Source organism: Shewanella sp. Sh95 (genome assembly GCF_001308045.1).
Classification (GTDB): Bacteria; Pseudomonadota; Gammaproteobacteria; order Enterobacterales; family Shewanellaceae; genus Shewanella; species Shewanella xiamenensis.
The window spans coordinates 1-54,213 of the sequence record NZ_LGYY01000061.1 but is presented as its reverse complement, the minus strand read 5'-3'; the positions used below and the strand labels follow the sequence as shown (position 1 = coordinate 54,213).

Here is a 54,213-nt window from a genome sequence, read left to right as displayed (position 1 = left end):
TTGGAGGTACTCAGGCGGCCTGATTATCAAATCACGGAGAAAGAATTGCTGGCGGCCTGGGTATTATTCGCCAATCAGTTGCTCAAATATGGCTATGCTATGGCTGATTTATGAGGGGATCCTTCAGAGCAAAAGCTCATTGATCAACAAGATAGATACGAAGTTGAAATCGAAGAGCTAAAAAATATGGCCCGCGAAAATGAAGCCATGCAACAACAGTCCCGCCAAAATACCGATCTTTATAGTGAAGTTATTGCCTGCCAAAACCAAGGTGGCGAGATGTTAAATGCGGTGAGAGAAGGACTCGCGAGCAGCGCCGAGTTACTCACTGAAGAAAAAGAATCATTATCTGAATTAGATAAGATTTTTGATCAAACGCGGGTAGCCATTGTTAATTTAGGCAATCGAGCGACCTATATTAATGAGCAAGCCACCAGTAGCATGCAAGCGGTGACGGAGCTCAACAGTACCACCTCATCTATTAACCAATTTGTTGCCGCCATTCAAGGTATCTCAGAGCAAACCAACCTACTTGCTCTCAACGCTGCAATTGAAGCCGCTCGGGCGGGTGAAGCGGGTCGTGGCTTTGCTGTTGTTGCCGATGAAGTCAGGCAATTAGCCAGTAAAGCACATGAGGCCAGTAGCCAAATCGAGAAACTGGTTAAACAGATTGTAACGCAAGCCTCTAATATTAAAGAGATTGTTTATAATAATCAAAACAGTGCCCTCGATGTCGCCTCCTCTTCCACCCAAATCGGCCAAGTGGTTGAAGATGTACTGCAACGCTCTAATAATATGCAGCAGGTGATTCATAATGCTGCGACCGCATCATTTTTAAATACCACTAAACTCGACCACGCTGTTTGGAAGAGTAATGTGTACCAACTCATTGAAAAAAATCAGCACAATCATGGCGTAAATTCCCATACTGAGTGCCGCTTAGGCCAATGGTATTTCAAAGGCTTTGGCGCTGAAAATTATCAGCATTTAAGCAACTTTAAGGCGTTGGATGCTCCCCATAAAGCGGTGCACGATGCAGGTAAAGCAGCACTCGCGGCAAGGCAACAAGGTAATTTACCCGAAATGGTCAGACAATTACGTTTAATGGAAGACTCAAGCATGCGAGTCGTTAATTGCCTCGATAATCTACTACGAGATGTTTATCGCTAGTAACAGCAATATATACCCATGAATAGCGCGCTTTTTAAGTGACCTATTCATGGGGCATCAATTAGCAACCTCACTCATCTAAAGCTCACTAAAACAGATATAGCGCATCGGCAGCCTCCTTTGCACAACAAGGAGGCAATTCTATCTTGCCTCAATGACCAATATGATTTATCAATAATTTTCTAACCCAAGAGTACAGATCACAAAATAACCCTAAAGTGGCTTGCGAGCTTAAGAGTTGTCATCTTTAATTCAATATGAGCACGCCGTGAGACTCGCATATAACATTCTAATTCCTAGGGTTATTAATGACATTTTTTACCCATTTAGTGCGCGTTATGCTTCTCTGCGTTATCCCGCACACAGCTCAGGCCACACTCAATATTTATACAGAAGAATGGGCTCCGATTAGCTTTTCGGTTGATGGCCAACCCGATGGATTAGCTGTACAAGTCGTGCAAGAAATCCAAAAACGTATCGATAACCAAGATCCTATCAAGATTGTGCCCTGGGCTCGCGGCTGGAAAATTATCACCGAACAACCCAACACGGTGTTATTCACAATGACACGTACCGCAGAGCGTGAGCGTATGTTTAGTTTGATAGGCCCTGTCGCGGTTGGCACAACAAACTTTTATGCTCTAAAAAGTAGCAAGCTTAACATTGACTCAATTGAAGGTGCTAAGCAGGCAAAAGCAATTGGGGTGTATCGTTCCTCTGTCGAAGAACAATTATTAATGGATCATGGGTTTACAAATCTCGCCCCCTCATCGACACCACTACTAAGCGCAAAGCAGTTAATGAAGCAGCGAATCGATCTATGGTGCAACGCTAATCTCACGGCGCCAAGTATTCTTGCAGAAGCCGGAGCCAGTATTGATGATGTAAAATCCCTCTACACCATCAGCGCGAATCATCTGTACATTGCATTTTCTCAAGGCACACCAACGGAGGAAGTTGATAAATGGAAAGAAGCACTAGTCAGCATCAAGGCCGATGGCACCTTTGCACAAATTTATCACCGCTGGCTGCCCAATGATGCGCCGCCAATGGAAACCGAGCGTATCGGTTTATAAACCTTTTACCCCTTAAAAACAAAGGCCGGATAACAACGTTATCCGGCCTTTTGATTTCAGAAGCTTATGGCTTATTTAGCCAATACGCGCTGATGCAGCTCTTGCACTGACGTCACGTTAGTGCGATCGTCCGCAGCGTGTGCCATGCAAGTGGCAAATGCCGCGTTCATGGTCGTGGTGTAGTTCACTTTGTAACGCAGTGCACCGCGACGTAATTGACGCGAGTCTTCAATCGCTTGACGGCCTTCGGTGGTGTTCACAATGTAGGTGTACTCACCGTTCTTGATGCGGTCAAGAATGTGTGGACGGCCTTCGTGTACCTTGTTCACTAAGCGTGGGTTGATACCCGCTTCACCTAGGATAACCGCTGTACCGTGGGTGGCATCGATTTGATAACCCAGCTCAATCAACTTAGCGGCTAAGTCGGCAACACGTTTCTTATCGCTGTTACGCACAGACAAGAGTGCACGACCAGACTTAGGCACTTCAGAAGTCGCACCTAACTGCGCCTTAGCATAGGCTTCGGCGAAGGTATCGCCCACGCCCATTACCTCACCCGTTGAGCGCATTTCTGGGCCTAACAGTGGGTCAACGCCAGGGAACTTGTTAAATGGCAGTACCACTTCTTTCACAGAGTAGAAAGGTGGAATAACTTCTTCAGTGAAGTTTTGCGCTTTTAAGCTTTGACCTGCCATCACACGGGCGGCAATCTTCGCTAACGGCACACCAGTGGCTTTCGACACAAATGGCACGGTACGCGCTGCACGTGGGTTAACTTCAATCATGTAGATTTCGTTATTCTTCACGGCAAACTGCACGTTCATCAGACCGACAACACCCAGCTCCATCGCCAACTTGCCGACTTGTACGCGCATGCGATCTTGGATTTCTTGGCTTAGGGTGTAAGGAGGCAGAGAACAACCTGAGTCACCTGAGTGAACACCCGCCTGCTCGATATGCTCCATAATCGCGCCGATAACCACAGTTTCACCGTCACAGACTGCGTCGATATCCACTTCGATAGCATCATCTAGGAAGTGGTCTAACAGTACTGGTGATGCGTTAGATACGCTTACCGCTTCGTTGAAGTAGCGCAGTAAATCCTGTTGGTCGTAAACGATTTCCATCGCGCGGCCGCCCAGTACATAGGATGGACGAACAACCAGTGGATAACCGATACGCTCAGCGGCAATTACCGCACCTTCAACCGTAGTGACGGTATCGTTTTCAGGCTGCTTCATTTCCAGGCGTTGAATCGCTTGCTGGAAACGCTCACGGTCTTCTGCACGGTCAATCGCATCTGGGCTAGTACCAATAATCGGCACACCCGCCGCCTCAAGGGCGCGAGCCAGTTTCAGCGGAGTTTGACCACCGTACTGCACGATAACGCCCTTTGGCTTCTCGATACGGACGATTTCTAACACATCTTCTAGGGTAACAGGCTCGAAGTACAGACGATCTGAGGTGTCGTAGTCAGTAGAAACGGTTTCAGGGTTACAGTTCACCATGATGGTTTCATAACCGTCTTCACGCAGGGCTAATGCCGCGTGCACACAGCAGTAATCGAATTCGATACCTTGACCGATACGGTTTGGACCACCACCTAACACCATGATTTTGTCACGGTCAGATGGGTTCGCTTCACACTCTTCCTCGTAGGTTGAGTACATGTAAGCGGTGTCAGTCGCAAATTCAGCCGCGCAGGTATCTACGCGCTTGTAAACTGGGTGGATGTCGAAACGGTCACGCAATTTACGGACTTCAGTCTCGTTTACGCCAAGGACCGCCGCCAGACGCGCATCGGCAAAACCTTTACGCTTAAGCTTACGCAGCAGTTCTTCGTTAAGACCGGCTAAACCGCCTTCGGCCACTTGGCCTTCCAGCTTAATCAGCTCTTCAATCTGGACTAAGAACCATGGGTCAATATTGGTTAAACGGAAGATTTCATCCAGGGTTAAACCCGCACGCATCGCATCGGCGATGTACCAAATACGGTCACAGCCAGGCTCTTTTAGCTCGAGGCGGATACGGGCTAACGCATCAGGCTTAGACATGTCAGTAATCGGGTCTAAACCGTGACGGCTTACTTCTAAACCGCGCAGGGCTTTTTGTAGTGACTCTTGGAAAGTACGGCCAATCGCCATCACTTCACCCACAGACTTCATCTGCGTGGTTAAGCGGTCGTTAGAACCAGCGAACTTTTCAAAGTTAAAGCGAGGTACTTTAGTCACAACATAGTCAATTGCAGGCTCGAACGACGCTGGCGTACGGCCGCCAGTAATGTCGTTCATCAGCTCATCGAGGGTGAACCCCACCGCTAACTTGGCCGCAATTTTTGCAATCGGGAAGCCAGTTGCTTTTGATGCCAATGCCGATGAACGCGATACCCGTGGGTTCATCTCGATGATCACCATACGGCCATCTTTCGGGTTGATACCAAACTGTACGTTCGAACCGCCCGTTTCAACCCCAATCTCACGCAGTACGGCCATAGAGGCATTACGCATGATTTGGTATTCTTTGTCAGTCAGAGTTTGCGCGGGTGCAACGGTAATAGAGTCGCCAGTATGCACACCCATTGGGTCGAAGTTTTCGATAGAGCACACGATGATACAGTTGTCGTTACGGTCACGAACCACTTCCATCTCGTATTCTTTCCAACCGATTAAGCTCTCGTCAATGAGCAGCTCTTTGGTTGGCGATAAATCTAAACCTTGAGAACAGATTTCTTCGAACTCTTCCTTGTTATAGGCGATACCACCGCCCGAGCCACCCATAGTGAATGATGGACGGATAATACAAGGGAAACCCACTTGCTCAAGAACGCCATAGGCTTCTTCCATGCTGTGGGCGATGCCCGCGCGTGGACACTCTAAACCAATGCTCTTCATGGCTTTGTCGAAGCGGCTACGGTCTTCGGCTTTATCAATCGCGTCGGCAGTCGCGCCGATCATTTCAACGTTAAATTCAGCCAGCACGCCTTTAGCCTCAAGCTCAAGCGCGCAGTTTAGAGCGGTTTGACCGCCCATGGTAGGCAGAATCGCATCAGGACGTTCTTTAGCGATAATGTTGCGTACCACTTCCCATTGGATTGGCTCGATGTAAGTGGCATCGGCCATTTCAGGGTCGGTCATAATGGTGGCAGGGTTAGAGTTCACCAGAATGACGCGGTAACCTTCTTCACGCAGGGCTTTACAGGCTTGAGCGCCTGAATAGTCGAACTCACACGCCTGACCAATGACAATCGGGCCTGCACCTAGGATAAGAATACTCTTTATATCTGTACGTTTTGGCATTGCTTCTCTCTTCTCCTAGCTTGCGTATTACTTAGCGTTCTGACGGTATTGTTCAATAAGCTCGATAAAGTGATCGAACAGTGGGGCCGCATCGTTCGGACCAGGGCTCGCTTCAGGGTGACCTTGGAAGCTGAACGCAGGTTTGTCCGTCAGATGGATACCTTGCAGTGAACCATCGAACAGTGACTTGTGAGTCACTTTGATATTGGCAGGTAATGTGGCTTCATCGGCAGCAAAACCGTGGTTTTGGCTGGTGATCATCACGTTACCTTTTTCGATATTGCTCACTGGGTGGTTAGCACCGTGGTGACCAAACTTCATCTTTAAGGTTTTCGCGCCTGATGCCAATGCCAGTAATTGGTGGCCTAAACAGATACCGAAAATCGGCGTATCGGTTTTCAGGATTTGTTGAATCGCTTCAATCGCGTAGTCGCATGGCTCTGGGTCACCAGGGCCGTTAGAGAGGAACACACCGTCTGGGTTCATCGCTAACACGTCAGCTGCGGGTGTTTTTGCTGGAACAACGGTGACGTCACAGCCACGGTCAACCAACATGCGCAGAATGTTTTGCTTAACGCCGTAGTCGTAGGCAACGACTTTGTACTTCAGCGCTTCGGCTGGAGTATCTTCAGGTAAGCCGCCCACTAAACGCCAGCTACCTTTACGCCATGGGTAAGCTTTCTCAGTCGTCACTTCTTTCGCTAAATCCATGCCCTTTAAACCTGGGAAGGCTTTAGCCGCAGCCAGTGCTTTCGCTTCATCTAAGTCAGCACCCGCCATGATGCAACCCGCTTGGGCACCTTTTTCACGGAGGATTCGAGTTAATTTACGAGTATCGATATCTGCGATGCCAACAACATTGTTCGCTTTGAGATAATCACTGAGGGTTTGCTGATTGCGGAAACTACTTGCTACGAGTGGAAGATCGCGAATGATTAAACCACAAGCATGAACCCCATTGGATTCGACGTCTTCATTATTGGTACCAGTGTTACCAATGTGGGGGTAGGTTAAAGTTACTATTTGGCGTGAATAAGAGGGATCAGTTAAAATTTCTTGGTATCCTGTCATGGAAGTGTTAAAAACAACTTCACCAACAGAGAGACCATCGGCACCAATTGCTGTGCCAGTGAATACGGTTCCATCTTCGAGTACGAGTAAGGCAGACTTTGTCAACGCGACCTCCATAAAGAGCCAAGCCACTGAAATATAATGTTTTTATGCTATGTTAAGATACCAATTTCCGCTTATTCACGAAATTTTGACAAATTCCAGCGAGTTTACAGGATAAATCCAAACTCGTCTACACCCTGGTATCTGAGTGCAAAAAAAAACGCCAACATGGCGTTTTTTCTGTTAATTCAAACCTAATACCTGCTGCATGTCATACAGACCCGGTTTTTGCTCCACTAACCAATGGGCGGCACGCATAGCGCCATTAGCAAAGGTCATACGACTAGAGGCTTTATGGGTGATCTCTAAACGCTCACCGATATCGGCAAACATGGCGGTATGCTCACCGACTAAGTCGCCCGCGCGCACAGTCGCAAAACCAATCGTTTCACGGTCACGCTCGCCTGTGATCCCTTCGCGGCCATAGACGGCGCATTTTTCAAGATCACGACCTAAGGTCTTGGCAATCACTTCACCCATTTTTAGCGCAGTGCCAGATGGCGCGTCTTTCTTATATCTGTGGTGACCTTCGATAATCTCGATATCGGTGTAATCGCCCATGACCTCTGCGGCCAACTCGAGCAATTTCCACATCAGATTGACACCCACGGACATGTTCGGCGCCATCACTACCGGCGTTTGCTCGGCAAAGGCATTGATCTGTTCTTTTTGAGCATGATTGAAACCGGTTGTGCCGATCACCATGGCTTTCTTATGGCGCACACACCAGTCTAAATGGACAATACTGGCCTCTGGCGCAGTAAAATCAATCAGCACATCAAAGTCATCGGTCGCATAGTCGAGCGAATCCATCACTAGGACATTTAACTTGCCCACACCGGCAAGCTCGCCCGCATCCACGCCAACTAAGCTTGAACCGGGACGCTCGATGGCGGCACCTAAGCGAATGTGCTCTTGATGATAAGCCGATTCAATAAGAGTCCGTCCCATGCGTCCACCCGCACCGACAATTGCAACTCTCACTTGTCCACCCATTTCAATCTCCTCAAACCTGTTCATCACTTCCATACAAAAACGCCTAAGACTGGCTTAGGCGTTTCGATCACATTAGACGATGTCTAATAACTCGACTTCAAACACTAAGGTTGAGTATGGAGGAATAGAAGCACCCGCACCACGCTCACCGTAAGCTAAGTGATGTGGAACGAATAATTTTAACTTAGTACCTACTGGCATCAATTGCAGGGCTTCAGTCCAGCCAGCGATAACGCCAGATACTGGGAATTCAGCTGGTTGACCACGAACAACAGAGCTGTCGAACACATCACCATTGATGAAAGAACCATGGTAATGAGTACGCACTGTGTCTTCGTAGGTTGGTTTTGCACCGCTACCTTGAACTAATACTTCGTATTGCAGACCAGAGTCAGTCACGATCACGCCAGCACGCTTAGCGTTCTCAGCTAAAAAGGCTTCGCCTTCAGCAGAAGCGGCAGCAGCAGCTTGCTCTTGAGCCGCTTGAATACGACGGCTGATCTCAGTGAATGCAACTTGCATATCTTGCATAGATACAGCGCTTTCAACGCCAGCAAATGCATCGGCTAAACCTGCTTGAACGGCAGCAATATCCACACCTTCAAAAGAATTAGCAGCCAGTTGCTCGCCCATTTGACGACCTACACCATAGCTTGCTTGCTGTTCAACAGTACTGAATTTATCAGACATAATTAACGACTCTCAATGTTCAATGGAATTTTGCGCGCCAGTTTACCATAGTTCCACGCCCTATGCTGATAAACTGACTGCTTATTTAACTTTGGCGGCGATTTTACGTAACCAATGCGTATTTATCCAGCAATTGCGCCTAATTGCGGCAAGATAAGGCCTGCCTCTAAACGAGCGCCACGCACTGAATGGCTATTTAGGCAACACGCATTGGTTTTTGATATTCGCCTTTGCGCTCTGATACAAAGGCTGCATTTGCCCCTGTAATTGCTCGAGTTGGGCGATGCGGTTGCTGTTTGATGGGTGCGTCGATAACAGCTCTGGCCCTTGGCTACCGCCCGCTTTCGACATGTTGTGCCAAAGTACCACGCTCTGCGCTGGGTCGAACCCTGCCCGCGCCATCAACTCCAGCCCCATCACATCCGCCTCACTCTCCTGAGCGCGACCAAAGGGTAAAATCACCCCAACCTGCGCACCTAGTCCTAAGGCCGACATATATAAGTCACGGTTTGAGACGCCGCTCGCGCCAAGGGCGGCATCGGCGATTTGCATCCCCATGCCCGTCATCTGCGCCCGAGAGACCTGCTCATTACCGTGCTGCGCTAATACGTGGGCCACTTCATGGCCTAAGACGGTCGCGAGTTGATCTGGAGTGGTCGCGACTTTTAATAATCCGGTATACACGCCAATGTGTCCACCAGGCAATGCAAAGGCGTTCACTTGCTCGGAGTTGAATAACACGACATCCCACTTCTGGCTTTGATCGGGCAGCGCTGCAGTGACGCGATTCGCCACGCAATTTACGTACTGGGTGAGCTTTTTATCACTGCTGATCTTTTGCTGCTTTTTCATTTCTTCAAAAGATGCATCCCCCATTTGCTGCATCTGCGATGCCGAATACAGCAAGGTTTGACCACGCCCCGTGGGCGATTTAGTGGTCGCGCAGCCCGATAATCCTAACGTGAGTCCAACCGCCACTAAGGCGAGTGTTATTGATTTCATAGGGAACTCCTTAATCCGAACGAGGCTGAAGCTAGCAGACTCAACTAATCATGATTAAGATTTTACTGAGATAGCAAGCAGAAGCCAAACGAGATTCAGAATCTTGTCTGGTAGCAAGAGTGAGCCTAGCGCCAGTTAACGTGCAATATAGTCTTCCCTTAACATGGCATAGAGATACTCATCGCCCCATGCGCCCTTAAAGAAGATGTTTTTCACATAATGGGCTTCGCGCCGAAAGCCCAGTTTTTCGAGTAATCTACAGCAGGCAAGATTGTCTACATCGGTTATCGCAATGACACGATGCTTATCTAATTCCACAAAGAGATAACCCAGCAATGCGCTGACGGCCTCAAACGCAACCTGCTGGCCTTGATACTCAGGCGCAATCGTAAAGCCGATTTCCATTTGCTGCTCATCGATAAAATGCAGCGCCACATCGCCCACTAAGATGGCAGGCGTCGCTGCCGATGCCTCAGAGACAATCGCCAATTGAAACCATGTGTCCGCCGCGCCAAATTGTGCATAATCCATGTTCTCGAATAGCGCGACGGCATCGCTATAGGAGTAATCCGTCCAGCTTTGATATTTGGCAACCTTAGGCTCGGCTCGATAGGCGGTAAAAGCTTCGAGATCCGCTCGCTGAAATGGCCGAAGCGTAAAACGTTGGGTGGTTAAACCGTGATTTACCATGTGGTGAAGTGCGTTACCTATCGCCAATGTCGACGCCATGCCTGCTCCTTTCATGTGAATAAACCGCTAATTTCAGTAAGCCCTTAAACTCGCTATATAGTTCGCCCAGCTGAAACAGGTAAACAGCAGCCAATAAGTGCTAGCAGTTTATGGATAGCAGCGCAGCCTCACTCTCAACGCTTACCTTTAAAGGCTTTGATACTTTGCTTATTAAGACTGCGACGATTCGCCTGCTTATCCCGAGGTGGGCGCTTAGGCGCCACTTTATTATCAATACCGTCCTCTCTAGTTCTTTCGCTCGGCTTATCGGTCACAGGAAAGTCCGCCAATGATGCTAACGGTAACTCACGCGCCGTCAAGTTGCGGATCGCGGTCAAGCTTGGCATTTCACCATGACACACCAAAGAGATGGCAAGCCCATTAGCGCCTGCCCTTGCGGTGCGGCCAATGCGGTGTACATATACAGGAGCACTCATGGGTAAATCTAAGTTGATCACCACAGGCAAGGCATCGACATGAATACCACGGGCCATTAAATCCGTCGCCACCACCACTTGAATGCGATTGGCTTTAAAGTCGGCCAAGGTTTGGCTGCGCACGGTTTGATCTTTTTCGCCGTGCAGTGCAGCAGCATTTATCCCTGCCTTAACTAGTCGTTTCGCTATTGCATCCGCATCATCGCGGGCACTGATAAACACTAGCACTTGCGGCCATTGATATTGTTTGAGTAACGCAATCAATGCCTGCGCCTTACTGCCCTTATTGACTAAATACAGTTGCTCTTCGATGTCGGCGGCGACAGCATTGCGTGTACTGGCCTCAACCCGAAGGGGATTATGGGTCAGCAATTTACCAGCTAAGGCATCCAACGCCTCTGGCAAGGTGGCAGAAAACAGTAAGGTTTGCTTGCGCTTAGGCATCATTGCCATCAGCTTTTGCACATCAGGCCAAAATCCCATTTCCAACAAACGGTCAGCTTCGTCTAGCACTAAGCATTTTATCGAGTCGAGACTGATATGGGACTGCGTGCATAAATCCAATAAGCGCCCAGGGGTTGCCACGACAAGCTGCGGTTTAGCGGCAAGTTCGGCTAATTGTTCTTCCTGCGCGATGCCGCCACAAAGGAGCTGAATATTCAAAGAAGACAATAACTTACTCGCCAGCGCGTGCAGCGCTATCGCTACCTGCTGCGCCAATTCCCGTGTCGGCACCAGCACCAAGGCCTGCGTATTGCTGGCCGAGGATAACACTGACTCAGCCCGCGCGAACCCCACTTGCTGCTGTAGTTGTTGGTAGATAGCTTGTAGCAAGGGCAATCCAAAAGCCAAGGTTTTACCGCTACCGGTTTGCGACAGCGCTAACACATCTCGCCCCGCAAGAATTGCCGGAATCGCTAATTGCTGTACCCGTGTCGGATGCTTGACCGCAACAGGCAATACCGAACATAACGCCGCATTGACGCCAAGCTCGGCAAAGGTTAACGACTCTGTGGAAGGAGAAGGCTTAGGAATGGTCATCGCAACACCAATAAAAACATGGGAGCGAAAGTTTACGCAGAGTTGGCTGCTAATACCAATGTTGTTTCGGCTTTGACTAAAGCCTTGGGGTAGTTGTTTCGTCATATCCAGTGACGTATCGGATTACCAACTATCGACAAGCAATCATTGAGTTAAAGGTTTTTAAATCAAAGTCGTGGGTCTTCAACCCACACCCGACCAAGAGGGGATCAACAGCAATTCCCTCTTGGATCTCCCTTGCCGCCCTAGCGAAGTTACATGCATTAGAGACTGGCTTCGTGCTTATTCGAAAATCGCTAACGCTTCCGATGGTACATCCTGTACCCCGAAAGCTAACTCGGCATCCATGCCTCGCTCACGCGATTTCCTTCAACGCCCTTCAGCAACTTCGCAGGGGAAGGTGAACTCCTTCCCATTTATTGTTGATTATTCTGTGTTAGGATTGTTAAAAATGAACGAATGGAGGCGTTATGTCACAAACTGCAAGCGTAAATGATTTTAAGTTATTGAATATAAAATGTAAGAAGTACTTTGATCTTTACTCTAAAGGTGCTGATTTTATTAATCATCCTGATAATGATAAGTTGAAAGAGCGATTTGGCTTTTATCTTTTTATGCTTGAAAATTTATGTGATGAAAAAGATCTTGATCGAGTTAGCGATATAATTACAGATACAGAGTATAACGCCCATTTGATCGGCGAACGCTATAATGATCATGGTATTGATGCCTTATATATTGATGATGAAAATAAAGAGATAAAGCTTTTTAACTTTAAGTTTAGGGAGACATTTAAACCTGGCCAAATGCAAAGTTTAAATGAAGCATTTATTTCAACAAAATTAGTTAACTGCATTTTAAATGGAAACCATAATGGTTTGGAAGGGAAGTTAAAAAATCTTGTTATTGAAGCCATTAACAAACTCAACTCCAATGATGTCTGGAAAATGACGCTATATATCTTGAGCAATGAGCATTCTCCTATTAATATTGATGAAAATTCAATCCAACAACTTAAAGATTTTTACGATATGGAAGTTGTCTCTATTTGTTTACCACAAATAAAGACTTTGATGTCTCTTCGACCTAAACCCATTAAAGCAGAACTAATTATAGAAAATGATGCTTTAATGTCCTATTCTGAAAGCTCGATATCTACATCTAAATCGTACATTGTAAGACTAAATGCCGCAGACATAATTCGTATTACTTGTAAGAATCCTGAGCTTCGCAATAACTACAATTGTGAGCATATTGAAATTTTGGCGAAAGAACGAATTGATTACGGCGTATTGTTTGATAACGTCCGTGGATTTGTTCAAAAGTCTAAATATAATGAGGCCATTGCTAAATCACTTAAAGAGGAGCCAAGTAAGTTCTTTATGTACAACAATGGTATGACAATTGTTGCTAAAGATATTAAAGCTGAGCCTGTTAATGGTAATAAGAAAATTAGAATTTCAATTGATGACTTTCAAGTTTTAAATGGAGGCCAAACATTAAGAACCTTGCATAACTTCAATGCACAAGATGAAGGCAACATTACAGATTACCTTTCTAAAAGTGAAGTTCTTGTGCGTATCTTTAATGCATCAAATACTGATGCTGTAAATAAAATTGCAGAGTATACAAACAGTCAGAACTCTATTTCAAATGTAGACTTAAAATCTCTAAGTACGTTACAAATACAATTGGAACAGTTGCTTGATGAGCATGATATCATTTATTCCCGTAAGAATGGCGATACCGGCATGAATGATCTGAAAGAGTATCGTTATAAAATTAGTATGGAGTTGTTTGGCCAGATTTTATTTGCAGTTCAAGGTAATCCTGAAAAGTCATCCAATCAAAAGCAACATATTTTCGGTAAATTTTATGATGAGATTTTTTCTGAGAAAAACTTCAACATATCAGAAGCGCCATCTATTATTGAAAACTATTTCGAGATAAAAAAATCTTATGGTTCTGCTGCGGAGTCGCTACAGAAAATAGAGCAGAAAGTTTTTTACATATTATATATGAAAAGAGTTCGGCCGGAACTCGATTATATACAATGCATCAATGAGTTAGAGCGAATATTAAACATTTTCGAGCCCTCTAATACAACACTTTCAGATGCACGGAAAATGATTCAAGTCCGTTTTAAAGAATTTTTGAATTCAGAAATTGGTGTTGATTAATTATAAAATTGTAAAAAGTGGATCGGCGTTGCATGTATAACTTATATGGTTAACAGTTGATACTAGAGTCTAAGGAATACACCTCCCCTCGGAGTTGCCGCAGGGCGAATAGGCAAATTGCGTGAGTCTCGCCATGGATGGCGAGCTAGCTTTCGCAGGTGCAGGGACGCATCCTTCGGAAGCGATAGCAAATTTGGCAATGAGCACAAGGGGCTTTCAACTCCGTTGGGGACGCCGGGGGATATCCAAAAGGGGAACAGGCGCTTTTCCCCTTTTGGTCGGGTGTGGGGTGAAGCCCCACGACTTTGACTTTGCTTTGCTTTAAAACCAACGAAATCTCAAACTAGATTTGAGATATAAAAAAGCCCCGCTAGTGTTAAACACTGCGAGGCTTTATTTATCTAGTGTGCAGCTAACTAACATAACCGCTGTGCCACTAAGCCTAATTAGCTATTTAGGTCTTGGAAAAACTTCTTCACGCCATCGAAAAAGCCTTCAGCCTTTGGGCTGTGCTTCTTTGATTCACCAGTTAAGGTCGCCTCAAACTCACGCAGTAATTCTTTCTGACGCTCGTTGAGGTTGACTGGCGTTTCCATCACGACTTTACAGAGCAGGTCGCCAACGGCATGGCTGCGAACCGATTTCACCCCTTTGCCACGTAGACGGAACATACGACCCGTTTGCGTTTCGGCTGGGATCTTCAGGCTGACTTTGCCGTCCAGTGTTGGGACTTCAATCTCGCCGCCGAGCGCCGCTTTGCTGAATGAAATCGGCACTTCGCAGTAGAGGTTGTTGCCATCACGCACGAAAATAGCATGTTCACGTACTGTGACCTGAACGTATAAATCGCCCGGTGGCGCACCAAACTCGCCCGCTTCACCTTCACCCGCTAAGCGGATACGGTCGCCAGTGTCGACACCCGCTGGGATCTTAACTGACAGGGTTTTGGTCTTCTCGACACGACCATCACCATGGCACTTAGAGCAAGGATCTTTAATGATCTTGCCGCGACCATGACAGGTTGGACATGGCTGTTGTACGGTGAAGAAACCTTGGCGCATTTGCACTTGGCCTTGACCATGACAGGTGCCACAGGTGGTCGCCGAAGAGCCTTTTTTCGCCCCGCTGCCGTCACACACATCACAGCTGGCTAAGGTTGGAATTCGCAGTTCTTTGGTGAGGCCTTTTACGGCTTCTTCCAGTGATAACTCTAGGTTGTAACGTAAATCTGAGCCGCGGGCCGCTTGGCGTTGACCGCCACGGCGTCCACCGCCGAAAATATCGCCAAAGACATCACCGAAAATATCGCCGAAATCTCCCGCGCCGCCGTAGCCACCACCGCCGCCACGATTAGGATCCACACCCGCATGACCAAATTGGTCATAGGCCGCTTTTTTGTTGGCATCGGTAAGGATTTCGTAGGCTTCTTTAACTTCTTTAAAGCTCGCCTCGGCAGCTTTGTCGCCAGGGTTGCGATCGGGGTGAAACTTCATCGCCAAACGCTTGTAGGCTTTTTTAATTTCACGTTCGCTGGCGTCACGACCAACGCCTAATACTTCGTAATAATCTCGCTTTGACATAATCTCATGCTTCTCAGCTTAAGTTGAACGAACGGGCGTTAGGGTTTCCCCGTAACGCCCGCCTAGAAATTAACTATTTGAAATCAATCAATTTGATTGAGAGCAAATGTTATTTCTTGTCGTCTTTCACTTCTTCAAATTCAGCATCGACAACGTCATCGGCAGTCGCGTTAGACTGTTTAGCAGCACCTTCTTGTGCGCCGCCTTGAGTTTGAGCTTTAGCCTGAGCAATTTCCATCAGCTTAGCAGACGCTTCGATTAGCTCTTGAGTCGCTTTTTCAATGGCTTCTTTGTCGTTGCCTTTAGTTGCAACTTCAACTGCGCTCATTGCCGCTTCAATCTTAGCTTTGTCGTCTGCTGGCAGTGCATCACCCGCTTCTTCAACTTGTTTCTTAGTTGCGTGAACTAAGCCGTCAGCTTGGTTGCGAGATTGCACTAACTCTTCAAACTTCTTGTCTTCTTCAGCGTGTGCTTCAGCGTCACGTACCATTTGCGCCACTTCTTCTTCGCTTAAGCCTGAAGAAGCTTTGATGGTGATGTTTTGTTTCTTACCGGTTTTCTTGTCGGTGGCAGAAACATGCAAAATACCGTCAGCGTCGATATCGAACATCACTTCGATTTGTGGCATGCCACGTGGTGCAGGCTCAATACCGTCAAGGTTGAACTGACCTAATGACTTGTTCGCGCTCGCTTGCTTACGCTCACCTTGCAGTACGTGAATGGTTACTGCACTTTGGTTGTCATCGGCTGTTGAGAACACTTGCTGTGCCTTAGTCGGAATAGTGGTGTTTTTCTCAATCAGCTTGGTCATTACGCTGCCCATGGTTTCGATACCCAGAGACAGTGGTGTTACGTCTAACAGTAGAACGTCTTTCACGTCGCCTGACAGTACGCCCGCTTGAATCGCAGCACCTACGGCTACGGCTTCGTCTGGGTTTACGTCTTTACGAGGTTCTTTACCGAAGAAGTTAGAAACCGCTTCTTGAACCTTAGGCATACGGGTTTGACCGCCCACTAAAATCACTTCGTTAATGTCTGATACTGATAAGTCAGCGTCAGCCAGTGCCACTTTTAATGGCTCTAAAGTACGAATGATTAAGTCTTCAACCAGTGACTCTAACTTAGCACGGGTGATTTTCACCACTAAGTGCTTAGGACCTGTTGCATCGGCAGTGATGTATGGCAGGTTCACTTCAGTTTGGTTGGTGCTTGAAAGCTCAATCTTCGCCTTTTCAGCTGCTTCTTTCAGACGTTGCATTGCTAATGGATCTTTACGCAGATCTAAGCCTTGCTCTTTCTTGAATTCGTCAGCTAAGTAGTTGATTAAACGGTTGTCAAAGTCTTCACCACCTAAGTGGGTGTCACCGTTAGTCGCTAATACTTCGAAGGTTTGGTCGCCGTCGTTGCTGTCGATTTCGATGATAGAGATATCGAATGTACCACCACCTAAGTCGTACACTGCAACGATGTTGTCGCCTTGCTTCTTGTCGATACCGTAAGCTAGTGCTGCAGCTGTTGGTTCGTTGATAATACGTTTAACTTCAAGACCTGCGATGCGGCCCGCATCTTTAGTGGCTTGACGTTGTGAATCGTTAAAGTATGCAGGAACGGTGATTACCGCTTCTGTCACTTCTTCACCTAAGAAGTCTTCTGCTGTTTTCTTCATCTTTTTCAAGATTTCAGCAGAAACTTGTGGTGGAGCCATTTTGTTGCCACGTGATTCAACCCAAGCATCACCGTTGTCGGCTTGGATAATTTTGAATGGCATGATGTTCACGTCACGTTGAACTTCGTCATCTTTGAAGCGACGACCGATCAAACGCTTGATCGCGAAGAATGTGTTATTTGGGTTAGTTACAGCTTGGCGTTTTGCTGGCTGACCCACGATGGTCTCATCATCGGTATAAGCGATGATAGACGGGGTTGTGCGATCGCCTTCAGCATTCTCTAATACGCGTGCTTTGCCACCATCGAGGACAGCTACACAAGAGTTTGTTGTGCCTAAGTCGATACCAATAATTTTACCCATGAGGTCCTCCGAAAAATTTCTGTCTAACTAAATTTATAAGTTGGTTTTGATATGGGGCCGGACGGTTTTTTTTCAAGTCCACTGTTGGCCACCTTCTCTGCCTTAACACCTATATTGGGACAGGGAATTTAATTACAAGGGCCGATAAAAAATTTTTCTGATTTATCTTTTCAAAGGGCACGACTGTATAAAATATTCAAAACCACAAAATCCGCTTGCTTATCAGCAATAGCTGTTATTCAATCTGCGCACATTGAGTGATGTTTAAGCGCATAGGGTAATAGTGTGAAATCTTCAAATTTGGCGTATGTGTACGGCATGGCCGCGGTATTCCTCTGGTCGACGGTGGCAACCGCCTTTAAGATTGCCCTCGGATTTTATAGCCCGTTGCAACTGGTGTTTGTGGCGGTACTCACCTCAATCGTCGCCCTAGGTGCCATTCTCGCTTGGCAGAAAAAACTGCCACTCCTTAAAACGCAGCTCCTGCGTCGCCCGGCGTTTTATCTGGTTACCGGGCTGATTAATCCGTTTCTGTATTATGTAGTGCTGTTTAAAGCCTATTCACTATTACCCGCCCAGCAGGCACTGTCACTCAACTACACTTGGGCGGTATTACTGCCGCTGTTAGCCGCGCCGCTGCTGAAACAACATTTGCGTAAGAGCGATATGATTGCGGCACTGATTGCCTACTCAGGGGTTTTTATTATCGCCACCGGCGGCGATGTCAGCGGTTTTCGCTTCGACAGTCCACTCGGGATTGGGCTTGCATTAACCAGCACTTTGCTCTGGTGCCTATATTGGATTGTGAACACTAAAGATCAAGGTGACCCAGTGGTCAGCCTGCTATTAAGCTTTTTGATTGGTTTGCCCTTTATTACCGTGACACTGCTACTGACCGATACCCTGCCCAGCTTTAGTTTGAGCGCCGTGATGGCGGGAATGTATGTTGGCTTATTTGAGATGGGCATTACCTTCGTGCTCTGGTTAATGGCACTAAAAACCGCGACTCGCACGGCCAATATCAGTACCTTAGTATTTTTATCACCCGTGATGTCGATTGGCTTTATTGCCTGGATTTTGCAAGAGACTATCGCCGCCGCGACTTATATCGGGTTAGGTTTTATTCTGAGTGGCATGATGTTGCAGCAGTTATTCCCACGCTATCTGGAGCGCAAAACCAAGCTCAATGCCAAGCTTGCAGATTGAATAAGGCGTATCTCTCGGGCATAAGCAATTTATGCCCGAGCTAACATTTTAATGCCGCAGAAAGGGCTACTATGGCGGACTTTTATTGCCCCTAGACTGTTATTGCAGCTAATTGGGGCGCGAGGACGAGAGCATGACACCAGCCGTACAAATGGCAAAGAAAGCCAAAATTCCCTTTGAAATCTTAGAATACAGCCACGACCCACACTGCGCCGCCTACGGCGAAGAAGCCGCCAATGTGTTAGGGCTCGCCCCCGCGCAGGTATTTAAAACCTTACTGGTTGCGACTGATAAAGCCCATCCACCACTGGCCGTCGCTCTGGTGCCCGTTGACCATCAACTCAATTTAAAAGCCGTCGCTAAATGTTTAGGCCAGAAGAAACTGCAAATGGCCGATGCGGATTTAGCGCAAAAGTCTTCCGGCTATTTGGTTGGAGGGATCAGCCCGTTAGCGCAAAAGAAGCAACTGCCAACGCTGATTGATGAAACTGCGAAGCAATTTGACAAAATCTATGTCAGTGCTGGTCGCCGTGGGCTTGAGATATGTCTCGCAGCAAATGACTTAGCGAAGTTGTGCCGCGGAACATTTGCCGATATTAAAACCCTATAACTTAAACTCGGTCTAGAAAATTCTTTTACACACTATCCATAAAATCATTGAAAAGCCCCCCTTAACCGTCTATAAATTAAACAATCGGTTAAGTGACTAAGGATAGTCATATGGAAAAATCAACCCATTGGAATCAAGAAGATGGCATAACCCCTATCGGTTGGGTTGCCATGCTTGTGTGTATCGCCCTTTTTATCTACGAGCATTTTTGGGGGAATGGTTTTACCACCATGGTGGTGATGCTCTATTGCAGTTTTTTACTTCCGTCGGTATTACTGACTCGCAAAGTGCAAGAGAAGTATTTTCTCTATACCTTGGAATATATCCGGCCCTTTCGAAAATTCACCACAGTGATGTCAATCGCTTTTGTATGTTTATGGCTGATTGCCACCTATACCCCACTTATCCACTAAGATAAAGATTTACCACTAAAAAGCCGCTTTTCAGCGGCTTTTTAGTGTACCAATCAGGCTATGAACGACTCGTATAATCGCCCCACGCTAACCACTTATAGGTGGTTAGCGCCTCAAGCCCCATTGGGCCACGGGCATGGAGCTTTTGCGTGCTCACTGCCACCTCGGCACCTAGGCCAAATTGGCCACCATCGGTAAAGCGGGTACTGGCATTTACATACACAGCGGCCGAATTAACCTCATTCATAAAATACGTTGCAGCATGGATATCATCGGTCAGAATCGCCTCTGAGTGCCCACTGGAATAGGTACGGATATGGGCAATTGCTGCATCAATATCACTTACCACTTTAATGCCTAAGGTCAAAGATAACCATTCGGTCGCAAAGCTTTGCTCCGTTGCCGGGGAAATATCAAAACCCAGCCCATCAAGCAGTGCATAGCTTTGTTCGCACACCGAAAAACGCACACCTAAACGGTGTAAATACTCGGCAATTTGTGGCACAAAGCGCTCGGCAACCGCGTTATCCACCAGCAAGGTATCCAGAGCGTTGCATACCGTTGGGCGCTGCACTTTTGCGTTGGCAATCACCTCAAGAGCCCGCTCAAGATCGGCATGTTTATCGACATACAGATGGCAGATCCCAATGCCACCTAAAATCACCGGAATTGTAGCTTGCTCGGCACAAAGGCGCTGTAATGCTTGCCCGCCACGGGGGATTATCATATCGACATATTGGTCGAGCTTAAGTAGCCCTGTGACTAAGGCTCTATCGGGAGAATCAATCAATTGCACCGCATCGACAGGCAGACCTTGGCTTGCAATCGCTCCACGGATCACTTCACTAATCAGTTTGTTGGATTCGAGGGTCTCTTTTCCGCCACGTAAAATCACCGCATTACCGGTTTTAAGTGCCAACACCGCAATATCGACCGTCACATTCGGCCGTGCCTCATAGATAACCCCAATCACCCCAAGCGGTACGCGGCGGCGCGTGAGCCTTAAGCCATTGTCCAACACTCGGCTACCGAACTCTTCGCCAACGGGATCGGCAAGGCGAACCACATCACTGATGTCACCGATAATCCCCGCCAGGCGCGACTCGGTTAGTAATAGACGGTCGATCATCGCATCACTCAAGCCATCAGCCTTTGCGGCTACAACGTCTTTGGCGTTCGCCGCAAGAATAGCCTGAGTGTTCTGCGTCAGGGCCTCGGCAATCGCCTCGAGTAAATCCGCTTTCTGTGCGGCGCTAAGATTTGCTAAGGCATAGCTGGCTTGCTTAGCTTGACTACCCAGTTGTTGTAAATATTGCGCTTGATTAGTTTGACTCAAAACAGACCTCGCTTATAAGACGACCATGTCGTTGCGGTGCACTATTGCGTCACCATAATCGTAACCGAGTACAGACTCGATTTCGTCGGAATGTTTACCTGCAATTAACCCTAAGGCCTCACCACAGTAACGGGTTATGCCTCTGGCAATGATTTTGCCTTTTTGGTCAACCAATTGCAGGGTTGCCCCGCGTTCAAATTCCCCTTTAACGCCAATAATGCCCTTCGATAACAGGCTGCGACCTTTTTCGGTCACGGCTTTAACGGCGCCCGCATCGAGCACCAGTGAACCTTGGGCGGCGGGTCCCGCTAAAATCCACTGTTTACGGCTCTCTAACGGATTTTCGATCGCACTAAAATGGGTGCCAATGGATTCTTTAGCGACCACCTTTTTAATCACATCAGGATGATGGCCCGAGGCAATGACCACTTCAATCCCCGCACGACGAGCGATATCGGCTGCTTCGAGCTTAGTCGACATCCCCCCGGTGCCTAAGCCCGACACCGAACCACCCGCTAACAGGCGCAAACTGTCATCAATTTTCTCAACCTGCGAAATCAGTTTGGCATTGGGATTGGTGCGTGGATCGGCATCGAATAAGCCCTTTTGATCCGTCAACAAAATCAACAGATCAGCATCACACAGCAATGCTGCGCGCGCTGACAAGTTGTCGTTGTCACCCACTTTGATTTCGTTAGTTGCAACCGCATCATTTTCATTGATGATGGGGATAATATTGTGTGCCAGCAAGGCATTAAGCGTATCGCGGGCATTCAAATAGCGCTCTCTATCGTGTAGGTCTGCACGGGTCAACAGCAATTGGCCCACATGTAAACCGTAGATGCTAAAGAGTTGCGCCCAAGCGAGAATAAGCTGACTCTGCCCGACAGCGGCTAATAACTGTTTGTTAGCCATAGTGTCGGGCAATACCGGGTATTGGAGATGTTCGCGTCCTGCGGCAATTGCCCCAGAAGTACATAATACGACTTCGACCCCTGATCTCATCAGTGCGGCCATTTGACGAGCAAGCTCAACCATATGGGCTTTATCTAGCTGTTTACTGCCAGAGGTCAGCACACTCGTCCCCAACTTCACCACCACGCGGCGATACGCTATCTCACTTAAGTTCATTATTCATTTGTAGAAAATAACCGTACAATCCTTATACCTAATCCGCTAGATAATTGGTAGTCAGAGGGCTGGATGCGGGTAGAAATTTTCAATTCTGCTTGGGATCGCGCATTAAAAAGGGCCATCGATTAGATGACCCTCAAAAAATATCCCTTAAACGGCAACTCGTTCTAAGTATCAGCCGTAAATAAATTTCGCAATAAACATCGCCGCGAGCACAAGCACACCGATATTTAAATCGCTAAACCGACCCGTTAACAGTTTGATGGCCGCATAGGAAATAATTCCCAGTGCAATCCCCGTCGCAATCGAGAAGGTCAGCGGCATCAGGATACACACCACGACTACAGGCGCAGCCTCAGTTAAGTCTTCCCATTCAACGTGAACCAACCCTGACATCATCAGAATAGCCACATAAAACAGCGTACCTGCCGTGGCATAGGCGGGGATCATCCCTGCTAAAGGCGATAAAAATAATGCCAAGATAAACAGCAAACCAACCACCACCGCCGTTAAGCCAGTTCGACCGCCCGCACTCACCCCAGCAGTACTTTCGATATAACTGGTGGTGGTAGAAGTCCCCAAAGCTGCTCCCGCAATCGTCGCTAAACTGTCAGCGGTTAAGGCACGATTTAATCGAGGTAAACGGCCCTTTTCATCGAGAAAGCCACCACGCTGTGCAACCGCAACCAAGGTGCCTGAAGTATCAAACAAATCCACAAATAAGAAGGCAAACACCACTGAGAGCATCGTTACTTCAAACACTTGGGATAAATCCATCGCCATAAACGTGGGCGCAATTGAAGGCGGCATAGAGACGATGCCGTTGTAATGCACATCGCCAAACACCAATCCAAGCCCAGTAATGATCAGGATACTTAAAATCACCGCTGACTTCATGCCACGCTGCACCATAGCAATAATCAGGAAGAAACCTAATACAGCCATCACCGCCGGAAACGCAGTAATATCGCCCATGGTCACTAAGGTTGCAGGGCTTGCCACTACAATGCCTGCACTCTTAAGGCCGATCAGCGCTAAGAACAGACCAATACCCGCAGCAATACCAATACGCAGCGACATAGGAATACTGTTAACAATCCACTCGCGAATACGCACTAAAGATAGGATTAGAAAGCAGATCCCCGATAAGAAAACCGCACCGAGTGCCGTTTCCCAGCTGTAGCCCATCTCACCCACCACAGTGTAGGTAAAAAAGGCATTGAGTCCCATACCTGGGGCGAGCGCGATAGGATAATTCGCCATCAGACCCATCACGATACAACCTACGGCCGCAGCTAAACAGGTAGCCACAAACACGGCGCCATGATCCATACCCGCATCGGCTAACATCATGGGATTCACAAAAATGATGTAGGCCATCGTCATAAATGTTGTCAAACCTGCTATCGCTTCCTGCTTGAGGCTCGTTTGATTTTGTTTCAGTTTGAACAGCTTTTCTAACATGGAACTGGGTTCCTTTTATTTTTAAGTAGGTAGGGTCTAAAAATGTAAACACTATGTAGCAGTGTTTTTCGCAGGGGATTATAGGGAGTTTGTGCTGGTCAGGCCAGAAAATTGATAGGGATTTTATTGATAGAAATCGCTAAACAGAACAAAAAACCACCGCACTTAATTTACATTAAAGTTCACTGTAAATAGGGGTTAGCATACCAGTCTTAATCTAGGAAAAATTCAAACGTCGTTCAGGATTAACAGCGCATTGTTTTTAAAGCGAAATAATCACAAAACAGTACAATGGTTTTCCCATACAGGCATATTAGGCTGCATCTGCGCAGCCTATGGGATCGAAGTCGATAGCAAAAAGCCAGCGCCCTTAAGGGCATCGGCTTTTTGAGTTCAACGGGAAAAATGCTTAAAAGCGATAGTTAAAGCTGACGGTAAAGTTACGTGGAGCACCGTAGTGATACACACTGTAAGCTTCTGGTAAATAACTAGAGGTTGACATATAAGCGTAATATTTCTCATCCAGCAAATTCTCTACGTTAAACTGCAAATCCATGTTTTCAGCCAGATCGTAGCGCGCCATTAGATTCACCAAAGAATAGGCATCCTGCGTGATAGTGACATTGCCACCTGTAGAATAACTGTCGCTTTGCCAATTCACTCCACCACCAATGGTTAACTCTGGCAATAAATCCACAAATTGATAGGTAGTAAACAGTTTAAATTGCTTACGTGGACTGGTTGTATCCAACTTATTTCCTTCAGCATCTTCGGCTTTAAATTGTGAATAGCCAGCTGAAATATTCCAACCGTCGATAAACTCCCCAACCACTTCTAACTCGAAGCCCTTACTTTCCGTACCTTGGATAGCATAGTATGCGGTCGTTTGGCCGTTGGCGATTTGCTCTTCAGTCGGTACAAAGTCCGGGTCTTGTTTACCAAAGTTATCCTGATCGATTTTAAACAATGCTAACGATGTGTGCAGACGGTCATCTAAATACGCACTTTTTAAACCAATCTCATATGCTTTCCCCTCTAATGGGTCAAGATAATCACCACTTGCATCCTGTTTATTCTGCGGATTAAAAATCCCGGTATAACTGGCGTAAATACGATGCGCGTCATTGATATCGTACAAGGTGCCAACATAGGGCACAAACACGCCATCATCACCAAAGTTAGTATCGGTACCATAGCTCACGCCTTCACGGTTCCAGCTTGAAATACGTCCACCGGCAATCAGTTTAAAATCATCGGTAATGGTCAAGCGGGTCGCCGCGTAGAAACCTTTTTGCTCGGTATCCATATTCAGTTGACGGTTCGCATTGCTCGACCATTCAGGCTCAGCAAACTGATTTTGTTGCCATTTGTAGAAGTTATCGACCACTTGTGAGTCCCAACCCGTCATATTGTCACGGATAGGCTCATAGGTATCAGCGTAGGATTTTTGCTTACTATACAAAGCCCCCGTCACAAACTCATGGGTTTGACCAAAGAGGTCATAGTCGCCCTTAAGCTGCACATCAAAGTTATTCGAGTTACTTTCACCATGGCTGTGATAACGCTGACCACTAAGCCCCGCCCCCGTGTCTTTATCGAGTAAACCCGACATGTAAATCATCTTAGTGGTGGTTTCATATTCCATGCGGTTGTAGTTGGCCACCACTTGCCAGCCATTGCTAAAGTAATGATTTAGGTTAGCAAAGTAGTTAATGTTTTTAGTTTCCCAGCGGCTCCAATCGGCGGCTGTAGTGGTCGATGTATCCCAATCTGTGGCAGAACCATCGCTAAAGACGGCGGGCAATGCGCCCCACATCGCCCCTTTCGGATCGTTGTGGTTATAGCTACCACCGACACGCAGTAAAGTGTTGGCGGTGATATCGCTATCGACAACACCATAGAGAATGGTTTTACGGTCTTGATATAGATCTTGATAGGAATCGCTATTCACATACTTAGCGACCAAACGGCCACGCACACTACCGTCTTCATTCAGACCATTAGACACATCCGCGGTGACTTGTTTTTTATCCCAACTTCCAGTGGCGACATCCACATAACCTTTAAGATCAGAACTGTCAGCATGCTTACGCACTAAGTTAATCGAGGCGGAAGGATCGCCAGCGCCAGTTAATAATCCGGTAGCGCCACGAACGACTTCAACGCGCTCGTAGATAGACACATCTGATACCGTTTCGCCAGCATCGCCGCCTAAACTCCAAGATAAAGGCACGCCATCAATTTGATAGTTTTGCACGGTAAAACCGCGAGCCGAAAAACCGTTACGCACATTGTCGGTTTTTGAAGATGATAAACCCACAGTGTTGTTGACCACATCGACCACAGTATTTAACGCCTGATCTTCAATTCGATCTGCCGTCATGATGCTGACCGACTGAGGCGTTTCTCGTAATGTGAGTCCTAGACCTGTCGCGGTATCAATATTGCGACTCACAGTGTATTTACCCATCACTGTGATTTTTTCGATATTTTGATCTTGTGCCTCTGTTTTAGAAGAGGTTTGTTCTTCGGCCATCAATGCCAAAGGATTCAAGGCTAGTGTGACCGCAGCCGCCAGAGGAAGTAGATTAAAACGCATAGTCGTTCAGCAAGTTTCGTCAAGGTGCGCATACGGTAACACCATTGAGAACGATTTGCATTTGTATTTTATGTGACAAATGTAACAAATTCATCATTCTTAAGTCGTACAAAAAGATGAATAGATTAATGACAAGGTTTTATGTTTTAAAAACAACTAATTAAATTAACTATTGCGAAGAGTAGTCATCGCAAGATGGCCGCAAAAAATTTTACGTTTATGGGAAGGAATGAGAGGCATTGCGTCATAACGACAGAAAAAGCTTAAAAAAAAGCCTGCTCAATGAGCAGGCAAGACATGTTTCAAGCGTCCCTTTCGGGGAAGTACATTACCGCGCTAGCGGGAAAAACCTGGCATACCCATGCAAAAACACCGATATGCTACTTGAGTCTAAACACGCCCAAAAAAGGCGATACAAAGGTTGATGGATGATGGAAACTAGATTTAAAGGGATAGTTAGCCCTTAAAGCTCATAGCGAATAAACCGCCACGCAAAACATCAGTGTTAAACCAAGTATTTTGCCAATAAAAATGGTTGTTGCCTGTATAAGACATAGTCAATTACTCCTAAGTAAAGTTGAGATTAAGTACTCTAGTAAAGCTTGGCTCGGTTCCTTGGAACTAGAGATTCTCAAATCCGTTGAGACGACTTGTCACTCGGGTCCTTGGAGAAGGGTATCCATCCTGGATAGACTAGAGGGGAAAGGCTTAATGCCCTGTCCACGAAAACTATTATATGTTTTCGTAGTTTTATTACAAGCTTTTTTTGTATTTATTTTGATTAAGGCTTTTTAATGTAATTAAATTACACAAACTATCAAAAATATTGGCGACCTGCATCACATAAAAACAGAAATAACCCTGTAACCACCTAATAAATAAGATATTACAGAATTATTTCTATTTGTTACGTTATTTCGTTAACGATTGATCAGATATTGATACAAACTAACCAAGGGGCTGGCAGTGGGTTTACCGTAGAGCGGATCGCCCTCAGTTGCACTGCCAGCAATATCTAAGTGTGTATAAGCTAAAGGAATAGCGGCATTAACACTGTGTTCAAACAGACCTGACGCCTTAAGTAGAAAGGCTGTAGGATATTGATGTCCGCGGGCAGTTACTGAAGACGGCGCATTGTTTGAAGATAAAATATCAGCCGCCCCAGACACTTCGCGGATCTTGGCAAAATCCTCACGGCGTAATGTGGAAACCTCAAAGGGTTCGCCCCAGTGGCTCGCTTGTGACGCAAGTGTCTGCGCGCACTGTGCACCACTGGCGACCGCGTTTTCAACCGCTGCGGGATAATTACCGTAGCAGCGCACCACATGTCCCGTGAGCGTCGCAACCGAAAACAGCTCAGGCTTAACAGCCGTTACTGCTTTGATCCGTAGATGGCTTAACAGGTCTGCCAATACTAAGCGCCCTTCCGCATCCGTATTACCAATGCGTACCCGCACGCCCGCATGGCTGGTGATAATTTCGTCGGTGACAAACGCTTCGCTGCCAATGCTATTACGCACTAAACCCAGTTCGGCAATTACGCGGATCCCTTTAGGCTTGAGCATAGACAAGGTTTTAAATAACCCAGCCACTGCAGAGGCGCCGCCTTTATCGCGGCTCATGCCGGCCATTGCGCCGCCGACTTTCAGATCGGCACCGCCCGTATCGTAGACCACGCCTTTGCCAGCAAATAAGAAAGTACGAGTAATCTCACCTTCGGGCAGATATTCGAGTTTCACCACCCGCGGTTGATGACGGCCAACCGCAAAGGAAGAGCGCGCCACCGCACTTAATAGTGGATAATCTCGCTCGAGAATATCCCTATCTTCCACCACTGCAGTTTTAATCACACTGTCTTTAAAGGCTTGCAAACAATATTCGGCAAAGGCCTTCGCCGACATACGCTCAGGCTCAGTACCACATAAATCTCTTGCCAACACACGGCCAGCTTCTAATGCGTTGAGCAATTGACTCTTTTCAGATGATAACGACAATAAACCTATCGCTTCAAAGGCCGGCGTTAAACCTGTCGCCTCACGTAACTCTAAGGTTTGCCATAATTCTTGACCACAGGCCAACGCCGCGACTTCGGTCGCAAAACCAAACTTAGGGGTTGCTGAAGGAACAACATAAAGCAGCGGACGCTTAGCCCCCGCGTCTTTGGCGATAGCAATCGCGGCTCTTGCCGCATCGCCATAAATACGCACATCGGCATAATCATCAGTCACTTGAGTGACGGGCGCTATGATTAAACGGCCACCGGCTAAACCGGGGGCAAACAGTAACGTCGGGCTCTTACCAACCCGCTTATCGACCTTAGCACCTTGCTCGGCCAACAAACTGATCTCATCAATTCCGATAGAAACGAGATCCGGTGTGACCACCACAACCACATCCCAACCTTCGCCATCAAAAATGGCATTTTCTGCTTGTACATCAATAAAGTTAACTTGAAACATGACCCATCCTTTTTCATTATTGTGCCAGCATTATTCCCGCTATAACGCTTAATTACCAATCAAAAAATCGCTTTGACACTATCGAAAATACAGAGGGTGGCAACTTTCGCTGCCACAAACGCACACGGAGTTATCGAGATGATTAATCGCCCGAGCAGAATGTGTTAGGATTAGCGCAAATTTGCCCCATACCCACAAGACCTGATGAGGGACCTTCTGTGACAGCGCTAAGTCAGTTATACCCACAGCCTTTATGGCAATGGTTCGAACAAATCTGTGCGATTCCCCACCCTTCCAAACATGAACAAGCACTCAGCCAACACATCCAAGCCTGGGCTAAGAGCAAACAACTCGATGTAGTAGAAGATGCCGTCGGCAATTTAATCATTCGCAAACCCGCAACTGCGGGAATGGAAGATCGTAAAGTCGTTGTGATCCAAGCCCATATCGATATGGTGCCGCAAAAAAATGCCGACAAAGTGCATGACTTTACCAAAGATCCTATCGAAGCCTATGTTGACGGTGACTGGGTAAAAGCCAAAGGCACAACCTTAGGCGCCGACAATGGCATTGGTATGGCATCGGCCTTAGCGATTTTAGGCTCAGATGACATCAAGCACGGTCCACTCGAAGTACTGCTCACCATTGACGAAGAAGCCGGTATGACAGGCGCCTTTGGCCTGCAAGCAGGTATGCTTGATGCCGAGATCCTGATCAACACCGACTCAGAGCAAGAAGGTGAGATCTACATGGGCTGCGCTGGCGGTGTCGATGCTCAGATCACTTTGCCTATGGTATGGCAAGCGTCGGAGCAAAGTTATGCATCATTTAGCCTGCATTTATCGGGCTTAAAAGGTGGTCACTCTGGGGTCAACATCCATTTGGGTCGTGGCAACGCCAACAAGATTTTGGCGCGCTTCCTGTTCGAAAATGCCGATGAATTAGCCCTAGAGTTAACCCAATTTACCGGTGGTTCACTGCGTAATGCTATCCCACGCGAAGCCAATATCAGCTTTATGTTACCTGCTGAAAATGTCGATGCACTGAATGAAAAAGTGCGTGCTTTTGAAGCCTTAGTCCGCGCCGAACTGGCCATTGCCGACCCAGATATGCGCTTAGTATTGAGCGAAATCCCAACGCCAAAACGCGTGATGAGCGAAAACAGCCAAAATACCCTTATCGACTTATTGCATGTTTGCCCTAACGGGGTAATGCGCATGAGTGATGAAGTAACTGGCGTAACCGAAACCTCACTCAACGTTGGTGTGATCAGCACTAACGATGAAGAAGTCAGCATTCTTTGCTTAATTCGCTCGCTCATCGATTCTGGCCGTAGCCAAGTTGAAGGCATGCTTACTGCGTTAACCAACTTAGCGGGTGCAGATATTGAACTCAGCGGCGCTTACCCGGGTTGGAAGCCAGACAATACTTCGCCGGTGATGGCAATTGTGCGTGAGACCTATGAGTCAATCTACAATAAAGAACCGGTTATTATGGTGATCCACGCGGGCCTTGAATGTGGTCTGTTTAAAAAGCCCTATCCAGAAATGGACATGGTGTCGATTGGCCCGACCATCCGTTATCCGCACGGCCCAGATGAAATGGTCAATATCGCCACCGTTGGTCAGTACTGGGATCTACTATTAGCCGTGCTAGAGCGCATTCCCGCTAAGGCCTAAGTAAACTCTCCTCAGACTCAACCGCGCATAGTATGCGCGGTTTTTTATTGTTTTTTCAGATAGAAATAAGGTGTTAATTCCCATCAACAATTTTGATTCTCTACTATAGTTGTTTAGCAACCCCATAAAACTAGTGGCATTTAGCTACATCTTTATAAACTTGCTAGCTTAAGGAAAGAGATCATGAAACTAGGAAAAATTGTTTCTGCCGCCCTATTAGTTTTCATCAGTCACATGAGTTTTGCCGAAGAAGTGCCGCAAGAAGTCATAGATTTAACAAACACCTTAATGCCATTAGGAAGAGAGCCTGTACTTGTTACAGCAGTAAAAGCACAAAATGCTCAGGGAAAAAGTTTAGATTCCATCAAAGAACTCGACCAAAAGTGGATAGCCACTGAAGGTATCGATCCCTTTATGTCATCATTGATGAGTAATGATGCAGCCAAATTCTTAACAACCTTCGAAGCAAGTAAGCCTTATTACCAAGAAATTTTCCTAATGGATAATCAAGGGGCTAACGTCGCTATGACAGCTAAAACCTCTGACTATTGGCAGGGTGATGAAGATAAGTGGCAAAAATCCTTCGCAAATGGAAAAGGGGACAAACATATTGGCCCCGTTAAATTTGATACCAGCTCACAAGCCTATTTAGTGCAAATATCTATCCCTGTTATGGATGGTGACACTGCCATTGGCGCAATAACGATAGGGATTAACCTTGATGAATTTGGCAAGTAAGTACTAACGGCAACATTGATTTTAATACGCTACTCATCCTAGCTGATCTCAAGGAAATCATATATGCGTTGGTATAAGGATCTATCAATAAACCAAAAACTTATCTACCCGAGTCTACTACTTGCTGGGGTCGTTATTTTTGCATCTTTCACAGGGATTGTGGGCCTAAAAGCACTAAAACAAAGTGCAGATAAACTGGCATTAGAATATTTACCTAGTCAATCCCTGCTGCTACAAGCGGATAAAGAGTTATACCAAGCGCAAGTGGCAGAAAGAAGTCTAATGTTTGTTAATGTTGGAACAGACTCCTACAACCAACTTTTGAAGCAACACAACCAAAGTATTGAGCTAGTCAACCAACACTTAACACATTTTGCCAAGGTAACAACAAGCCAGCAGGCTCTAAATCAACTCACAGAGTTAACCCAAACCTTTAATGAATGGCAAAAAATAACCAATGAAATTAGTAATCAACGCACTAACAATGGCCGAAATGGTCGCACCACAGCAATAGATTTAAGCTTTGGTCAAGGTGCAACCCTCTTTGATAAGCTCCATGTACAAATCAGTCATCTGACCGATGAGCTAAATAGCCATACAAAGGGTGCCGTAGAACAAGTTGAAGCTGATGCCCTAGAAGGACAAAAACTACAACTTGTCGCCCTTGCAATCAGCATTATTATTTGCGCCATCTATGTCATAGCATTACCTAAATTAATTAGTCGGCCACTCGCTGTTTTATTGGCGAAAATTCATGATATTACCGATGGTGATGGAGACTTAAGAGCAAGGATTAACTTAACCTCCAAGGATGAGCTTGGAGACTTAGCCCGTGCCTTTAATCATTTCCTGGACAATTTGCATAGTATTATTTCGCAGTTTAAAGACTCGACCGCCAGGCTTACGCTATCAGCACAAGGGCTTGCCCACGCCAGCGAAATGGCCAAGCAAACCTTAAGGACACAGGAAGAAACGACTCGGAAAGTGGCTGATGCAAGCGACCATATTGCAGCCTCTGTGCAAGAGGTTTCAAGCAGCGCTAACCATGCAGCAGAGGCGGCTAAACAGGCTGACAACTTTACCGCCACAGGCCAAGAAAAAGTACAAAACACCATAGCTGTTATCCGACAACTCGCCCAAGATGTTAGCCAAGCAGAAAACCAAATTAACAAGCTAGAGCTCGAAGGGCAGCACATAGGAAAAGTACTTGAAGTGATTCAAGCTATCGCCGAACAAACCAATTTACTTGCCCTAAATGCTGCTATTGAAGCCGCTCGTGCAGGAGAACAAGGCCGAGGTTTTGCCGTCGTGGCCGATGAAGTGCGCTCTCTCGCCTCCAAAACCCATCAATCAACGGAGGAAATAAAACTGATGATAGCGAATGTCCAAAATGGCACTCAAAGTGCCGTTGCAGCTATCAATATCGGTAATCAAAAAGCGATTGCTAGTGTGGAAGCCGCCAGCAATGCTGGAGAAGCTTTGGCTCATATTGCGGAAATGGTGAGCGAAATCAGCGAAATGAATAATCAAATCGCGCTTGCCGCGAAAGCACAGTCAATAATGGAAAACGAAAGCCATCACAATATTCAGCATATTGCAGAGCAATCAGAAGAGAGTCGACATACAACAGACGAAATCCATGCTGCAAGTATCCAACTTTCAACCATGGCCAATGAACTAACAGCCTTAGTCAGCCGCTTTAAGTTATAGCGATTGATAACGTGTAAGGGATGAGATTGATTAAATTGATAACGCGAGTTGGGTTTGCAATGGATCAACCTTCGCAATCGGTGATTTATCAGTAAGTCCCACAGCCACGCCGAGTAGCCGAATCCCCCTCCCTTCTTGCCTTGTCATTGCCTGGGATAATAATTCGTAAAACATCATCACAGACACATCATTACTGCGATGTTCAATGGTTGTTTGTTTAAAGTCACTGAATTTAAGCTTCACCACCTGCTTATGGATTTGTCGATCCTTGGCACTACGACTTAGGCGAGTTGATAACTCTTGTATTAATCCAGGCATCACTTGCTGGCACTGCTCGAGGGTATAAATATCCTGCGCCAACGTAGTTTCAACGCCGACAGATTTACGCTCGCGACTCACTGATAACCCACGCTCATCAATCCCATGGGATCTTTCAATTAATACGGCACCAAATTTGCCAAAACGAGTAATAAGGTCTTGTTTTGGATAAGTTTGTATATCTCCGCAAGTATTTAACCCCAAAGAGGAAAGTTTTTCTGCGGTGACTTTCCCCACACCGGGGATCTTGCGTAGGGATAAGGTTTTAATGAACTCAGGAACCTTGTCGGGCGAAATAACATACAAACCATTAGGTTTATTTAAGTCAGAGGCCACCTTGGCGAGGAATTTAACAGGAGCAACGCCAGCCGAAGCAGTAAGCCCTGTTTCGGCCAAAATATCATGGCGAATCGCTTCAGCAATCAGAGTTGCAGAGCCCTTAAACAGCTTGCAATCGCTAACATCTAAGTAGGCTTCATCGAGGGAGAGGGGTTCAATCAATTCAGTGTATCGAGAGAAGATAGCGCGAATTTGTTGCGATATATCCTTATAGACCTGCATTCGACCGGGGACAAGAATTAAGTCTGGGCACAGTTTAAGCGCATAAGCCGTTGCCATAGCGGAGCGCACACCAAATCGGCGCGCTTCGTAATTACAGGTGCTGATAACCCCTCGCCGCTCACGGCTCCCACCAACGGCTAACGGTTTACCACGGTATTCGGGAAAGTCTCGCATTTCCACCGCAGCAAAGTAGCAATCCATATCAACATGAATGATTTTTCGCACTAAAGGTTCCTCCAACACCCAAAATACTGTATATAAAAACAGTAATCAAGTATCTAGGACATATTTACGCAGTCGCGAAGTTCACCTATCGACTCAAGCATCCTTATCCAAGTATAACATTCCCAAAAAAACCAAAGGAGCGCTAAGGCTCCTTTGGTTTTAAAACAACAGCATTTAAATTTTAAATTGACCAATATTACGTGTCAGTTCTCGAGTTGCTTGCTCAAATCCTTGTAGACTTTGGGAGAGATCTTGGCTTGACAATAGGGATTGATCGGACAAACCACGCACGCTAACCACGTTCTGTGCTACTTCTTCAGCCACAACGGCCTGCTGGCCAATCGCGACGGTAATTTCCACCGTTTGCTGCTGAATCGACACAATCGCACTGGCGATATCACTTAAGGCTTGCTCCACTTGTGTAGTCAAGTCTTGCCCGACTCTTGCCTGCTCAACCCCTGATTCCATCACCTGCTCGGCTTGTAGCGCACTCTGTTGCAGGGTTTGGATAATCCCTTGAATGTTGGCGGTAGAATCTTGGGTACGAGACGCGAGGGTACGCACTTCATCGGCCACCACGGCAAAGCCTCGGCCCTGCTCACCCGCCCGCGCCGCCTCGATGGCCGCATTGAGCGCCAGCAAGTTGGTTTGGTCGGCAATGTTGCGGATCACGCTTAACACTTCGCCAATTTGTTCAGAGCTGCTACGTAACTCCTTGATGACCTTGGCCGCTTCAATCACTTGAACCGATAATGCCTTCATACCTTCGGTCGCACGGGATACAATTTGAGTACCGTCATGGGCTTGAGTTTGTGCCTTTTCGGCAAAATCATTCGCTCGCTGAGCGCTTATCGCCATTTCTTGGCTCGTCTGTGCCATTTGGGTGGCGGCCGTGGCCACCGAATCGATTTGTTGTTTCTGCGATGACACCGAAGATACCGCTAAATCACACACTTGGCGCGCATCCATCACCCCAGTGCCCACCTCTTGGGTTAAGTTACGAGTGTGCAGTAACATCTGCTGCACCTTTTCGGCAAAGCGATTGAAGGCATCACCCAGCTTGCCTAGCTCATCTTCCCGTTCCATTAGAATGCGTTGGGATAAATCGCTATCACCTTCGGCAATGTCTTCCATCGCATCAAGTAACTTGCTGAGCTGGCGTCTAAAGGGCAATAACATCAACCATACTGTGATGCCGACTAAGAGCATAATCCCTAAGGCAACAAAACAGGCATTCCAAAAGGCTTCGGTTACAGGCGCTTCAATCACCTCATGGGGCAACATAAAAGCTAAGTGCCATTTTTGCTTAGGATAATCACCGCCCACAGACACAAAGGTTACCCGCTGCGGTACACCGTTAAAGGTGACTTCGGCAAAGCCCTGCGTCTCGCGCTGCATTTGTTGCCTTAAGGCGGTAAAACCTGAGGTGTCCTTAAACTGGCTATCGATTTGATTCGCAAGTGAGCCCGGCGGGAATTTATCCGAGAATCCTGGGAAATAAACCAGCTTACCTTCATCAGTCATCAGGAAGGCTTGGCCATAGTTGCGGTATTTGATTGGCGCTAACAGGGTTTTACCAATGGTATCGATGAGAATATCCATACCACCAATCCCGATGAGTTCGCCATTAGCACCATAGACTGGGGTTTTAACCGTGGCTGAAATAGAGCCATCGTTGGCATCGACCGCAGGATCGCCCACAAACAAGCTACGCTGATCGATAGCCTCCTGCCACCAAGGACGCTTGTTAGTGTAATAGTTTGGATCGCCATCGAAACGGCCATTGAGGTCGAAATATTCGAAGGTATTCGCCGAGCCAAAGAATACTGACTTCACATCGCTATCACGGTCGGAGAACGAGCGGAAATAGCGAATAATATCTTGGTACTGTTGATCGTTAGCTAAGTTACTGCCACGGGCATGATATTGGCTAAACCAATGGATAAGCCCAGGCTCGGCAAAAACCGAGTGGATCACTTGCCCTTTAGCAACAAAATAACCACCTATCTCATTGGCCTTGAGAGCCACAAGCGCCGAAATGTCCGCATCCACTTGCTTACGTGTGTTATTACTTTCTTTATTCACGAGCAAGGCGGCAACTAAAGTAAGAAGTACAGCGAGGGCACCGACGATAGTTACCACTAACTGCAAACTAAGAGAACGTTTTATATATCTCATCCATCTTCCCGTCTGGTTAACCAACCACTTAACAAAAAATCCTGCAAAAACAGTTTCACACGGTAACAATTTTTACCAGCCAACAACAGCCGAAATGATGAGAAAAAACGTAAACAAGTATTTGTAAAGAATAGACATTAGCAAAATAACAGGAATCGCTAAACAATCGACATCCATCAGAAGATCCAATTGCGATAGCGATTTTTTACAGAGTGTTAGACTAAATACTCAAAATCCAAAAACAAAGGCCAGTCATTTAGTGACTGGCCTTTGTGCTTAAGCTGCGTAAGCGGGCGTTGTTACATCTTAGTTTGCAGATAATTCGGTAAACCAATTCGGTCAATCAAACCGAGCTGTTTTTCTAACCAATACATATGGTCAGATTCGGTGTCGTCGAGTAACACTTCTAAGATCTCACGGGTTTGATAATCTTTTTTCTGCTCACACAACGCAATCACCTTACGCAAATCATCGGCGACCTTATACTCATAGGCCAAATCGTTACGCAGCATCTCTTCAACGTTTGAACCAATGTTGAGCGCTTCCCGCGCGGCCACATTCGGTACGCCTTCGAGGAATAAAATGCGCTGTACCAGTTTGGCCGCATGGCCCTTTTCATCATCCGACTCATGGGCAATACGTTCATAGAGTTCGTTCAGGCCCCAGTCTTCATACATATGGGCATGCACAAAATACTGATCCATCGCCGATAACTCTCCCGTTAGGAGTCGATTCAACGCGTCGATGACCTCTTTATCACCTTTCATATTCAGCTCCTATGACTCACTAATTTGCGATTGAAGATAGTTTTGAATGCCAGTTAAGCTAATCAGCTCCTGCTGTGACTCGAGCCAATCCAAGTGCTCTTCTTCATCTTCAAGGATATCTTCGAGCAGATCGCGACTCACATAATCCTGCTCCGCCTCGCAAAGGCTAATGGCATCCCGTAACAGTGTGAGTTGTTCTTGCACCATGGCTAAATCGCAATCCAGCATCTCTTGGGTGTGCTCGCCAATACGCAATTTTTCGAGCTGTTGCAGATTCGGTAATCCCTCTAAAAATAATACTCGCTCGATAAGCTTATCGGCGTGTTTCATATCTTGGATGGATTTCTTGTATTCGACGTGATCTAGCTTCTCGAGCCCCCAATGTTTGAACATTCTGGCATGGAGAAAATATTGATTAATGGCCGTTAACTCACAGGTCAGCACCCGATTGAGTTGTCCCACCACTTTAGGATGACCTTTCATAAGTAACTATCCTTGATATGAGTGAAAGATTGATCTAAATCAAGCTTCTAGCCTAGTACAGTTTTCAAGCTAACTCAAATTTTCTTTATTTTTCACGAGCTTAAAGATAAAAAGCATTCTCATTATCGCTTAGATTAGCCAGCTATCCACCTCATATATCAAGGATTAATTTTATGGGTACGCTCAGCAGGTAAGTAAATTCTCTTTCTTGCAGTTATAAAAGGCACTCGTTAACTGATTAGCATAACCCGCGTCACTCGTCCCTTCGTGAGCTTGTGCTTTCCAGAACGAAATCGACGCTCCAAACCTCTGCAGCGCTAAAATCAAGGCAAAAAAATAGCCTCCAGAGGAGGCTATTTCTGTTGAAGCGGATAATTAAATGATCCTGTCTTTCGTTAACTTCTCACGGCGCGCTTCTTCTGCGGCCATACGACGTTTACGCTTGTCGCAGGGATCATCACAATCGCAGGCTTTTTCAATCCCTAATACACCTAAACCGCCACAGCTTCCTTCAACGGCTTTGCGCTTGATGAGATAACCTATCGACATAAGCAAAAAGAACAGTAATAAAATCACAAATGCCGCGATAAAAGTGCTCATGTTAACTCCAACTACTTAAGGAAAGGCTTGAAGGCGTCACTGTAGTAGACTTTAAATCCTTCGCCTTGCTTTTCTATTAGCATTATCGCCAAGTGTTCTTTCTTGGCAAGCTCCAATGACGCTTCTGTGCCTAAAACCATCATCGCCGTCGCAAAACCATCGGCCGTCATACATTCTTTATGCAAAACGGTCACAGATGCTAGCTTATGATTAATCGGCAAACCGGTACGTGGATCAATTATATGAGTAAAACGCTGACCTTCTTCCTCATAATAATTGCGATAATCCCCCGACGTTGCCATCGCCATAGTGCCAGGCTCAATCACCTGCTGCACCGCCATGCCATCATCGGTCGGTTTCTCTATTGCGACGCGCCACGAGCTACCATCGCCTTTAGTACCCTTAATTCTCAGCTCACCACCAATTTCGACTAAGTAACCGCTTGCATGGTACTTATCTAAAATCGAGGCCACTTTGTCCACGCCAAAACCTTTGGCGATTGAAGACAAGTCCACATATAAATGCGCATTGTGCTTGCTTAAGCGATTGCCTTCGATAGAAAGCTCACTGATACCCGTTTTGGCTTTAGCCGCATCGATATCGGCTTGAGTCGGCACTTTGGTTGGGCGCTTATCGGGGCCAAATCCCCATAGGTTCACCAGCGGCCCCAAGGTAATGTCTAAGGCTTTGTCCGTCACGTTATATAAACGCATGCCTTCTTTAACCACTTTAATGGTATCAGGCGACACTTCAACGCTCTGCTCGAGCGGTAACTGATTGAAACGAGACAGTTCTGAATTAGGTCGATAGGTCGACATCTGGTTATTGACTTGCTCGAGTGCTAAGTCAATTTCGGCCTGCAACAGCTGGGCCGTCGGCATTTGCTCATTGGGAACCACTTTAATGTGGTAGGTCGTGCCCATTGTGCTGCCCGCGAGGGAGATAACCTCATCCTGTTTGCTACAGGCTGAAATAAAAAAGGCTAGACCTACAAGGACCAGCCAGCTCACTGAATGCTTTAACACTGAGGTTTTTAACTCGGGGGTTTTTAACGCTAGGGTTTTAAACATAGTGACTAACAACTCTTTTGGATGCCCTTTAATGCAAAAGTTGCAGATGAGAGCTTTACTCCACATCTGCAACTCTTCTCACCTTGGGCTAATTCACATTAGCCGCCGAAGTCATCCAACAGGATGTTTTCGTCTTCGACACCAAGATTTTTCAACATACCGATCACGGCCGCGTTCATCATTGGAGGTCCACACATGTAGAACTCACAATCTTCTGGCGCTTCATGGTCTTTCAGGTAGTTTTCATACAGTACGTTATGGATGAAACCTGTGTAACCATCCCAGTTGTCCTCAGGTTGAGGATCAGACAGGGCCACATGCCATACGAAGTTGTCGTTTTCAGCCGCTAGGCCGTCAAAGTCTTCCACGTAGAACATTTCACGCTTAGAACGTGCACCGTACCAGAAGCTCATCTTACGCTTAGACTTCAGACGCTTCAGTTGGTCGAAAATGTGTGAACGCATTGGTGCCATACCCGCACCACCACCGATAAACACCATTTCTGCATCGGTATCTTTCGCGAAGAATTCACCGAATGGGCCAGAAATCGTGACTTTATCGCCAGCCTTCAGGCTCCAAATGTAAGATGACATCTTACCGCATGGTAAGCTCAAGTTACGTGGAGGTGGCGTTGCGATACGCACGTTCAGCATGATGATGCCAAACTCTTCTGGGTAGTTAGCCATTGAGTAAGCACGGATCGTTTCTTCTTCAACTTTAGATTCTAACTTGAAGAAGCCAAAGTGTTCCCAGTCACCACGGTACTTTTCAGGTACGTCGAAATCAGCATATTTAACATGGTGCGCAGGCGCTTCGATCTGGATGTAACCACCCGCACGGAACGGAACAGATTCACCATCAGGGATTTGCAGCTTCAGTTCTTTAATGAAGGTCGCCTTGTTATCGTTAGAGATAACAGTACATTCCCACTTCTTAATACCGAAGATTTCTTCGTCAAGCTCGATTTCCATGTCGTTCTTAACATTCACCTGGCAAGACAGACGGCAACCTTTACGGGCGTCACCCTTGCTGATGTGATCTAATTCTGTTGGCAGAATATCACCGCCGCCAGACTTAACCACTACGCGACATTGGCCACAAGAACCACCGCCACCACAGGCGCTCGATACGAAGATACCGCTGTTCGCTAGCACACCTAACAGCTTGCCACCGGCACCGGTTGTAATCGCTTTTTCAGGATCGTCGTTGATGCCGATCGTGATGTCACCGCTAGACACTAGCTTAGATTTAGCGAATAAAATCACTAACACTAAGACCAGGACGATAGCAGTAAACATACTCACACCGAGGTAAACCTCGAGCGGAGTAGATTTAAAAATACCAAGAATATCCATTAACTTATCCTTAGAAGGTCCAATTCAAGAAGCCGTTTGGTGTCTCTTACAGAGACACACCAGAAAACGACATGAAACCTAAGGCCATTAAACCAGCGGTAATAAAGGTAATACCTAAACCACGCAGGCCATTCGGCACATCGGCATACTTCAGCTTCTCACGGATACCGGCCATCAATACGATAGCTAATGCCCAACCTACTCCAGAGCCGAAACCAAACACCACACTTTCGCCCAGCTTGTAGTCACGCTCAACCATGAATGATACCGCACCGAAAATCGCACAGTTCACAGTGATCAGAGGTAAGAAGATACCTAACGCGTTGTACAACGGAGGAAAGTACTTATCCAGTGCCATTTCCAGAATTTGAACTAAAGCCGCAATCACACCGATAAAGGTAATGAATTTCAAGAAGCTTAAGTCAGCTTCAGGTGCACCAGCCCAAGCCAGTGCGCCAGGTGCTAACAGCCCTTGGTAAATAACTTGGTTAGCAGGAACAGAGATAGTTAACACTACAACTACCGCAATCCCTAGGCCCATCGCGGTAGTCACTTTCTTCGATACCGCTAAGAAAGTACACATACCTAAGAAGAAGGCCAGTGCCATGTTTTCAATGAAAACAGAGCGAATTAACAGGCTAATATAATGTTCCATCTCAAATTACCCTTTTGCTTCAACTTGCTCTGGCTTATAGGTACGAATAATCCAAATCAGAATACCGATCAGGAAGAACGCACTTGGCGGCAGTAATAACAGACCGTTTGGTTGATACCAGCCACCTTCAGAGATCTTGTGCAGGATTTGAACACCGAACAGAGAACCGTTACCAAACAGTTCACGCACGAAGCCAACAGCTAACAGAATCGCACCGTAACCTAAACCGTTACCGATACCATCCATAAAGCTCATCATTGGCGGTGTTTTCATCGCATAGGCTTCAGCGCGACCCATTACGATACAGTTCGTAATGATAAGGCCCACGAATACCGATAACTGCTTAGAAATCTGATAAGCATAAGCCTGCAGCAATTGGTCAACCACGATTACCAGAGAGGCAATAATGGTCATCTGTACGATAATACGTACGCTGCTAGGAATATGGTTACGGATCATTGAGATAAACAGGTTAGAAAACGCTGTTACCGCAGTTAATGCCAACGCCATTACCAGTGCAGTTTCGAGCTTGCTCGTTACCGCTAACGCACTACATACACCAAGTACCTGTAATGCAATCGGGTTGTTGTTGACGATAGGTCCAGTCAGAACCTGTTTCAGTTCTTTAGCGTCAGACATTAGCTGAGACCTCCATTGCGTGCTTTTTCAATGAAACTCGCAAAACCTTCTTTACCTAACCAGAATGTCAGAGAGTGTTGAACACCGTTACTGGTCAGAGTCGCGCCGGATAATGCATCCACACCGTATTCAGTGCTAGCAACAGCTGGGTTTTTAGTTACGCTGATAGCAATGTTACCTTGCTCATCAAATAACTTCTTACCGTGCCATTTCGCTTTCCACTGAGCGTTTTGCACTTCACCACCAAGACCTGGGGTTTCGCCTTGCTCGTAGTACACTAAGCTTTGAATCGTGTTCAGATCAGCATCTAACGCGAGGAAAGCATACATAGTCGACCACAGGCCATAACCATGAACTGGCAGGATCACGCTGGTTAACTTACCTTGTTCGTCACGCACTAAATAAACCACTGCATCTTCAGCAACACGCTTAACTGAAGCGATATCGTTTTCAGGTACAAATGAGGTTTTCACATCGCGAGACGCTTTGCGTTGATCGAATGTGTTGGCATCAACACCTTCAACCCAATCACCGGTTTTTAAGTTAACTAACTTAGCTTCGATGTGCTTGCTGTAAGTATCCAAAATCTGAGCTTTGGTTACTTTGCCCGCTTTCGTGTCAATCAGACCCGCAGCTTCGAGGATGTACTTTTGCTTATCAAGCAGCTTGTTTTCTGCTTGAGTTGGGCGCAGTAATACTGCCGCAGTCGACACGAATATCGCACAAATTAGACATAAGCCAACGACGATAAATAACGTTCTGCCGAACGAATCTTTATTACTAGCCACGAGCAATCCTCCGCTTGATATTTGCCTGAACCACGAAGTGGTCGAACAATGGCGCGAACAAGTTAGCAAACAGAATCGCTAACATCATGCCTTCTGGGAATGCAGGGTTAATCACGCGGATAAACACAGCCATTGCACCAATCAAGATACCGTATGCCCATTTAGCTTGGTTAGTGAATGACGCAGACACTGGGTCAGTCGCCATAAACATCATGCCAAATGCAAAACCACCTAACACTAAGTGCCAGTACCAAGGCATTGCAAACATTGGGTTAGTGTCGCTACCGATCACATTTAACAGTGTAGAGATAGCAATCATACCGACCATCACGCCGCCAACGATGCGCCATGAAGCGATACGGGTATAGATGATAACCAGACCACCTAACAGAATCGCCAGAGTCGATACTTCACCCACAGAGCCTGGAATGAAACCGAAGAACGCATCCCACCAGTTTTGGTTGAATGTGTAATCTAAGGTACCCGCTGCCGCTTGGCTCAGAGCCGTTGCACCAGAGTAACCATCAGCCACAACCCATGAAGTGTCACCAGACATGTTCAGAGGGTAAGCGAAGAACAGGAAGGCACGACCGGCTAATGCTGGGTTTAAGAAGTTACGACCAGTACCACCGAACACTTCTTTAGCCACAACCACACCGAAGGTGATACCTAAGGCCACCATCCACAATGGGATAGTTGCTGGCAGGGTTAACGCGAACAGGATAGAGGTAACGAAGAAACCTTCGTTAACTTCGTGGCCACGGATAGCGGCAAACAGCACTTCCCAAATACCACCCACGGCGAAGGTCACCGCGTAGATAGGTAGGAAGAAACAGGCGCCGTACCACATCAGTGCTGGCCAGCCAGAGTTGGCGGTCAGTTCGGTACCAAACATGCCGAACAGGCTCACTTGCCATACGTCAGGCGTTGCAAAACCCGCGATTAACGCAAGTTGTGCTTGCAGACCCACGTTGTACATACCCACGAACATCGCTGGGAAGGCACAGGCCCAAACCGTGATCATCATACGTTTCAGGTCGATGTTGTCGCGAACGTGGGTTTTACCCTTGTTCACTTTACCTGGCGTATAAAAAATGGTGTATGCCGCTTCGAAGAGGGCATAAAACTTTTCGTATTTACCGCCTTTTTCAAAGTCGGGTTCAATACGTTCGAAAAAATCTTTCAAGCTCATTAGCCTTCCCTCTCGATCGTATCTAAACAGTCACGCAGATATGAACCGTAGTCATATTTGCCTGGACATACGAACGTACACAGTGCGAGATCTTCTTCATCCAACTCTAACGCGCCTAAAGTGGCAGCACCGTCAAAGTCACCTGAGATCAGGTCACGCAGCAACATAGTAGGAAGAATATCCAATGGCATTACACGCTCATAGTTGCCGATTGGCACCATAGCGCGGTCTGAACCACCAGTGCTCGTTGTCATGTTGAACAGACGAGAAGCGCTTAAGTGGCCAAGGAATGCACGGGTAATAGAGTATTTGTTTGAGCCTGGTAACACCCAACCAAAGAATTCTTTTTCAGTGCCTTCTTCTAACAGACTCACCTGCGCGTGGTAACGACCTAAATATCCTTGAGGACCTACAGCAGTACGGCCATTCAGCACAGAACCTGAAACAACACGTACGTTACCATCTAAGGTTTCGCCCGCGGTCAGTTCAGTCATGCTTGCACCTAAAACAGTGCGAACCAAACGTGGCTTAGCCGCTTTAGGACCGGCAATCGCGACCACGCGTTCGGTATTCAGTTGACCGGTAGTAAATAGCTGACCAATGGCTATTACATCTTGGTAACCGACATGCCAAACAGTACGTTTTGCAGAAGCTGGAAGTAGGAAATGGATATGAGTACCAACAAGACCCGCAGGGTGAACACCGGCAAATTCTTCAACTTGGGCATTAGCGGCAGGAATATCGGCGCCAGGCGCTTTACAAAGGTAAACTTTACCTTCGGTAAGTCTTGCTAAGACCTTAAGACCATTAGCAAAATCTTCTTTATGCTCACGGATCACTACGACAGGATCGGCGGCATGGGGTTGCGTATCAATCGCGGTTACAAAAATACCAGCGGCAGAAGAATCTACGGCAGGCACTTTGCTGAAAGGACGTGTACGCAATGCAGTCCATAAGCCTGATTCGATCAGGTTGTCACGGACCAGTTGCGAGTCTAGCGTATCGAGAGCAGTGGCGTCATACTTAGCAAAGGCAACGCTTTCGTTCCCTTCTACTTGAATAACAACAGACTGCAGCACACGCTGGGCGCCCCGGTTAATGTCTAATATAGTACCACTGGCTAAAGCCGTATATTTTACGCCAGGATTTTTCTTATCTTCGAAAATCACCTGACCTTTTTGTACTTTATCGCCCACTTTGATCTTCATCGTTGGACGTAAGCCAATATACTCTTCACCCAAAGTAGCTACATGTTTAATGGCTGGGCCATTATGGATAACTTGCTCTGGTCCGCCTGCTATAGGCAGTTCCAATCCTTTCTTAATTGTAATCATATCCACAAGCACTACGTTTTGAAGGAAAGACAATGCGCCGCGTTCCTGCTAAATACTGAGGTTTTAAACAAAACCTACTGCATTGAGCTAGCGCAGATTTATCACAGAAATGCGATCGCAATCACGCTGGTCGCGCGCATTTTACCCCAATTGCCGTGGCATCGCCACGAAAATTATAGGTGATTTCAAACCTCAAATAAGGATTTAAAAGAATCATGCGCTACAGCGTTCACCTTCCGACCGAGTGAGGGCTCAGAAAGAGAAAATATTACGGTCGTCAAATACTATAACATTAATTTTAAAAGAAATAATTTAGCGAAAGGTCGATACCTCTTTATGGCGAGGCTTAATACGACCATTTCGCTTTCTCGTTGAATAACCTTTAAACAAGATTTAATTCAGTTTAAAAACGCCATTGATAACCCAAATAGCTGATCCGTCCATTTTCAGACCGAATTCCGCTATTTGATGCTGTGGTGACTAAGGACTCATCGAGTAGGTTTTCGACGCGAATATACAACCTATGGTGTTTATCAAAATCATAGTTTGCCGCTAAATCGACCCGCCATTGGCCCGAAACCTGTTGCAGTTCGCTACCAAATTGGCTGAAATTCCGCTCCGATTGATAGGCCGCCTCAAGATTTAGTTGATATTCGCCATAGTTAACCCCCGCACTCAATTGCAATTGATGTTCGGGTAACCAAGCCAATCTCTCTCCCTCTAGAACACAGCCTTGGACATCGGTACAAGTGCTGGTTTGATACTCGGCGCTAAGATATTGATAATTTAGCCCTAAGGGTAGCTCTACCCCACCCAGATCCCAGCGATAGCCAAGGCCAAGTTCTACACCATAGGTGAGCACATCGGGAATATTCTCTTGGGTTAACAAGCGTTCATCGGCGCACATCGAATAGCTATCGCAATCCACATGCAAATTGTCGAACTCTTGCACATAAGCCCGTAAATCCGCTTTTATCCCTTCACGCGCATATTGGGCACTCACTTGATAATGGAGCGACACCTGAGCCTCTTGGGTGGTATTCCCCGCGCTTGCCGCAGTCCAGGCACGACGGATATCGGTACTAAAACGCCAATCGCCCGCATCATAGAGAACACCTAATTGCGGCATCCAATCACTATCGGAGAAGTCCGCTTCGTCTAGTCCCGCGAACGCTTGCTTCACTTCACGATTGACACTCACATGCTCGTAAGTAAGCCCTAACTTGATTTGCATGCCTTGCCAGCGGAATAACGAATCGATGGCCGACGTCAGCGCAGTGGCATCATCCGTGTAAGCGAACAGGGCATTTGACTCATCAGCCATCAGACTTCTATCCGCTTGCCATAACGCCGTTTGTTCGCCAAAGTGCATTTCGGCCTTATCCGTATGATAACGAGCGCTGTAAATAATTTGATGTTCGCCGTATTGGTTTATGGCTTGGGTCTGGGCACCAAAAGCGCTGTAATCGTTATCTTGGACCAGCAGATTTAAATCGGCGCCATTTGCACTGGGATTTCGATCAAAAGCCGAGATGCCTGAAAGCGTTGCAGCATCAATCTCTTGCCCATTAAACAAGCCAAGTTGGTTCAGTTGTTGTGAATAGGACTGATAGTAGAAGTCAGTGATCACTTTACTGCCGCCTAAATCCACTTGGTGTGATAGCTGATACTTGTGCTGCCGCCCCCGGTGCTTATCTTGTGCCGTTGCCGAATATAAGAGTAAAGGATCCTGTTGCCAGTCTGCTGCCGTGATACCAAGTTGCGAGCGATAACTGTCATCATCGATAAATTGGTAAGTAAATTCTGTTTGCTGCGGACTACGAGCCCCGAGCAAACTGGCGGCGTTGACCTTAAACAGCAGGTCAGTTTTTTTTCTGTCGGCATCACTGCCGTTGAAAAAATTTGCATCACCTTGTTCTTGAAGATAATTCGCCGCGAATAAGGCTCCATATTCCTTTTGCTTAACACCCCAAGTCATGCCGGCATTGAAGTCGGAATCCGTTGCCCCTTCAACCTGAAAACTACCTGACTGAGGTTGGTCGGCAATTTCAAGACTCTGGTAATTCACCACCCCAAAGGCCCCCTGCCCGCCTACCGGCATATTTGCCAGTGGTGTACTCGTGACATTTTGTTGTAGTAAAAGGTTAGGCAGTAACTGCAACTGCGACGCCGAATAAGGCGCGGGTGAGAAATACACCCTATCTTGCATCACAGCTACGCCTTGGCTGGCGGAGCGCATACTGATATTCGCACTGTTTCCGCTGTGGTCGGCTCGTAATAAGGTTAGGCTGTTTAAGTAACTCAACTGCATCCCATCATCACTGGAGTGATAGTGGTTATTGAGTTCAATCAGATCGAGCGTCTGAGAATGGAGCGGGTTTGCATTAAGTGTATTAGGGTAAACACAGGCAACCGCAAGCGCGGTCAGCGACATCACAAAGTAGCGACTGGACATACCAAGCTCCCAAAAGTGTTTGTTAGCGTACGGCGTTTTTGTTGTTATTTTGTAAAATAGCTGAATTTACTCGAAAAAAAAAGCGACGAATGTCGCTTTCTTGACGCTAACACTTTGAACCTCGCTAGCGCAGAATGCGCTAGCCCAGCAAAGCTTAGAGTTGACCTAAGATCTCATCGCTGAGTTTTAAGTCGTCGTTGCGGTTAACACTCACGCCTGCGGCGATAATGTTACGGGCAATATCTTGGGCTTGTTCTAACGAGTGCATCTGATAAGTGCCACATTGATACTCGTTAAGCTCAGGAATTTCAGATTGCTCAACCACTTTGAGCACATCTTCCATAGAGGCAAGCCATGCATCGGCCACTTGGCGCTCGCTAGGCTCACCAATCAGGCTCATGTAGAAACCAGTGCGGCATCCCATTGGAGAAATATCAATAATTTCAACATCGCTGCCATTAAGATGATCACGCATAAAGCCCGCAAACAAATGCTCTAGGGTATGGATACCGCGCTCGCTGAGGATATCTTTATTCGGTGCACAAAAACGCAGATCGAATACGGTAATGGCATCGCCTTTGGGGGTACTCATATGTTTGGCAACGCGCACGGCAGGCGCATTCATCCGTGTATGGTCAACGGTAAAGCTATCAAGTAATGGCATAGGGCTCTCCAAATTCTTAGGGCGATACAACCGCTATCGGTTTATGGGCGCAAGCATAACACCAAATGGATTCGGTCGATAACAAGATAATGTAAGATGAAATCATCTCATATCAATCAGACGCTAATATGAACATTTTGTTCAAATTAGCAGCATTAGTGCTGGCGCTGCTGGCTGTAAGCATCCTCTGAAATCTTATGATACTCACGTACACCTTGCTCATACGCATGGTAAGCGCGGTACACTTTGCGCATCATAGGGTCCTGCTCTGCCTGTTCTTCAATGACCTGCTGTGAAATACGTTCAAGCTCACTAAGCACCTCCGGCGGGAATGCCTTCAGCACCACACCCTCGTCTTTTACTAAGGTTTCAAGGGCTGTCACGTTACGCGTGGTGTATTCGTCCAACATATCTTGATTGATAGCACGCGCCGCGCCTTTGACTATGGCCTGTAAATCTTCGGGCAGACTCTCGAAGGCGGCTTTATTGATCAAGAACTCCATATTGGAGCCTGGCTCATGCCAACCGGGATAATAGTAATATTTGGCGACTTTATGTAAGCCAAAGGCAAGGTCATTCACTGGTCCAACCCACTCAGCCGCATCAATCGACCCCGTTTGCAAAGCGCCATAAAGCTCCCTACCCGCCATATTGACGGGAACGGCACCGACACGTTTCAGCACTTCGCCCCCTAGGCCTGGCATACGGATCTTCAAGCCTTTAAAGTCGGCAATAGTGTTGATGGGTTTATTAAACCAGCCGCCCATCTGCATGCCCGTATTGCCACCCGCTAATGGAATAATACCAAAGGGACGATAGACTTCCTCCCACAGTGCCATACCGCCACCATAATGCAGCCAGCCGTTCATCTCTTGGGCCGTCATGCCAAAAGGGATAGAAGAAAAAAACTGTGAGGCGGGCGCTTTCCCCTTCCAATAATAGGAGGCGGCGTGGGCCATCTGCACTTTACCTTGGCTCACACCGTCGAATACCGCAAAGGCCGGCATTAACTCACCCGCGCCATATACATGAATTTGCAAACGGCCATGGGACATGTCGTTCACCAACTTAGCAAAACGCTCAGGCGCCATGCCTAAACCGGCGAAGTTTTTCGGCCACGACGTGGCTAAACGCCACTCAATCACCTCTTTGGCGGGAGCCGAGTCAGGATGGGGGGATGCAGAAATCTGTTCGGTCTTTGAAGGCGCAGGATTACACCCACCGAGTCCAATCAGTAATACCGCAAGCAATAGACTCCCCAAATGACGCATCAAACCTCTCCCACAAGACAAATAACCAGTTAACAGTATGAAAATTAGCGTGCTTTTATCGAACGACGAACGTTTAACACTGCTGAAATAAAACATATTGTTAACACATAAAGTTAGGGAGGGAAACCCAATAATTTCCTCTATTTGACCTAAAACAAAAAAGCCACGTTGATAACGTGGCTTTTATAAAATCAGGGGTGCAATTAACCGCGACAATTTGGCGTTTTAGGCACTTCAACATCCTTAGCCCATTCACTCTGAGTGAAGGTATGGATAGAAAGTGCATGCACACCGTTCGCTAATTCATCGGCTAAACAATTGTTTACCAAACGATGGCGGGCAAGTAAGCGAAGGCCTTCAAATTCATCACTGACGACAACCACTTTAAAGTGAGTCTCTGAATTAGGCGGAACATGGTGACGATGGCTTTCGTTAAGGACTTCTAAATGAGTTGGCGAGAAGCTTTCGGTTAGCTTCTTATCAATGGTCTGTGCCACTGTGCCCTGCGCATGGGTATTGGACATATTCAAATCTCAACATGGGAAAATCCAGTGGCCGCAGAGTACTGCTTCAAGTACAAAAGATCAAATCCCAACGTCAGCTTTGCGGCTTTAAGCTGAGCCAATTTAGTAACAGTATGAAATGATTTGGCTTTCAATCAGCCATGATAATTAACAATCAATTGCCTAAAGGTGTAGTTCCAACGGGGTTCCTTAACCTTTAAGCGCTTAGGCACACTGTGTAACCAATCTTGCTGCATTGGCCAATGCATAATCAGTAAGTCACCACTGTGTAAGCTAATCGTGTATTTCACCTTGCTGTGTTTATGTTTAATCACAAAATCCCGCGAGGCACCAAGGCTGATAGAGGCGATATCACTGCCGCTTGCAATCTCGGGCTCATCATCGCTGTGGGCGCCCATGCAATCTTGACCATCGGCATAGCGATTCACTAACACACCATTGCTGCCTAGGCCAAAATCCCGCTGCAGTTTGTCGCGCAATTTTTGCAAATACTTAGGCCAAGGCAGGGCACGAATAAATAGCCCCGAATACATATAGTCACATCCCAAATCGCCATACCAAACCTGCTGGCGAGGGATCGAATGGTATCGTCCAAACACTTGAATTTGCGGGCGAGTAAGCGGATATGATTGCGCCTCATTAATCAACGCATTTTGCTGCGCCTTACCTAGATAATCCCGTACTAAGGTGATAGGTGGTTCGAGTTGTCCAATATCTAGGCTTTCGATGGCAAGCACATCATCAGGTGTATCCAAAGGATAATCCTCAAATTCGAATCCTAATTCAGCTTGTTTCATACTCCCACCTTATGCACAGTTCGCCCTTTCGACAATCAGCCTAACGCCAATGATAGTAATGTTTTACGTAGGTTTGCGCAGCGTTGCGAGTCAACAGTGTATCCAGCCTCAGTCTGAGGATTCAAATTTGACCAGTAAACTTGGCTGCCATGGTACGGCATCAAAGACATACTTCAAGGTATACAAACTAAGGCAAACATCGCAAGCGGCCATGAAATCTGCGATAATCAGCGCCTTATTTTTATTGGCACAACACAACATGACGACACAATTTTCAGTAGCAGGAATAGAACTCGAACTATTTCGCTATCCCGCATCGCAGGAATCGAATCTTCAAGCGTGGGATGCCGCAGACGAGCATTTAATCAATAGTTTGATTGAAGGTGAACAACCAGCTGTGCCAACGGCCATTATTAACGATAGTTTTGGCGCCTTAAGTTGCGCCCTCTCGCGTATCAATCCCAACTGGCCGCTTCGCGTTGAAACCGATGCCAGAACCAGTTTTTTAGGTGCAGAGCAAAATCATCATCACAATCAGTTGCCGATGGATAACCTGCAATGGTTTACCAGTCGCGACACCTTGCCTCAAGATGTCGCCTTAGTGTTGATGAAATTACCGAAGAATCTCACCTACTTTGCCCACCAGCTCATGCGCCTGTCGCAGGTATTACCCGCTGGCTGTCGCGTCTTAGTTGGCGCAAAAGCCAAATCAATCAACGCGAGTTTACTGGCATTATTTGCTAAACACTTGGGGCCAGCGAGCGCCAGCCTTGCTTGGAAGAAAACCCGCGTGATCACTTGTATTAGTGATGGTAAGCCAAGAACACTGCCAAATGAAATCATTTGGGATATTCCAGAGTTTAAACTGAAAATCAGCAACTTAAGCAACGTATTTGCCGCCAACAAGCTCGATATTGGCGCACGAATTATGCTCGATAATCTGCCAAAAGGTGAATTTAACACGGTTGTCGACCTTGGCTGTGGTAATGGCGTGCTAGGGCTTCGTGCCGCCCAATTATATCCCAATGCCGATATCCATTTTATCGATGACTCCGAAATGGCTGTTGCCTCGGCAAAGGCCAATTGGACAACCAATCAACTCCCCGAAGGCAAGGGACATTTTCATTGGGATGATTGCATGAGCCACTTTCCCGATAATGTAGAGCCTGATTTAGTACTGTGTAATCCGCCCTTCCATCAAGGTGAGGCCATTACCGATCATATTGCTTGGCAAATGTTTTTAGATGCCCGTCGTCGGTTAAAAAATGGTGGGATTTTACATATCGTTGGCAATCGCCACTTGGCTTATCATGTAAAATTACAACGCTTATTTAAAAACTGCACCACAGTTGCCTCAAATGGCAAATTTGTCATCCTGCAAGCCCGAAAATAGTCCTTTCTACAGTGCGGAACAGGCGCTAGCGATTAGCGCTGTTTTCGCAAAATTAGCTCAGATGCTCATCATCAGAATGTTCTGAACAGCGGCTTTTAACTAGCCGCCGCCCTAAGTTGTCAGTACAATCCGCGAAAGCAAATACATAAAACTAAACGACTTAGACTTTTATGTACCTGATTTATATGGATAGCGTATTTAGGATACTGATATGCCGTTAAAGGATGACGTAGAGCAACTCAAGGCAGAATTGATGCAATTAACGTTGCAGCACCTCGCGCAGCAATCTTCACTTGACCGCCAACTAGCTGAGTTCTCAGCCAAACTTGATACCTTAAGCTTAAAGCTTGAACAGCAAAATAATGGTTTCATTCACACGAGCAGCATAACTGAGCAATCTGCTACCGAGTCATCCCCGATTGCGTTCACAACAGATGCTCACGCAATAGCGAGCCATGCCGCTCTGCAGTCCGAAACGGTTTCACATCCTATTAAGTTACAAGCCCTTGCCACGTCACCTTGGCAGGATGATCCATGGCAGCGCCAAACTAACCCGCGCTCTCGCGAGCAACATGATTCGCCACAAGCCACTGATATCGAGCTGATAAAGCAAACTCGGGTAGAACTAGGTGTTCAAGCAACAAGCCAAGTTGAAGCCCAAGTAGAAGCCTTTTTATCGCAAGGCGTTGCCGCAATAATGGATCCCTTTGTGGCCATAAAAGAACAGCTAAAAGGCTTCTATCAACATTATCAAGCGAAGGGCTTGGGGCCAGTGTTTTTAATGACTGTGGCCGGCATTATTACCCTCACCCTAGGTTTTGGTTATCTGCTGCAATATTCCATTAATCACTGGTTTTCTGAACTCGGTAAAGCATTACTCGGCTTTGGCTGTGCAAATGCGATTATCGCTGGCGGCATTTTTATCCGTCAAAAACGCCAAGGTATGACCGACTTTGGCTCGGGAATCGTTGGATTAGGGCTGATCTTAAACTATCTGTGCGCTTATTTTATTGGCCCCTATTTTGAGATTATTCCCAACGGCGCCAGCTTTATTCTATTGCTGTTGATTACCTTAGCGGGCTATGGCCTTTCAATGCGCCTCGATGCCAAAGTCATTGCGGTCATCGCCTTAATTGGTGGCTCAACGGCACCTATGATGCTGTTATCCCAAAGCTATGCGCTGCTGCTATATGTTCCCTACTTACTGCTGATTGGTACTGGGGCATTAGCACAAAGCCGCAAATTGCAGTGGCCATTACTGCTTGAAATGACCGCCTTATTACATATCGCTTGTATTGAAGCCTTCAGCTATTTTGTCGATTTACCACTCCAGCAATGGCACGGCGAAGCTGTGCTGGCCGTTGTGAGTCTTAACGCGCTCTTTTATCTCTATGGGCTAGCTGGGCTTATCGTTAACTCATCGACAACATCACTAAGCCATAGGGTATTGGCACTGCCGATTGCGTTATTGGCTTTTGTGATCTTTGAACTGACACAATTTACTGAGTTTGCAGGGGAAATCTTTATCGCTAACGCACTAGTCTGCGTAGGGCTATACCTTAAACTTAACAATCGGCTCGCTAAATCCCAATCTAGCCTCTTGCTAGTGTTTGGCGGAAGCTTTGCCGCCTTTGCGGCACTTTATCTGGTAAGCCATGATTTCTTAGGGTTAGTATTGCTACTCGAGGCAATATTACTGTTGTGGATTGGACTCAACGAAAAACTGATTTCAGTGCGCGCCGAAGCCTATGTCTTGCTAGTGATGGGACTGGCGCTCAATGCCTACAGCCTACTCTCGGGCTTGACCTTACTCGAACTCGGCGGCTTATCGCCAGTGGGTGCCCTTGGCTTCCCCCTTATCGCGTTAGCCTTAAGTGCTGGCGGATTGTTCTTTACGATCAATCAACTAACAAATAATGAATTAACTCTCTCCACCTTAGAAGGGCAACTCTGTTATCTGCTAAAAGAAACCCTCAGCGGGTTTTATGTCGCGACGCTATTGATTACAGCTTATCTTGTTAGCAGTGATTACTACCTCGCCATTGTGCCACTCCTTAGCCTGTTACTCTTACCCGATTTCAGATAATAAGTGCGACATTCATGGAAAGGTGTAGAAGAGGAAGCCAACTGCTAAAAGTGGTACGCTCTTCTCGCCAAAGAAACAAGCAGTACTACCATGAATTATCAGCAGTTGACC

At 46.7% G+C, this 54,213-nt stretch carries 41 protein-coding genes and 1 pseudogene; 11 read left to right on the top strand and 31 right to left on the bottom strand.

The window, feature by feature from the left end; all coding sequences use genetic code 11:
• Positions 1-138: 138 nt before the first annotated feature.
• Both AEA42_RS23025 and AEA42_RS05235 read left to right on the top strand, forming a co-directional pair.
• Complete coding sequence (locus AEA42_RS23025) at positions 139-1,170, top strand: methyl-accepting chemotaxis protein (protein WP_055647164.1); 1,032 nt, start codon at positions 139-141, stop codon at positions 1,168-1,170.
• A 338-nt stretch (positions 1,171-1,508) separates the two neighbouring features.
• On the top strand, positions 1,509-2,246 hold the full coding sequence (locus AEA42_RS05235) for an ABC transporter substrate-binding protein (protein WP_231640356.1): 738 nt from the start codon (positions 1,509-1,511) through the stop codon (positions 2,244-2,246).
• A 71-nt stretch (positions 2,247-2,317) separates the two neighbouring features.
• On the opposite strand, the gene carB is transcribed toward AEA42_RS05235, so the two are convergent.
• The 7 genes from carB to AEA42_RS05200 form a co-directional block, all read right to left on the bottom strand.
• Positions 2,318-5,542: a carbamoyl-phosphate synthase large subunit gene (gene carB, locus AEA42_RS05230; protein WP_055647163.1), complete on the bottom strand. Its 3,225-nt coding sequence runs from the start codon at positions 5,540-5,542 to the stop codon at positions 2,318-2,320.
• Positions 5,543-5,569: 27 nt separating this feature from the next.
• Positions 5,570-6,730, bottom strand: a complete 1,161-nt coding sequence (gene carA, locus AEA42_RS05225) for a glutamine-hydrolyzing carbamoyl-phosphate synthase small subunit (RefSeq protein WP_086903371.1) — start codon at positions 6,728-6,730, stop codon at positions 5,570-5,572.
• A 168-nt stretch (positions 6,731-6,898) separates the two neighbouring features.
• The gene (gene dapB, locus AEA42_RS05220; protein ID WP_055647169.1) at positions 6,899-7,711 is read right to left on the bottom strand and encodes a 4-hydroxy-tetrahydrodipicolinate reductase; all 813 of its coding nucleotides are present in this window, start codon (positions 7,709-7,711) and stop codon (positions 6,899-6,901) included.
• Positions 7,712-7,783: 72 nt separating this feature from the next.
• Positions 7,784-8,401 (bottom strand): FKBP-type peptidyl-prolyl cis-trans isomerase, encoded by a 618-nt coding sequence (locus tag AEA42_RS05215; RefSeq protein WP_055647162.1) that lies wholly within the window; start codon positions 8,399-8,401, stop codon positions 7,784-7,786.
• 192 nt (positions 8,402-8,593) lie between these two features.
• Positions 8,594-9,403: a M48 family metallopeptidase gene (locus AEA42_RS05210; protein ID WP_055647161.1), complete on the bottom strand. Its 810-nt coding sequence runs from the start codon at positions 9,401-9,403 to the stop codon at positions 8,594-8,596.
• 135 nt (positions 9,404-9,538) lie between these two features.
• A complete protein-coding gene (locus AEA42_RS05205) occupies positions 9,539-10,132 on the bottom strand; it encodes a GNAT family protein (protein WP_055647160.1) in 594 nt (197 codons plus the stop codon).
• Between the two features lie 134 nt (positions 10,133-10,266).
• Complete coding sequence (locus AEA42_RS05200; protein WP_055647168.1) at positions 10,267-11,610, bottom strand: DEAD/DEAH box helicase; 1,344 nt, start codon at positions 11,608-11,610, stop codon at positions 10,267-10,269.
• A gap of 470 nt (positions 11,611-12,080) precedes the next feature.
• Between AEA42_RS05200 and AEA42_RS05195 the strand changes: the two genes are divergently transcribed.
• Entirely contained in the window at positions 12,081-13,790 is a 1,710-nt protein-coding gene (locus tag AEA42_RS05195) for an AIPR family protein (RefSeq protein WP_055647159.1), read from the top strand.
• Positions 13,791-14,236: 446 nt separating this feature from the next.
• Here AEA42_RS05195 and dnaJ read toward each other — a convergent pair whose 3' ends face one another.
• Complete coding sequence (dnaJ, locus tag AEA42_RS05185) at positions 14,237-15,370, bottom strand: molecular chaperone DnaJ (protein ID WP_011716086.1); 1,134 nt, start codon at positions 15,368-15,370, stop codon at positions 14,237-14,239.
• A 109-nt stretch (positions 15,371-15,479) separates the two neighbouring features.
• On the bottom strand, positions 15,480-17,399 hold the full coding sequence (dnaK, locus tag AEA42_RS05180; protein ID WP_011625422.1) for a molecular chaperone DnaK: 1,920 nt from the start codon (positions 17,397-17,399) through the stop codon (positions 15,480-15,482).
• Positions 17,400-17,684: 285 nt separating this feature from the next.
• Here dnaK and AEA42_RS05175 point away from each other — a divergent pair, with 285 nt between their 5' ends.
• The 3 genes from AEA42_RS05175 to AEA42_RS05165 all read left to right on the top strand — a co-directional run bounded on the left by AEA42_RS05175 (position 17,685) and on the right by AEA42_RS05165 (position 19,628).
• The gene (locus tag AEA42_RS05175) at positions 17,685-18,605 is read left to right on the top strand and encodes a DMT family transporter (protein ID WP_055647157.1); all 921 of its coding nucleotides are present in this window, start codon (positions 17,685-17,687) and stop codon (positions 18,603-18,605) included.
• Positions 18,606-18,738: 133 nt separating this feature from the next.
• On the top strand, positions 18,739-19,215 hold the full coding sequence (gene ybaK / locus AEA42_RS05170) for a Cys-tRNA(Pro) deacylase (protein ID WP_055647156.1): 477 nt from the start codon (positions 18,739-18,741) through the stop codon (positions 19,213-19,215).
• 110 nt (positions 19,216-19,325) lie between these two features.
• The gene (locus tag AEA42_RS05165) at positions 19,326-19,628 is read left to right on the top strand and encodes a hypothetical protein (protein WP_037414983.1); all 303 of its coding nucleotides are present in this window, start codon (positions 19,326-19,328) and stop codon (positions 19,626-19,628) included.
• A gap of 58 nt (positions 19,629-19,686) precedes the next feature.
• On the opposite strand, the gene AEA42_RS05160 is transcribed toward AEA42_RS05165, so the two are convergent.
• The 5 genes from AEA42_RS05160 to AEA42_RS05140 all read right to left on the bottom strand — a co-directional run bounded on the left by AEA42_RS05160 (position 19,687) and on the right by AEA42_RS05140 (position 28,620).
• A complete protein-coding gene (locus AEA42_RS05160; RefSeq protein WP_055647155.1) occupies positions 19,687-20,964 on the bottom strand; it encodes a glutamate-5-semialdehyde dehydrogenase in 1,278 nt (425 codons plus the stop codon).
• 12 nt (positions 20,965-20,976) lie between these two features.
• Entirely contained in the window at positions 20,977-22,095 is a 1,119-nt protein-coding gene (proB, locus tag AEA42_RS05155; RefSeq protein ID WP_037414989.1) for a glutamate 5-kinase, read from the bottom strand.
• 177 nt (positions 22,096-22,272) lie between these two features.
• A complete protein-coding gene (locus AEA42_RS05150; protein ID WP_037414991.1) occupies positions 22,273-23,562 on the bottom strand; it encodes an NCS2 family permease in 1,290 nt (429 codons plus the stop codon).
• 409 nt (positions 23,563-23,971) lie between these two features.
• Complete coding sequence (locus tag AEA42_RS05145) at positions 23,972-26,161, bottom strand: TonB-dependent siderophore receptor (RefSeq protein ID WP_055647154.1); 2,190 nt, start codon at positions 26,159-26,161, stop codon at positions 23,972-23,974.
• 920 nt (positions 26,162-27,081) lie between these two features.
• Positions 27,082-28,620 (bottom strand): peptidase M17, encoded by a 1,539-nt coding sequence (locus tag AEA42_RS05140; RefSeq protein ID WP_055647153.1) that lies wholly within the window; start codon positions 28,618-28,620, stop codon positions 27,082-27,084.
• Positions 28,621-28,838: 218 nt separating this feature from the next.
• On the opposite strand from AEA42_RS05140, the gene AEA42_RS05135 reads away from it, so the two are divergent.
• The 3 genes from AEA42_RS05135 to AEA42_RS05125 all read left to right on the top strand — a co-directional run bounded on the left by AEA42_RS05135 (position 28,839) and on the right by AEA42_RS05125 (position 32,747).
• Positions 28,839-30,299 carry an aminoacyl-histidine dipeptidase gene (locus AEA42_RS05135; RefSeq protein ID WP_047533941.1) on the top strand — a complete coding sequence of 487 codons (1,461 nt, stop codon included), beginning with the start codon at positions 28,839-28,841 and terminating at the stop codon, positions 30,297-30,299.
• 183 nt (positions 30,300-30,482) lie between these two features.
• Entirely contained in the window at positions 30,483-31,037 is a 555-nt protein-coding gene (locus AEA42_RS05130) for a cache domain-containing protein (protein ID WP_047533938.1), read from the top strand.
• A 63-nt stretch (positions 31,038-31,100) separates the two neighbouring features.
• A complete protein-coding gene (locus AEA42_RS05125; protein ID WP_055647152.1) occupies positions 31,101-32,747 on the top strand; it encodes a methyl-accepting chemotaxis protein in 1,647 nt (548 codons plus the stop codon).
• Between the two features lie 30 nt (positions 32,748-32,777).
• Here AEA42_RS05125 and dinB read toward each other — a convergent pair whose 3' ends face one another.
• From dinB to AEA42_RS05040, 17 genes are all read right to left on the bottom strand, one after another.
• A complete protein-coding gene (dinB, locus tag AEA42_RS05120) occupies positions 32,778-33,851 on the bottom strand; it encodes a DNA polymerase IV (RefSeq protein ID WP_047533933.1) in 1,074 nt (357 codons plus the stop codon).
• A gap of 174 nt (positions 33,852-34,025) precedes the next feature.
• Positions 34,026-36,029 carry a methyl-accepting chemotaxis protein gene (locus AEA42_RS05115; protein WP_055647151.1) on the bottom strand — a complete coding sequence of 668 codons (2,004 nt, stop codon included), beginning with the start codon at positions 36,027-36,029 and terminating at the stop codon, positions 34,026-34,028.
• A 299-nt stretch (positions 36,030-36,328) separates the two neighbouring features.
• Positions 36,329-36,796, bottom strand: a complete 468-nt coding sequence (gene bfr, locus AEA42_RS05110; protein WP_055647150.1) for a bacterioferritin — start codon at positions 36,794-36,796, stop codon at positions 36,329-36,331.
• Positions 36,797-36,805: 9 nt separating this feature from the next.
• A complete protein-coding gene (gene bfr / locus AEA42_RS05105) occupies positions 36,806-37,279 on the bottom strand; it encodes a bacterioferritin (protein WP_011621736.1) in 474 nt (157 codons plus the stop codon).
• Positions 37,280-37,654: 375 nt separating this feature from the next.
• Positions 37,655-37,879 (bottom strand): (Na+)-NQR maturation NqrM, encoded by a 225-nt coding sequence (nqrM, locus tag AEA42_RS05100; RefSeq protein WP_007645837.1) that lies wholly within the window; start codon positions 37,877-37,879, stop codon positions 37,655-37,657.
• 11 nt (positions 37,880-37,890) lie between these two features.
• Positions 37,891-38,949, bottom strand: coding sequence for an FAD:protein FMN transferase (locus AEA42_RS05095; protein WP_055647167.1), 1,059 nt, complete (start codon positions 38,947-38,949; stop codon positions 37,891-37,893).
• Between the two features lie 98 nt (positions 38,950-39,047).
• Positions 39,048-40,304, bottom strand: a complete 1,257-nt coding sequence (nqrF, locus tag AEA42_RS05090) for an NADH:ubiquinone reductase (Na(+)-transporting) subunit F (RefSeq protein ID WP_055647149.1) — start codon at positions 40,302-40,304, stop codon at positions 39,048-39,050.
• A gap of 46 nt (positions 40,305-40,350) precedes the next feature.
• Positions 40,351-40,959, bottom strand: a complete 609-nt coding sequence (gene nqrE, locus AEA42_RS05085; protein ID WP_006080469.1) for an NADH:ubiquinone reductase (Na(+)-transporting) subunit E — start codon at positions 40,957-40,959, stop codon at positions 40,351-40,353.
• Between the two features lie 6 nt (positions 40,960-40,965).
• On the bottom strand, positions 40,966-41,598 hold the full coding sequence (locus tag AEA42_RS05080; protein WP_011621733.1) for an NADH:ubiquinone reductase (Na(+)-transporting) subunit D: 633 nt from the start codon (positions 41,596-41,598) through the stop codon (positions 40,966-40,968).
• Positions 41,598-42,386: a Na(+)-translocating NADH-quinone reductase subunit C gene (locus tag AEA42_RS05075; RefSeq protein WP_011621732.1), complete on the bottom strand. Its 789-nt coding sequence runs from the start codon at positions 42,384-42,386 to the stop codon at positions 41,598-41,600. The genes AEA42_RS05080 and AEA42_RS05075 overlap by 1 nt, the downstream gene beginning before the upstream one ends.
• Complete coding sequence (locus tag AEA42_RS05070; RefSeq protein WP_011716068.1) at positions 42,379-43,578, bottom strand: NADH:ubiquinone reductase (Na(+)-transporting) subunit B; 1,200 nt, start codon at positions 43,576-43,578, stop codon at positions 42,379-42,381. The genes AEA42_RS05075 and AEA42_RS05070 overlap by 8 nt, the downstream gene beginning before the upstream one ends.
• Entirely contained in the window at positions 43,578-44,912 is a 1,335-nt protein-coding gene (locus AEA42_RS05065; RefSeq protein ID WP_055647166.1) for a Na(+)-translocating NADH-quinone reductase subunit A, read from the bottom strand. Before AEA42_RS05065 ends, AEA42_RS05070 begins: the two co-directional genes overlap by 1 nt.
• A gap of 403 nt (positions 44,913-45,315) precedes the next feature.
• Positions 45,316-47,367, bottom strand: coding sequence for a TonB-dependent receptor (locus AEA42_RS05060; RefSeq protein ID WP_055647148.1), 2,052 nt, complete (start codon positions 47,365-47,367; stop codon positions 45,316-45,318).
• Between the two features lie 154 nt (positions 47,368-47,521).
• A complete protein-coding gene (gene luxS, locus AEA42_RS05055) occupies positions 47,522-48,031 on the bottom strand; it encodes an S-ribosylhomocysteine lyase (protein ID WP_011625409.1) in 510 nt (169 codons plus the stop codon).
• A 155-nt stretch (positions 48,032-48,186) separates the two neighbouring features.
• Positions 48,187-49,302: a TRAP transporter substrate-binding protein DctP gene (gene dctP / locus AEA42_RS05050; RefSeq protein ID WP_055647147.1), complete on the bottom strand. Its 1,116-nt coding sequence runs from the start codon at positions 49,300-49,302 to the stop codon at positions 48,187-48,189.
• A 203-nt stretch (positions 49,303-49,505) separates the two neighbouring features.
• Complete coding sequence (locus AEA42_RS05045) at positions 49,506-49,826, bottom strand: BolA family protein (protein WP_011621726.1); 321 nt, start codon at positions 49,824-49,826, stop codon at positions 49,506-49,508.
• 134 nt (positions 49,827-49,960) lie between these two features.
• Positions 49,961-50,623, bottom strand: coding sequence for an alpha-ketoglutarate-dependent dioxygenase AlkB (locus AEA42_RS05040; RefSeq protein WP_055647146.1), 663 nt, complete (start codon positions 50,621-50,623; stop codon positions 49,961-49,963).
• Between the two features lie 259 nt (positions 50,624-50,882).
• On the opposite strand from AEA42_RS05040, the gene AEA42_RS05035 reads away from it, so the two are divergent.
• On the top strand, positions 50,883-52,016 hold the full coding sequence (locus tag AEA42_RS05035; protein ID WP_055647165.1) for a methyltransferase: 1,134 nt from the start codon (positions 50,883-50,885) through the stop codon (positions 52,014-52,016).
• A 211-nt stretch (positions 52,017-52,227) separates the two neighbouring features.
• Positions 52,228-54,087, top strand: a pseudogene (locus tag AEA42_RS05030) (DUF2339 domain-containing protein); the annotation flags it as partial.
• Between the last annotated feature and the right edge of the window lie 126 nt (positions 54,088-54,213).

What these genes read in the sequence shown, in the direction of transcription:
- AEA42_RS05235 (WP_231640356.1), top strand. Translation starts at nt 1,509, where the DNA reads ATGCTTCTCTGCGTTATCCCGCACACAGCTCAGGCCACACTCAATATT.
- carB (WP_055647163.1), bottom strand. Translation starts at nt 5,542, where the DNA reads ATGCCAAAACGTACAGATATAAAGAGTATTCTTATCCTAGGTGCAGGC.
- carA (WP_086903371.1), bottom strand. Translation starts at nt 6,730, where the DNA reads ATGGAGGTCGCGTTGACAAAGTCTGCCTTACTCGTACTCGAAGATGGA.
- dapB (WP_055647169.1), bottom strand. Translation starts at nt 7,711, where the DNA reads ATGGGTGGACAAGTGAGAGTTGCAATTGTCGGTGCGGGTGGACGCATG.
- AEA42_RS05215 (WP_055647162.1), bottom strand. Translation starts at nt 8,401, where the DNA reads ATGTCTGATAAATTCAGTACTGTTGAACAGCAAGCAAGCTATGGTGTA.
- AEA42_RS05210 (WP_055647161.1), bottom strand. Translation starts at nt 9,403, where the DNA reads ATGAAATCAATAACACTCGCCTTAGTGGCGGTTGGACTCACGTTAGGA.
- AEA42_RS05205 (WP_055647160.1), bottom strand. Translation starts at nt 10,132, where the DNA reads ATGGCGTCGACATTGGCGATAGGTAACGCACTTCACCACATGGTAAAT.
- AEA42_RS05200 (WP_055647168.1), bottom strand. Translation starts at nt 11,610, where the DNA reads ATGACCATTCCTAAGCCTTCTCCTTCCACAGAGTCGTTAACCTTTGCC.
- AEA42_RS05195 (WP_055647159.1), top strand. Translation starts at nt 12,081, where the DNA reads ATGTCACAAACTGCAAGCGTAAATGATTTTAAGTTATTGAATATAAAA.
- dnaJ (WP_011716086.1), bottom strand. Translation starts at nt 15,370, where the DNA reads ATGTCAAAGCGAGATTATTACGAAGTATTAGGCGTTGGTCGTGACGCC.
- dnaK (WP_011625422.1), bottom strand. Translation starts at nt 17,399, where the DNA reads ATGGGTAAAATTATTGGTATCGACTTAGGCACAACAAACTCTTGTGTA.
- ybaK (WP_055647156.1), top strand. Translation starts at nt 18,739, where the DNA reads ATGACACCAGCCGTACAAATGGCAAAGAAAGCCAAAATTCCCTTTGAA.
- AEA42_RS05165 (WP_037414983.1), top strand. Translation starts at nt 19,326, where the DNA reads ATGGAAAAATCAACCCATTGGAATCAAGAAGATGGCATAACCCCTATC.
- proB (WP_037414989.1), bottom strand. Translation starts at nt 22,095, where the DNA reads ATGAACTTAAGTGAGATAGCGTATCGCCGCGTGGTGGTGAAGTTGGGG.
- AEA42_RS05150 (WP_037414991.1), bottom strand. Translation starts at nt 23,562, where the DNA reads ATGTTAGAAAAGCTGTTCAAACTGAAACAAAATCAAACGAGCCTCAAG.
- AEA42_RS05145 (WP_055647154.1), bottom strand. Translation starts at nt 26,161, where the DNA reads ATGCGTTTTAATCTACTTCCTCTGGCGGCTGCGGTCACACTAGCCTTG.
- AEA42_RS05140 (WP_055647153.1), bottom strand. Translation starts at nt 28,620, where the DNA reads ATGTTTCAAGTTAACTTTATTGATGTACAAGCAGAAAATGCCATTTTT.
- AEA42_RS05130 (WP_047533938.1), top strand. Translation starts at nt 30,483, where the DNA reads ATGAAACTAGGAAAAATTGTTTCTGCCGCCCTATTAGTTTTCATCAGT.
- AEA42_RS05125 (WP_055647152.1), top strand. Translation starts at nt 31,101, where the DNA reads ATGCGTTGGTATAAGGATCTATCAATAAACCAAAAACTTATCTACCCG.
- AEA42_RS05115 (WP_055647151.1), bottom strand. Translation starts at nt 36,029, where the DNA reads ATGAGATATATAAAACGTTCTCTTAGTTTGCAGTTAGTGGTAACTATC.
- bfr (WP_055647150.1), bottom strand. Translation starts at nt 36,796, where the DNA reads ATGAAAGGTGATAAAGAGGTCATCGACGCGTTGAATCGACTCCTAACG.
- bfr (WP_011621736.1), bottom strand. Translation starts at nt 37,279, where the DNA reads ATGAAAGGTCATCCTAAAGTGGTGGGACAACTCAATCGGGTGCTGACC.
- nqrM (WP_007645837.1), bottom strand. Translation starts at nt 37,879, where the DNA reads ATGAGCACTTTTATCGCGGCATTTGTGATTTTATTACTGTTCTTTTTG.
- AEA42_RS05095 (WP_055647167.1), bottom strand. Translation starts at nt 38,949, where the DNA reads ATGTTTAAAACCCTAGCGTTAAAAACCCCCGAGTTAAAAACCTCAGTG.
- nqrF (WP_055647149.1), bottom strand. Translation starts at nt 40,304, where the DNA reads ATGGATATTCTTGGTATTTTTAAATCTACTCCGCTCGAGGTTTACCTC.
- nqrE (WP_006080469.1), bottom strand. Translation starts at nt 40,959, where the DNA reads ATGGAACATTATATTAGCCTGTTAATTCGCTCTGTTTTCATTGAAAAC.
- AEA42_RS05080 (WP_011621733.1), bottom strand. Translation starts at nt 41,598, where the DNA reads ATGTCTGACGCTAAAGAACTGAAACAGGTTCTGACTGGACCTATCGTC.
- AEA42_RS05070 (WP_011716068.1), bottom strand. Translation starts at nt 43,578, where the DNA reads ATGAGCTTGAAAGATTTTTTCGAACGTATTGAACCCGACTTTGAAAAA.
- AEA42_RS05065 (WP_055647166.1), bottom strand. Translation starts at nt 44,912, where the DNA reads ATGATTACAATTAAGAAAGGATTGGAACTGCCTATAGCAGGCGGACCA.
- AEA42_RS05060 (WP_055647148.1), bottom strand. Translation starts at nt 47,367, where the DNA reads ATGTCCAGTCGCTACTTTGTGATGTCGCTGACCGCGCTTGCGGTTGCC.
- luxS (WP_011625409.1), bottom strand. Translation starts at nt 48,031, where the DNA reads ATGCCATTACTTGATAGCTTTACCGTTGACCATACACGGATGAATGCG.
- dctP (WP_055647147.1), bottom strand. Translation starts at nt 49,302, where the DNA reads ATGCGTCATTTGGGGAGTCTATTGCTTGCGGTATTACTGATTGGACTC.
- AEA42_RS05045 (WP_011621726.1), bottom strand. Translation starts at nt 49,826, where the DNA reads ATGTCCAATACCCATGCGCAGGGCACAGTGGCACAGACCATTGATAAG.
- AEA42_RS05040 (WP_055647146.1), bottom strand. Translation starts at nt 50,623, where the DNA reads ATGAAACAAGCTGAATTAGGATTCGAATTTGAGGATTATCCTTTGGAT.
- AEA42_RS05035 (WP_055647165.1), top strand. Translation starts at nt 50,883, where the DNA reads ATGACGACACAATTTTCAGTAGCAGGAATAGAACTCGAACTATTTCGC.